General features: G+C 69.7%; 54 protein-coding genes (2 of these 54 only partly in view). 29 read left to right on the top strand and 25 right to left on the bottom strand.

Annotated features, from left to right (window positions below):
- Positions 1 to 202, bottom strand: the start of a protein-coding gene (locus tag IE075_RS08150) for a TolB family protein (RefSeq protein WP_189455250.1). It extends 644 nt beyond the left edge of the window; the window shows 202 of its 846 coding nt (coding positions 1-202); its start codon is at positions 200 to 202; its stop codon lies off the left edge, out of view.
- 143 nt (positions 203 to 345) lie between these two features.
- Between IE075_RS08150 and IE075_RS08145 the strand changes: the two genes are divergently transcribed.
- The gene (locus IE075_RS08145) at positions 346 to 774 is read left to right on the top strand and encodes a hypothetical protein (RefSeq protein WP_189455249.1); all 429 of its coding nucleotides are present in this window, start codon (positions 346 to 348) and stop codon (positions 772 to 774) included.
- A 66-nt stretch (positions 775 to 840) separates the two neighbouring features.
- Here IE075_RS08145 and IE075_RS08140 read toward each other — a convergent pair whose 3' ends face one another.
- The 3 genes from IE075_RS08140 to IE075_RS08130 all read right to left on the bottom strand — a co-directional run bounded on the left by IE075_RS08140 (position 841) and on the right by IE075_RS08130 (position 2,972).
- Positions 841 to 1,296: a hypothetical protein gene (locus IE075_RS08140; protein WP_189455247.1), complete on the bottom strand. Its 456-nt coding sequence runs from the start codon at positions 1,294 to 1,296 to the stop codon at positions 841 to 843.
- Positions 1,297 to 1,476: 180 nt separating this feature from the next.
- Complete coding sequence (locus tag IE075_RS08135) at positions 1,477 to 2,595, bottom strand: patatin-like phospholipase family protein (RefSeq protein WP_189455244.1); 1,119 nt, start codon at positions 2,593 to 2,595, stop codon at positions 1,477 to 1,479.
- A gap of 68 nt (positions 2,596 to 2,663) precedes the next feature.
- Positions 2,664 to 2,972, bottom strand: coding sequence for a hypothetical protein (locus IE075_RS08130; RefSeq protein ID WP_189455242.1), 309 nt, complete (start codon positions 2,970 to 2,972; stop codon positions 2,664 to 2,666).
- Between the two features lie 242 nt (positions 2,973 to 3,214).
- Between IE075_RS08130 and IE075_RS08125 the strand changes: the two genes are divergently transcribed.
- The 5 genes from IE075_RS08125 to tal all read left to right on the top strand — a co-directional run bounded on the left by IE075_RS08125 (position 3,215) and on the right by tal (position 9,568).
- Complete coding sequence (locus IE075_RS08125) at positions 3,215 to 4,237, top strand: GGDEF domain-containing protein (protein WP_189455240.1); 1,023 nt, start codon at positions 3,215 to 3,217, stop codon at positions 4,235 to 4,237.
- Positions 4,238 to 4,277: 40 nt separating this feature from the next.
- A complete protein-coding gene (locus IE075_RS08120; RefSeq protein ID WP_189455238.1) occupies positions 4,278 to 5,537 on the top strand; it encodes a putative DNA modification/repair radical SAM protein in 1,260 nt (419 codons plus the stop codon).
- A gap of 1 nt (position 5,538) precedes the next feature.
- Complete coding sequence (locus IE075_RS08115) at positions 5,539 to 7,077, top strand: UdgX family uracil-DNA binding protein (RefSeq protein ID WP_189455236.1); 1,539 nt, start codon at positions 5,539 to 5,541, stop codon at positions 7,075 to 7,077.
- Between the two features lie 113 nt (positions 7,078 to 7,190).
- A complete protein-coding gene (locus IE075_RS08110) occupies positions 7,191 to 8,495 on the top strand; it encodes a DUF445 domain-containing protein (protein WP_189455234.1) in 1,305 nt (434 codons plus the stop codon).
- Positions 8,496 to 8,617: 122 nt separating this feature from the next.
- On the top strand, positions 8,618 to 9,568 hold the full coding sequence (tal, locus tag IE075_RS08105) for a transaldolase (protein ID WP_189455233.1): 951 nt from the start codon (positions 8,618 to 8,620) through the stop codon (positions 9,566 to 9,568).
- Between the two features lie 105 nt (positions 9,569 to 9,673).
- On the opposite strand, the gene IE075_RS08100 is transcribed toward tal, so the two are convergent.
- Positions 9,674 to 12,712, bottom strand: a complete 3,039-nt coding sequence (locus IE075_RS08100) for an ATP-binding protein (RefSeq protein WP_189455231.1) — start codon at positions 12,710 to 12,712, stop codon at positions 9,674 to 9,676.
- Complete coding sequence (locus tag IE075_RS08095) at positions 12,709 to 12,978, bottom strand: hypothetical protein (RefSeq protein WP_189455223.1); 270 nt, start codon at positions 12,976 to 12,978, stop codon at positions 12,709 to 12,711. The genes IE075_RS08100 and IE075_RS08095 overlap by 4 nt, the downstream gene beginning before the upstream one ends.
- Between IE075_RS08095 and IE075_RS08090 the strand changes: the two genes are divergently transcribed.
- From IE075_RS08090 to IE075_RS08045, 11 genes are all read left to right on the top strand, one after another.
- A complete protein-coding gene (locus IE075_RS08090; RefSeq protein WP_189455221.1) occupies positions 12,977 to 13,246 on the top strand; it encodes a hypothetical protein in 270 nt (89 codons plus the stop codon). The two genes, IE075_RS08095 and IE075_RS08090, sit on opposite strands and share 2 nt — an antisense overlap.
- A 49-nt stretch (positions 13,247 to 13,295) precedes the next feature.
- Entirely contained in the window at positions 13,296 to 13,700 is a 405-nt protein-coding gene (locus IE075_RS08085) for a GFA family protein (protein WP_189455218.1), read from the top strand.
- A 253-nt stretch (positions 13,701 to 13,953) separates the two neighbouring features.
- Positions 13,954 to 14,346: a response regulator gene (locus IE075_RS08080; RefSeq protein ID WP_189455216.1), complete on the top strand. Its 393-nt coding sequence runs from the start codon at positions 13,954 to 13,956 to the stop codon at positions 14,344 to 14,346.
- 157 nt (positions 14,347 to 14,503) lie between these two features.
- Positions 14,504 to 15,241: a guanitoxin biosynthesis heme-dependent pre-guanitoxin N-hydroxylase GntA gene (gene gntA / locus IE075_RS08075; RefSeq protein ID WP_229792411.1), complete on the top strand. Its 738-nt coding sequence runs from the start codon at positions 14,504 to 14,506 to the stop codon at positions 15,239 to 15,241.
- Between the two features lie 11 nt (positions 15,242 to 15,252).
- Positions 15,253 to 15,858 carry a DUF1989 domain-containing protein gene (locus IE075_RS08070; protein ID WP_189455214.1) on the top strand — a complete coding sequence of 202 codons (606 nt, stop codon included), beginning with the start codon at positions 15,253 to 15,255 and terminating at the stop codon, positions 15,856 to 15,858.
- Between the two features lie 229 nt (positions 15,859 to 16,087).
- Positions 16,088 to 17,785 carry a putative bifunctional diguanylate cyclase/phosphodiesterase gene (locus IE075_RS08065; protein ID WP_189455212.1) on the top strand — a complete coding sequence of 566 codons (1,698 nt, stop codon included), beginning with the start codon at positions 16,088 to 16,090 and terminating at the stop codon, positions 17,783 to 17,785.
- A 148-nt stretch (positions 17,786 to 17,933) separates the two neighbouring features.
- On the top strand, positions 17,934 to 19,172 hold the full coding sequence (locus IE075_RS08060; protein ID WP_425489364.1) for a sensor histidine kinase: 1,239 nt from the start codon (positions 17,934 to 17,936) through the stop codon (positions 19,170 to 19,172).
- Positions 19,165 to 19,944, top strand: coding sequence for a LytR/AlgR family response regulator transcription factor (locus IE075_RS08055; protein ID WP_189455210.1), 780 nt, complete (start codon positions 19,165 to 19,167; stop codon positions 19,942 to 19,944). Before IE075_RS08060 ends, IE075_RS08055 begins: the two co-directional genes overlap by 8 nt.
- Positions 19,945 to 19,968: 24 nt before the next feature.
- Positions 19,969 to 20,238, top strand: coding sequence for a hypothetical protein (locus IE075_RS08050; RefSeq protein ID WP_189455208.1), 270 nt, complete (start codon positions 19,969 to 19,971; stop codon positions 20,236 to 20,238).
- A 195-nt stretch (positions 20,239 to 20,433) separates the two neighbouring features.
- Positions 20,434 to 20,556: a hypothetical protein gene (locus IE075_RS15785; RefSeq protein WP_268244924.1), complete on the top strand. Its 123-nt coding sequence runs from the start codon at positions 20,434 to 20,436 to the stop codon at positions 20,554 to 20,556.
- Between the two features lie 273 nt (positions 20,557 to 20,829).
- Positions 20,830 to 21,717, top strand: a complete 888-nt coding sequence (locus IE075_RS08045; protein WP_189455206.1) for an ATP-grasp domain-containing protein — start codon at positions 20,830 to 20,832, stop codon at positions 21,715 to 21,717.
- A 137-nt stretch (positions 21,718 to 21,854) separates the two neighbouring features.
- On the opposite strand, the gene IE075_RS08040 is transcribed toward IE075_RS08045, so the two are convergent.
- Together IE075_RS08040 and IE075_RS08035 are read right to left on the bottom strand one after the other, a co-directional pair.
- A complete protein-coding gene (locus IE075_RS08040; RefSeq protein WP_189455204.1) occupies positions 21,855 to 23,912 on the bottom strand; it encodes a S9 family peptidase in 2,058 nt (685 codons plus the stop codon).
- Between the two features lie 365 nt (positions 23,913 to 24,277).
- On the bottom strand, positions 24,278 to 24,691 hold the full coding sequence (locus tag IE075_RS08035) for a J domain-containing protein (protein WP_189455203.1): 414 nt from the start codon (positions 24,689 to 24,691) through the stop codon (positions 24,278 to 24,280).
- 265 nt (positions 24,692 to 24,956) lie between these two features.
- Between IE075_RS08035 and IE075_RS08030 the strand changes: the two genes are divergently transcribed.
- Positions 24,957 to 25,391, top strand: a complete 435-nt coding sequence (locus IE075_RS08030) for a BLUF domain-containing protein (RefSeq protein WP_189455201.1) — start codon at positions 24,957 to 24,959, stop codon at positions 25,389 to 25,391.
- A 96-nt stretch (positions 25,392 to 25,487) separates the two neighbouring features.
- On the opposite strand, the gene IE075_RS08025 is transcribed toward IE075_RS08030, so the two are convergent.
- Positions 25,488 to 25,658 carry a hypothetical protein gene (locus tag IE075_RS08025; protein WP_189455199.1) on the bottom strand — a complete coding sequence of 57 codons (171 nt, stop codon included), beginning with the start codon at positions 25,656 to 25,658 and terminating at the stop codon, positions 25,488 to 25,490.
- Positions 25,659 to 25,821: 163 nt separating this feature from the next.
- Between IE075_RS08025 and IE075_RS08020 the strand changes: the two genes are divergently transcribed.
- Positions 25,822 to 26,241, top strand: coding sequence for a DUF2784 domain-containing protein (locus IE075_RS08020; protein ID WP_189455197.1), 420 nt, complete (start codon positions 25,822 to 25,824; stop codon positions 26,239 to 26,241).
- Between the two features lie 58 nt (positions 26,242 to 26,299).
- Here the strand turns inward: IE075_RS08020 and IE075_RS08015 are convergent, their stop codons facing one another.
- Positions 26,300 to 27,502 (bottom strand): S1 family peptidase, encoded by a 1,203-nt coding sequence (locus tag IE075_RS08015; protein WP_189455195.1) that lies wholly within the window; start codon positions 27,500 to 27,502, stop codon positions 26,300 to 26,302.
- 510 nt (positions 27,503 to 28,012) lie between these two features.
- Between IE075_RS08015 and IE075_RS08010 the strand changes: the two genes are divergently transcribed.
- The 3 genes from IE075_RS08010 (at position 28,013) to IE075_RS08000 (ending at position 29,472) form a co-directional block, all read left to right on the top strand.
- On the top strand, positions 28,013 to 28,273 hold the full coding sequence (locus IE075_RS08010; RefSeq protein ID WP_189455193.1) for a hypothetical protein: 261 nt from the start codon (positions 28,013 to 28,015) through the stop codon (positions 28,271 to 28,273).
- Positions 28,274 to 28,442: 169 nt separating this feature from the next.
- On the top strand, positions 28,443 to 28,709 hold the full coding sequence (locus IE075_RS08005) for a hypothetical protein (RefSeq protein WP_189455191.1): 267 nt from the start codon (positions 28,443 to 28,445) through the stop codon (positions 28,707 to 28,709).
- A 43-nt stretch (positions 28,710 to 28,752) separates the two neighbouring features.
- Complete coding sequence (locus IE075_RS08000; RefSeq protein ID WP_189455189.1) at positions 28,753 to 29,472, top strand: hypothetical protein; 720 nt, start codon at positions 28,753 to 28,755, stop codon at positions 29,470 to 29,472.
- Between the two features lie 263 nt (positions 29,473 to 29,735).
- On the opposite strand, the gene IE075_RS07995 is transcribed toward IE075_RS08000, so the two are convergent.
- Complete coding sequence (locus IE075_RS07995) at positions 29,736 to 32,231, bottom strand: CHASE domain-containing protein (protein ID WP_229792410.1); 2,496 nt, start codon at positions 32,229 to 32,231, stop codon at positions 29,736 to 29,738.
- 593 nt (positions 32,232 to 32,824) lie between these two features.
- Here IE075_RS07995 and IE075_RS07990 point away from each other — a divergent pair.
- Positions 32,825 to 33,748, top strand: coding sequence for an alpha/beta fold hydrolase (locus tag IE075_RS07990; RefSeq protein ID WP_189455185.1), 924 nt, complete (start codon positions 32,825 to 32,827; stop codon positions 33,746 to 33,748).
- A 17-nt stretch (positions 33,749 to 33,765) separates the two neighbouring features.
- Here the strand turns inward: IE075_RS07990 and IE075_RS07985 are convergent, their stop codons facing one another.
- Positions 33,766 to 34,959, bottom strand: a complete 1,194-nt coding sequence (locus tag IE075_RS07985; RefSeq protein WP_189455183.1) for a sensor domain-containing phosphodiesterase — start codon at positions 34,957 to 34,959, stop codon at positions 33,766 to 33,768.
- A 161-nt stretch (positions 34,960 to 35,120) separates the two neighbouring features.
- Between IE075_RS07985 and IE075_RS07980 the strand changes: the two genes are divergently transcribed.
- Positions 35,121 to 35,825, top strand: coding sequence for an NAD(P)H-binding protein (locus IE075_RS07980; protein ID WP_189455181.1), 705 nt, complete (start codon positions 35,121 to 35,123; stop codon positions 35,823 to 35,825).
- A 130-nt stretch (positions 35,826 to 35,955) separates the two neighbouring features.
- Here IE075_RS07980 and IE075_RS07975 read toward each other — a convergent pair whose 3' ends face one another.
- From IE075_RS07975 to IE075_RS07960, 4 genes are all read right to left on the bottom strand, one after another.
- Positions 35,956 to 36,150, bottom strand: a complete 195-nt coding sequence (locus tag IE075_RS07975; protein ID WP_189455179.1) for a hypothetical protein — start codon at positions 36,148 to 36,150, stop codon at positions 35,956 to 35,958.
- Positions 36,151 to 36,451: 301 nt separating this feature from the next.
- A complete protein-coding gene (locus IE075_RS07970; RefSeq protein WP_189455177.1) occupies positions 36,452 to 37,822 on the bottom strand; it encodes a DUF2254 domain-containing protein in 1,371 nt (456 codons plus the stop codon).
- An 85-nt stretch (positions 37,823 to 37,907) separates the two neighbouring features.
- The gene (locus tag IE075_RS07965) at positions 37,908 to 39,638 is read right to left on the bottom strand and encodes a sensor domain-containing diguanylate cyclase (RefSeq protein WP_189455175.1); all 1,731 of its coding nucleotides are present in this window, start codon (positions 39,636 to 39,638) and stop codon (positions 37,908 to 37,910) included.
- A 125-nt stretch (positions 39,639 to 39,763) separates the two neighbouring features.
- Entirely contained in the window at positions 39,764 to 40,636 is an 873-nt protein-coding gene (locus tag IE075_RS07960) for a cytochrome c oxidase assembly protein (RefSeq protein ID WP_229792409.1), read from the bottom strand.
- Between the two features lie 107 nt (positions 40,637 to 40,743).
- Here IE075_RS07960 and IE075_RS07955 point away from each other — a divergent pair, with 107 nt between their 5' ends.
- Positions 40,744 to 41,277 (top strand): CopD family protein, encoded by a 534-nt coding sequence (locus tag IE075_RS07955; protein WP_189455171.1) that lies wholly within the window; start codon positions 40,744 to 40,746, stop codon positions 41,275 to 41,277.
- Here the strand turns inward: IE075_RS07955 and IE075_RS07950 are convergent.
- The 6 genes from IE075_RS07950 to IE075_RS07925 form a co-directional block, all read right to left on the bottom strand.
- Entirely contained in the window at positions 41,274 to 41,804 is a 531-nt protein-coding gene (locus tag IE075_RS07950) for a DUF2231 domain-containing protein (RefSeq protein ID WP_229792408.1), read from the bottom strand. The two genes, IE075_RS07955 and IE075_RS07950, sit on opposite strands and share 4 nt — an antisense overlap.
- 7 nt (positions 41,805 to 41,811) lie before the next feature.
- Positions 41,812 to 42,198 carry a hypothetical protein gene (locus IE075_RS07945; RefSeq protein ID WP_189455169.1) on the bottom strand — a complete coding sequence of 129 codons (387 nt, stop codon included), beginning with the start codon at positions 42,196 to 42,198 and terminating at the stop codon, positions 41,812 to 41,814.
- The gene (gene ctaD, locus IE075_RS07940) at positions 42,195 to 44,714 is read right to left on the bottom strand and encodes a cytochrome c oxidase subunit I (RefSeq protein WP_189455167.1); all 2,520 of its coding nucleotides are present in this window, start codon (positions 44,712 to 44,714) and stop codon (positions 42,195 to 42,197) included. The genes IE075_RS07945 and ctaD overlap by 4 nt, the downstream gene beginning before the upstream one ends.
- Positions 44,711 to 45,457: a cytochrome c oxidase subunit II gene (gene coxB, locus IE075_RS07935; RefSeq protein ID WP_229792407.1), complete on the bottom strand. Its 747-nt coding sequence runs from the start codon at positions 45,455 to 45,457 to the stop codon at positions 44,711 to 44,713. Before coxB ends, ctaD begins: the two co-directional genes overlap by 4 nt.
- 304 nt (positions 45,458 to 45,761) lie before the next feature.
- On the bottom strand, positions 45,762 to 47,051 hold the full coding sequence (locus IE075_RS07930; protein WP_189455165.1) for a PQQ-dependent sugar dehydrogenase: 1,290 nt from the start codon (positions 47,049 to 47,051) through the stop codon (positions 45,762 to 45,764).
- Positions 47,048 to 47,476, bottom strand: a complete 429-nt coding sequence (locus IE075_RS07925) for a DUF2231 domain-containing protein (protein ID WP_189455163.1) — start codon at positions 47,474 to 47,476, stop codon at positions 47,048 to 47,050. The genes IE075_RS07930 and IE075_RS07925 overlap by 4 nt, the downstream gene beginning before the upstream one ends.
- 400 nt (positions 47,477 to 47,876) lie before the next feature.
- On the opposite strand from IE075_RS07925, the gene IE075_RS07920 reads away from it, so the two are divergent.
- The gene (locus IE075_RS07920) at positions 47,877 to 48,536 is read left to right on the top strand and encodes a class I SAM-dependent methyltransferase (RefSeq protein ID WP_189455161.1); all 660 of its coding nucleotides are present in this window, start codon (positions 47,877 to 47,879) and stop codon (positions 48,534 to 48,536) included.
- Positions 48,533 to 48,853: a YkgJ family cysteine cluster protein gene (locus IE075_RS07915; RefSeq protein ID WP_229792406.1), complete on the top strand. Its 321-nt coding sequence runs from the start codon at positions 48,533 to 48,535 to the stop codon at positions 48,851 to 48,853. Before IE075_RS07920 ends, IE075_RS07915 begins: the two co-directional genes overlap by 4 nt.
- Positions 48,854 to 48,874: 21 nt before the next feature.
- Here IE075_RS07915 and IE075_RS07910 read toward each other — a convergent pair whose 3' ends face one another.
- Complete coding sequence (locus IE075_RS07910) at positions 48,875 to 49,948, bottom strand: oxidoreductase (RefSeq protein WP_189455160.1); 1,074 nt, start codon at positions 49,946 to 49,948, stop codon at positions 48,875 to 48,877.
- Positions 49,949 to 50,177: 229 nt separating this feature from the next.
- Here IE075_RS07910 and IE075_RS07905 point away from each other — a divergent pair, with 229 nt between their 5' ends.
- On the top strand, positions 50,178 to 52,190 hold the full coding sequence (locus IE075_RS07905) for an alpha/beta hydrolase family protein (protein WP_229792405.1): 2,013 nt from the start codon (positions 50,178 to 50,180) through the stop codon (positions 52,188 to 52,190).
- A 110-nt stretch (positions 52,191 to 52,300) separates the two neighbouring features.
- On the opposite strand, the gene IE075_RS07900 is transcribed toward IE075_RS07905, so the two are convergent.
- Positions 52,301 to 54,181 (bottom strand): DUF885 domain-containing protein, encoded by a 1,881-nt coding sequence (locus IE075_RS07900; RefSeq protein WP_189455157.1) that lies wholly within the window; start codon positions 54,179 to 54,181, stop codon positions 52,301 to 52,303.
- 261 nt (positions 54,182 to 54,442) lie between these two features.
- On the opposite strand from IE075_RS07900, the gene IE075_RS07895 reads away from it, so the two are divergent.
- Positions 54,443 to 54,961: a thermonuclease family protein gene (locus IE075_RS07895; protein ID WP_189455156.1), complete on the top strand. Its 519-nt coding sequence runs from the start codon at positions 54,443 to 54,445 to the stop codon at positions 54,959 to 54,961.
- A 21-nt stretch (positions 54,962 to 54,982) separates the two neighbouring features.
- On the opposite strand, the gene IE075_RS07890 is transcribed toward IE075_RS07895, so the two are convergent.
- Positions 54,983 to 56,408 carry the 3' portion of a tryptophan halogenase family protein gene (locus IE075_RS07890; RefSeq protein ID WP_189455153.1) on the bottom strand. Its footprint extends 101 nt past the window's final position, so 1,426 of the gene's 1,527 nt are visible here — the last part of the coding sequence; its start codon lies beyond the right edge, outside the window; the stop codon is at positions 54,983 to 54,985.

Below are 56,408 nucleotides of genomic sequence, written 5' to 3'. Positions count from 1 at the left end.
TCGCGGAGCGCACGGATTCGAAGATGCGCGCATTCTCGAATTGCGCATCCGAACGCGCGAACACGCGGCGCTGCCCGTCCGCGCTCGTGCTGAGGTTGTAGTCGCTGCGCTCGCTCGAGACGTCGAGCCGCACCGGCGAGGCGTCGGCCGTTGTGGTCGCGGCGGCGGCCGCGAGGCAGAGACAGGCGATCGTGATGTGCATCGACGGGGCGTCCGGGTGGGGACGCACAGCATCGGGACCGGCGCGCCGGCGCGCACGTGGCGGCGGTCGTGGTGACATCCGGCACGGCCCGGCCGTGACCGCGAGTCTGCGACGATGGCGCATCCCCCGACTGGAGCCTACGCATGTCGCATCGCACCCGATTCGCCTCCGGCCCGCGCGCCCTGCAGTCGAGTGCGCTCGCACTCGTGCTCACTGCGGCGCTTGCAGGCTGCATGAGCACCGCGAGCGCACCGACGGCGACGCCGACCACGGGCGCACCGTCCGCGTCGCTGGTTGAAGGCTCGAACGCCACCGTCGAGGGCCGCGTCATCGCGGTGGACACCGCGCCGTGGGCGTACGACGGCAACGCGACGGTGAAGCTCGACAGCGCCGCCCATGGGACGGTCGAGCTGCAGTTCCCGGCCCGCTGGAACCTGTGCCGCGCGCAGGCCATCGGTGACTTGCAGACCCTTGCCGTCGGCACGCGCGTGCGTGCGACCGGCAAGGTCAATGCGCCGCGGACGATGACCGTCTGCGAAGACCCCTCGCACGGTCTGCAACGGCTCGACTGAGACGCGAGACCGGCAGCGCGCGGCATGCGCGCTGCCGTCAGTTCATGCCGGCGCCGCGACGCGGCGTCAGATCACGCCGCCGTCGCTGCCGAGGCTGCTGTGGTCGTCGCGCGAGTTGCGGTTCGCGTCGGTGCGCCCGGCCACTGCGCGCTCGCCGCCGGTGGTCGCGCCGAGCGTGTTCGGCCCCGAGGCGAGGTCACCGCCGGCGTCGGCCGTCGCATTGCGTGCACCGGCCGAGCCGCCCATGCCCTGCGCCGCCTGCAGCGCGGAGCCGATCGGCACGTCGCCCTTGCGGTCATCGGCCTCGTCGCCGGCGTCGCTGCGGTCGCCGCGCCCGTGTGCGGTGCCGACCACGGCGTCGCGCACGGCGTCGCGCGCATTCACCGGATAACCGAACATGCCGCCGCCGTAGCCGGGGCGGTCGTCGGGGCTGGTGTCGGGAATCGTGCGGTCGCGGTCCGTCGGCGGCATGGGACGGTCGCGGGATTCTTGGCCCGAGTTCGAGCTGCGGGGAGTGTTCATGCGGGGCTCCTGTCTGCGCCGCGTCGAGCGCGGCCGGGAAGGGACATGTCCGATCCTGCGCGCCGACGCGTCACCCGACCGTCAAGCACGCGGGCGCATTCCACGACGCGGTGCTTACAAGCACGGCATGCGTCGTCGATGCGGGCCCAACGAACGGACGCATGCCTCGCGGGCAGCGCGTCAGTGCAGCACCGCATTGCGGCGCGTCCGCCCCGCAGGCATCGCACCGGGATGCCATGTCGGCGCTGACTCGCGCTCGAGCATGGGCCAGTCGCGCTCGCACAGGCGCTCGGCGTGGCGACGGCCCTGCTCGATCAATGCGTCGATGCGGCCTGGCGAGAAATCGAGGATGCCCGAGATATCGTCGTGCTCGAGCGCGTCGCGTTCGATTTCGAGCCGGTGCGTGATGCCCGACATGGCACTCGCGGGCAAGGCGTACTTGCCGCCGAGCAACAGGTCGAGCGCGCGATGCGCGAGCTCGACACCCCCGGTGGGCACGCGCGCACCGCGGCGCGGGTGGTGGTCGATCGTGAGCAGCAACGTCGGGGTTGCGTCGTCCGCGTCGTCATCCCGCTCGACATCGTGGCCGCCATCGGCGTCATTGCGTGCAAGGCAGCCTCGCTCGCGCAGTCGCTCGAGCATGAGCGGCAGCGACGGCTCGCGCGTGATGTCGCCGTCCCAGTACCACCGACCCTCGACCTCGACCGGCTCGAACAGCAGCGGCAATGCCGATGACGCCGCGAGGTGCGCCGTCGTCAACGGAGCATGTGCGTTGTCGAAGAGCGCGAGCGAGCCGTCGGCGACATCGACCGCCGGCACGCACAGCAGCGGCGTGTGCGCACCGGCGACGCCCAGCCCGTCGAGGTTCGCGGCGATACAGCGCCACAGGCCTTCGCGGTCCATGAGCGGACGGGCACGACGATCGAGCCCCGCGAATGGATTCCAATGCCACGGGTTCGCGCGGTAGAGCGTCGTATTGCCGAGCAACAGGCCGGTCAGCAGGCCGTTCCAGCGCGGCGCCGACGCATGCGGCAGCGTGTCGAACGGCATCGATGGCGTCGTCAGCTGCTCGCACCACAGCGCCTCGAGCCGCGCTGCACCGCCGCGCAGGTCGCTGCCGCCGCGCGCGATGCACGCCGCGTTGAGCGCACCGATTGATACCCCGCCGACTGCGACGAGTCGCGCCCCGCGAGTGCGCAACACCGGAGCCAGCAAGCTCCACACACCGCAATCGAATGCACCAAGCGAGCCGCCGCCACCAAATACCGCAATCACGTCCATTGCGCTGCCCCGTTCCATGAGCCATCGATGCTCGCTTCGCGGATGCTTGGCGCGTGTGAACGTTTTGTCGGTGTTTTGATGCCGCGCTAGAGCTGCTCGGCGGGCAGTGCACGCACGAGCACGCTGTCCTGCGCGAAGCGACGCTCGAGCGTCTTGCGATAGCGCGCCCACCACTCGCGGTCGAGCGACTCGACCAGCACTTCGAACAACATCACGTCGTCGCGCTCGCATTCGCCGTCGTCGTCTTCCCAGAGTCCGACTGCAGGCGCCCGCACGTAGGCGGTCACGCCTCCGAACTCGCCGGCCAGCTCGGCGCGCACCTCGTCGAACCTCGTGCGCTCGAACGACGCGCCGCTGTTGTCGTAGAGGGGAAGAAGCAGTTGGACCAGATGCATGGCGCGTCCGCGGAACCGGGGGCGCCAGCGTCGCGGCCGGGCGGTGCAGGCCGTGTCGTCGCTCCACGGCCCTGCGAGTCCCGGACTCAACTCGGCGCGAGACGCGCGCGATCGCGCGCCGACGACGACATCGCGTGCAGCGCGGCCTGCCTTATCAGCCGCATGCAGCGCTGCCCGCGCCTCACACCTTCACGCCCCTGCAGGCACCTAGACTGGCTGCGTCTTCGAGGACACCGCCCGACGTGCCTGCAGCCCCTGCCCTCAATGCCGAGCCCGCGTTCCGGCATGTATTGCAGCTGTGGATCGGCCGCATCGGCATCGTCGCGCTGATCGTCATCGCCGCGCTGCGGTTCGCGGCTCACCAGCCCGCGGCGGCCTGGGTCGACGTCGGCTGGGCCGCGGGGCTTGCGCTCGCGCTTGGCTGGCTGCACTGGCGCGGTCCGAGCATGGCGATGGGCACGGCGATGTCGGCACTGAGTCTCGCCGCGTCGATGCTCAAGGTCGACCTGCTTGGGATGCCGGGCCTGTTCTGGCTGTTCCCGGTGATCCTCGGATCATTCGCGATCGCGCCGCGGCCCTGGGCCTGCGGGCTCGCGCTCCTCGCCACGCTGTACGCCGGCGTTCGCTCGTTGTCGTTTGCGGCGTTCGAAGTCGCCGCGACGTTCGTGGCCGCGGCCGGGCTCGTGATCGTCGTGGCCTGGGTGGGCATCGCTTATTTCGAAGCCCTGCGCCAGCGGCTGGAGCACATCGCGAGTCAGGACGCATTGACCGGCGCAGGCAACCGCCGTGCGCTCGAGGCGATGCTGCGTCGGCTCTCGCCACGACAGGTCGACCACCGGCCGTTCGCGCTCGCAGTGCTCGACCTCGATCACTTCAAGCAGGTCAACGACCGGCACGGCCACGCGGCAGGCGATCGCGCGCTGGCCGATTTCGCCCGGCTCGTGCGACAGCTCGTCCGGCCGCAGGACCGACTCTACCGTTACGGCGGCGAAGAGTTCGTGCTCGTGATGCCCGATATCACCACCGCCGACGCAGCCGGACTCATGGAACTCGTCAATGCCGCGGTGCGCCAGAAGATCCGCGTGCGCGACCGGCCGCTCACGGTGTCGATCGGGCTCGCGATGCACCGGCCCGGCGAAACCGCCGACGCCTGGCTCGCACGCGCGGACGCGGCCGTTTACCGCGCGAAATCCGAAGGGCGCGACCGCGTGGTGAATGCCGACCCCGCCGCAGAGCCTGCGGCGCCGTCCAGTCGCACAGGCTGAGACGCATGGCCGGACACTGGCCGCACCGGCGGAGCGCAGCGTGCACATTCTCGACAAGCTTTCGATCCTCGCCGACGCCGCGAAGTACGACGCCTCGTGCGCGTCCAGCGGCGCCGGCAAGCGCGATTCGCGCGGCACCGGCGGCATCGGCAGCACCGAAGGCATGGGCATCTGCCACTCGTACACGCCCGACGGGCGCTGCGTGTCGCTGCTCAAGATCCTGCTCACGAACTTCTGTATCTACGACTGCGCGTACTGCGTGAACCGCGTGTCGAGCAACGTGCGCCGCGCGCGCTTCACACCGGAGGAGGTCGTGCGGCTCACGCTCGATTTCTACCGGCGCAACTACATCGAAGGCCTGTTTCTCTCGAGCGGCATCGTCAAGAGCGGCGATCACACGATGGGGCAGCTCGTCGAGGTCGCGCGCAGCCTGCGCGAAGACCACGCGTTCGCGGGGTACATCCACCTCAAGACGATTCCCGACGCCTCGCCCGAACTGCTCGCGCTTGCAGGCAAATACGCGGACCGGCTCAGCATCAACGTCGAACTGCCGACTGAGACCGGCCTGCAGGCGCTCGCCCCGGAGAAGGACGCGACCGGCATCCGCGGTGCAATGGGTCAGCTGCGCTGGCGCATCGAGGAAGCAAAAGAGCAGGTGCGCGCAGCCGACGCCGCGCCGCGTGCGAAGGCGAAGCCGCCGCGCTTCGCACCCGCGGGCCAGAGCACGCAGATGATCGTCGGCGCCGACAGCGCGGACGATCGCGACGTGCTCGACACCAGTGCGCGCCTGTATGGCAGCTACCGCCTGCGACGCGTCTACTACTCCGCTTTCAGCCCGATTCCCGACGCATCGGCCGTGCTGCCGCTCAAGGCGCCGCCGCTGATGCGCGAGCACCGGCTCTACCAGGCCGACTGGCTGATGCGCTTCTACGGATTCGAGGTCGACGAGATCGCGCCTCGCACGCAGCCGGGCGCGACGCTGCTCGATCTCGACGTCGACCCGAAGCTCGCCTGGGCGCTGCGCCATCCCGAGCAGTTTCCGGTCGATCTGAACACCGCGCCGAAGGAGCGGCTGCTGCGAGTGCCCGGACTCGGCACGCGCAGCGTCAAGCGCATCCTCGGCGCGCGTCGCTACGCACGCCTGCGCCTCGACGACCTCGCGCGGCTGCGCGCGCCGCTGTCGAAAGTGCTGCCGTTCGTGCAGGTGCTCGACCACCATCCGCGCGGCTCGCTCGACCGGCCGGAGCTGTTGCGCGCGAAGCTCGCGCCGCCGCCGCAGCAGGCGTCGTTGTTCGGCTGACGTGGACGCGCCGACCGCCACGCGCTGTTCCGCGCACGTCGAGCCCGCGTGGGATCTCGATGCCTGGCGCACGCAGGCACGCGCCGCGCTGTGCGCGAACGTGCCGCCCGACGCGCTCGATTGGCACGACGCCGACGCGCCTTCGTTGCTTGCCGCCCCGCCGGTCGTCGATCTCAAGCCCGTTCGCGCGGCGCCGAACGTGCCGCGGGCGTTTTTCGTGCTCGCCACACGGGTGCTCGCGCATCGCGACCCGCAGCGTCATGCGCTGCTGTACCGGCTGCTGTGGCGCATTGCCTACGGCGAGCCCCAATTGCTGCGCAATGCGCTCGATGCCGACGTGCACCGCGCGCTCGCGCTCGAGAAGTCGGTGCGCCGCGATGCGCACAAGATGAAGGCGTTCGTGCGGTTCCGCGTTGTCGGCGACAGCGCGCCGCGCCATGCCCTTCAGCACGGCGCAGTCGCCGACGCGGCCGATATCGCGCGCACCTCAAGCCCGGTCGCGAACGACGCCACGCACGAGGCCTACATCGCCTGGTTCGAGCCCGAGCACTTCATCGTCGACCTCGTCGCGCCGTTCTTCGCGCGTCGCTTCACGGGCATGCGCTGGGCGATCCTCACCCCGTACCGCCGCGCGCTCTGGGACGGCGAATCGCTGCACTTCGGCGACGGTGCGCGCTTCGATGAAGCGCCAGCGCACGACGCGCACGAGGCGCTGTGGCGCGCGTACTACGCGAACATCTTCAATCCCGCGCGGCTCAACCCGCGTGCAATGCGGCAGGAGATGCCGGTCAAGTACTGGCGTCACCTGCCGGAGACGCACCAGTTGCCCGCGCTGATGCGCGGCGCCGGCGAGCGCGTGCGCGAGATGGCCGAGCGCGACGCGCAGCCCACGCGCAAGCCGCGCATGGTTGCGCGCGCCGCGCAGCAGGCGGCCACGCTCGAAGCGCAGTCGAAGGGCCTGGCCGCGCTGCGCGAACGCGCACGCGCCTGCCGCGCGTGCCCGCTGTGGGAGCCGGCGACCGGCACCGTGTTCGGCGAAGGGCCGGACGATGCGCGCATCGTCGTCGTCGGCGAGCAGCCCGGCGATCAGGAAGACCTGCTCGGTCGCCCATTCGTTGGCCCTGCCGGGCAGCTCTTCGACCGCGCGCTCGGCGAGCTCGGCCTCGACCGGCGCGCGTGGTACGTCACCAATGCGGTCAAGCATTTCAAGTTCGAACAGCGCGGCAAGCAGCGCCTGCACCAGCGCGCTGCCCCGGACGAGCAGCGCGCCTGCCTGCCGTGGTTGCAGGGCGAGCTGGCGGCGATCCGCGCCGAGCGCATCGTCTGCCTCGGCGTCACCGCGGCCGAGGCGGTGCTCGGCCGACGCGTCGCGTTACTCGCCGAACGCGGGCAGTGGCATGCCGCGCAGGACGGCACGCCCGCGCTCGTCACCGTGCACCCGGCCTGGGTGCTGCGCCAGCGCGACGGTGCCGCACGCGAGGCCGCATTCCGCGGCTTCGTGGACGACCTCGCGTTGCTCGCCGGCCAGCCGGTCGAATAGCCGCCGTCCACGCGAACTCGCCGCCTGCACGCCGGCAGCGGTAGCCTGTCGGCCGGACCCGCGACCGCAGCACGCCGCATGGCCCTGGCCTTGACTCATCGAATCGTTCCCGCATGACGGCCGCCGCGCACGCCGCGCCGGCGCTGACCCCACGCGAGCAGGCGCTGCGCCGCAAGCAGCGCATTGCCGTGGCGTTGCTGATCGCAGCCGGGCTGGTGCTCGTCGTCGCCACCGCGCTCGGGCGCGTGCATCCGCACTGGGGCTTCGATCTGATCGCCGCGATGGCCGAGGCCGCGCTCGTCGGCGGGCTGGCGGACTGGTTCGCGGTCGTCGCGCTGTTCAAGCACCCGCTCGGCCAGCGCTGGATCCCGCACACGGCAATCATCCCGAACAAGAAGGACGCGCTGGGCCGCAACCTCGGCGACTTCATCACCAACCACTTCCTCGACAAGCCGCAGGTGCTCGCACGGCTGCGCACGTTCGACGTCGCCGCGCGGCTCGCCGGCAAGCTTGCCGAGCCGGAGACCGCGCGCGCGCTCGGTTCGCGGCTCACCGCGGCCATCCCGCACCTGCTCGGCCTGCTCGACAGCGAGCCGCTGCACCGCTTCATCCGCGACGCCGCGCACCGGCGCCTGCAGCGCGTGGACCTTTCGGGCGTCGCCTCGTTCGGGCTGCGCCAGCTCACCGTCGAGGGCCGCCATGAAGCCCTCGTCGACGCCTCGCTGAAGTACCTCTCCGGCGTGCTCGAGTCGCCCGAGACGCACCGGCGCATCTCGGAGCGCGCCGCGAAAGAAGCGTGGTCGATCCTGCGCTACGCCAAGCTCGACGAGATGCTCGCCGACAAGGTGGCCGACAAGCTCGTCGGCGGCCTCACCACGCTCGTCGCCGAGATGGCCGCCGACCGCGACCACGAGCTGCGCCAGCGGCTCAAGGGCGAATTGGACGAGCTGATCGAACGGCTCGAGAACGACCCCGGCTTCCGCGAGCGCCTCGACGGGCTCCGCGACCGCATGCTCGAACAGCCCGAGCTCGACACCTACCTGCGCAGCCTCTGGGACGACCTCGTCGCCTGGCTCGAATCGGACGTGCAGCGCGAGGACTCCGCCGTGCGCGAGCGGCTGGTGCGAGGCACCCAGTCGCTCGGCGCGCGCCTGCTCGAAAGCGAGGAGATGCGCGCGTGGATCAACGACTCGGTCATCGAGACGTTCGAGCCGATGATCGACCCGCTGCGCGAGAAGGCCCGCGGCTTCATCGCCGAGCGCATGGAGCGCTGGAGCGCCGACGAGCTCACCCGTGAGCTCGAGCTGTCGATCGGCGGCGACTTGCAGTACATCCGCTACAACGGCACGGCGATCGGCGCACTGATCGGCGGCCTGCTGTTCGCACTGCTGCATGGCATCGAAGCCCTGATGGCGTGACGCGCTCCGACGGCGGCGCGGCTGGGTCGATCGACTGCCCCGGGCCGGCCGCCCTCCGCAACCTCGACGCCCTCACGCGCAGCGCTGCAGAATTGCAGGCTGTTTATTGACCGGACTTTGCGATGCCGTCCCTGCTCGAACAGCTCCGCGCCCACTCCGCCGTCGTCGCCGACACCGGCGACATCGAGGCGATCGCCCGTTTCCGTCCGCTCGATGCGACCACCAACCCCTCGCTGCTGCTCAAGGCCGCCGCGCTGCCGGCGTACGCCGGGCTCGTCGACGCCGCGCTGTCGCAGGCGCAGGGCGGCGATCGCGATGCGCGCATCGCCGATGCCTCCGACCGGCTCGCCGTCGCGATCGGCGGCGAAATCCTCAAGCTGATCCCGGGCCGGGTGTCGACCGAAGTCGACGCACGCCTGAGCTTCGACACCGAGGCGACCGTCGCCAAGGCCCACCGCCTCGTCGAGCTGTACGACCAGGCCGGCATCGGCCGCGACCGCCTGCTCATCAAGATCGCCTCGACGTGGGAAGGCATCCGCGCCGCGGACGCGCTCGAGCGCGAGGGCATCCACTGCAATCTGACCCTGTTGTTCTCGTTCGCGCAGGCCGTTGCCTGCGCCGAGGCTGGCGTGTTCCTGATCTCGCCGTTCGTCGGCCGCATCCTGGACTGGCACCTCGCGAGCGGCGGCGACAAACCCGCCACGCCGCAGGACGACCCGGGCGTGCAGTCGGTCACGCGCATCTGGCAGTTCTACAAGCGCCACGGCTTCGACACCGTGGTGATGGGCGCGAGCTTCCGCAACACCGGGCAGGTGCTTGCGCTCGCCGGCTGCGACCGCCTCACGATCTCGCCCGACCTGCTCGCCGAGCTCGACGAGGCGCAGGGCGATCTGGCGCCCGCGCTCGTGGCCGCCGGCGACCGCGCCGACGCGCCGGTGCGCCTCGATGAAGCCGCGTTCCGCTGGCAGCACAACGAGGACGCAATGGCGACCGAGAAGCTCGCCGACGGCATCCGCCGCTTTGCGCAGGACCAGGTCAAGCTCGAAGCGCTGCTCGGCGCGAAGCTGTCCTGACGGGCGCGCTCCGCGGCTGCAAACGCCGCGCAGCCGCAGTCGCATCACCTCGCACTCGATGGGCCCATGGGCCGGCGCACGCCGGCCCGTGCATCAGCGAACCCGCTAGGGCGCCGCGTTTGCGCCGACGATGTCGAGCAATTGCAGCAGGTCGGCGGGCTTGACGAGATGCACGTCGAACCCCGCCGCCGCCGAATCCGCGCGATCCTGCGGCTGTCCGTAGCCCGTCAACGCCACGAGCCGCGCGTTCTCCGTCGCCTCGATCGAGCGCAACTGCACCGCCAGCGCGTGGCCGGTCAGGTCGGGCAGCCCGATGTCGAGGATGCACACGTCGAATCGCGGGTTCGTGCGCGCGATCTCGAGCGCCTGCGCGCCGGTGCCGGCCACGACGACCGCATGCCCGTCCAGCCGCAGCATCTCGGCGAGCGCATCGGCCGCGTCGATGTTGTCATCGACGACCAACACGCGTCGCAGTGCAGGGTCCGGTGAAGGGGCGGGCGCCGGCGCGGGCCCCGACGGCACCGCCGACACGGCCGCGCGCGGCAGTCGCACGGTGAACGTGCTGCCCTGCCCCGGCCCCGCGCTCTCGGCCTCGATCTCGCCGCCGTGAAGGTGAACGAGCGAGCGCACCAGGGCCAGCCCGATGCCGAGCCCGCCCTGCGTGCGGTCGGGCGTCCGCTGCGCCTGGGTGAACAGCTCGAACACATGCGGCAGCAGCGACGGCTCGATGCCGCCGCCGGTGTCGCGCACGACCACGCGCGCGTGCGGCCCGTCACCGTCGATGCGCAGCGTGATGCGGCCGCCGGGCGGCGTGTACTTCGCCGCGTTGTTGAGCAGGTTTGCGATGACCTGGATCAACCGGGCGCGGTCGCCTTCGACGATCAGCGGCCCGGCTTCGGCATCGACGGACACCTCGAGCGCGTGGCGCCGTGCGTCGATGAGCGCGCGCACCTGTTCAAGCGCGCCTGCGACGACGTCCGCGAGGTCGACCGGCTCGCGCTCGATCTCGACCAGTCCGCGCGTCACGCGCGAGACGTCGAGCAGGTCGTCGACCAGTTCGGCCATGTGCGTGACCTGCCGGCCGATCACCGCCGCGGCGTCGCGCACGCGCGGCGCGTCGTCCGGCGCGCGCTGCAGCAACTGCGCGGCGGTGCTGATCGGCGCAAGCGGGTTGCGCAGCTCATGCGCGAGCATCGCGAGGAACTCGTCCTTGCGACGGTCGGCATCCTGCAGCGCGCGATGCAGCCGGGCATTGTCGACCGCAGTGGCCACGCGCCGCGCGATGTCCATCGCCAGTTCGATGTCCGCCTCGTGGTAGTGCCGCCCGCTCTCGGCATGCACGAGCGTCATCGTGCCGATTGTCGCCCCGCGCGCCTGCAGCGGCACGACGAGGTAGGAGCGCAGGCCCAGCCCGCGCAGGAGCGCGAGGTGGTGCTCGTCATGCGCGGCGCGCTGCAGCTGCGCGTCCTCGATCGTCTCGCGCCAATCGGGCTTGCCGGTGTCGATCACATGCCACGCGCCCTGCCCCGCGCCGCGCCGCGACGGATAGCGTTCGTGCAGTGCACGCGCCATCGCGATGCGTTCGGGGTCGGGGTGGCACACCGCGACGCGTTCAAGCTCGCCCTCGGGCGTGAGCAGGTCGATCGCATACCAGTCGGCCAGTTGCGGCACGAGCACGCGCGCGAGGTCGTTGAGTGTGGTCTCGTAATCGAGCGAGGCGCCGAGTGTTTCGCTCGCCTGCGCGAGCAGCCGCATCGCGTTCTCCGCGCGTCGGCGCTCGGTGACATCGCGGGTGATGCCAAGCAGGCGCGCGGGCCGCCCGTCGGGGCGGAGGTCGACGTGGCCGATCGAGTGCACCCAGCGCTCGTGGCCGTCGGGCGAGCACAGCCGGTATTCGATATCGAGCGTGGTGCCGTGGTCGATCGCGGCTCGATTGGCCGCGTCCAGGCGCGCGTGGTCGTCGGGGTGCACGACGTCGCGGAAGTCCTCGGTGCGTCCGATGCGGCGTCCGAAGAACGTCACCGCGTTCGCCGAGCACGTCACCACGTCGCGTTCGAGGTCCCAGTCCCAGACGTTCATGCAGCCGATCGCGAGTGCTCGCTCAAGCCGCGCTTCACTCTCGCGCAGGCGGTGCTCGGCGCGACGCGCGTCGGTCACGTCCTCGTGCACCAGGACAATTTCTTCGACGCCTCCGTCTATGCCACGCACCGGGTACGCATACCCGCGCACCCAGCGAACGCTCGGGTCTTCGGCCCGACCCGGCAGCGTGCGGTCGGGGTCGTAGGCGATCTCCGGCAGCTGCACTGCTTCGCCCGCGAATGCGCGACGCAGACGACCGGCAATGCCGGACGCCTCGAGCTGCGGGTCCTCGAGCACGTTGTAGTCGTGCAGCTTGTCGAACGCGAGGCTCCACAGCGCTTCCCACGCCGGATTGACGTAGAGCGTGCGCCCGTCCGGCGCGATGCGCTGCGTGGACAGCGGCGACTGCTCGACGAGCGCACGGAAGCGCTGCTCGGAGCGGCGCAGCTCGGCCTCCACGCGCGTGCACTTGGTGATCTCCTCCTGCGCCGTGCGGTACAGGCGCGCGTTGTCGATCGCGAGTGCGGCGCGGCGGGCGAGTTCTTCGGCAAGCGCGATGTCCGCGCGCCCGTAGCGCCGGTCGGATTCAGTGATGCCGAGGCTCAGCACGCCGACGGTGTGGCCGCGGGCGATCATCGGCAGCGCGATGTGCGAGCGCATGCCGATGTCGAGGATCAGCTGCGCGTGGTTCTCGTCGATCGTGTGCGACGCCACGATCTCGGGCGTGACGATTTCGAGCCAGTCGATGCGCCCGGTCGCAAACGCACGCGCTGCCGGCGTCGGCGACCCTTCGATGCGCGGATGCAACCGCACCAGCCGGTCGAGCAGCACCTGCTTGTCCGGGCGCACGTGCACCGTCGCGGTGCGCTGCAGCCGGCCGTCCTCGAGCACGTCGACAACGCACAGGTCGCCGAGCATCGGCACCGCGAGCTGCGCGACATGGCGCAGCGTGGTCGGGTAGTCGATCGACGACGAGAGCAACTCGCCGGCCTCGGCGAGCAGCGCCAGCCGACGCGCCTCGGGCGTGTCGGGCAGGCCCGAATCAGCAAGCGGATCGTGCGTCATCGCACCGGGGAGGACAGCAATTGGAGCGCCACTATACGCAGCCGTGGCGCGACCGCAGCGGCGCCTGCGCGGCGTGCCAGTGAGCACGCGGTCACGCATTCACACGCCGAGCGCTGAAGGCAGCACCGCCCCGCGCTCCACAGCACCAAAACCTTGCGCCGCGTCTCGGGCCCCGCGTGCGCCGCGCTGGCATCCTGCGCGCCGTCCCGGTCCTCGCGCCGGTGTTGGCCGCTTCGATTCAAGGTGTCGCCGTCGATGGAGTTCATGGGTTCCCGCCTGCAGCCGATCCGGATCGAGGACGGCGTCACCGCGTTCCTGGTCAGCCTGATTGCCACGCTCGCCCTCGGTGCATTGCTGCTGGCCGCGGGCCACCCCGGTGACGCCGCGGTGGCGGTCATGCCCACGCTGCTCATCGGCGCGCTCGCGCACTCAGCGGGCCTGAACGTGCAGGACAACCCGCGTGGCCTGCTGCTGCTGTGCAGTGTCGCGTTCGTCATGCAGCAGGGCATCGCCTCGCTGTTCGCAATGGGCTGACGCGCCGCGTCTGCGACACTCCGCACTCCACGTCCGGAGTGCATCGATCATGACGTCTCCCGCCCCGCTGCAGGCTCTCGTCGGCGGCTGCCACTGCGGCCGCGTGCGGTTCGAGGTCGATGCGCCCGCCGCGCTCGACGTGCTCGAGTGCAACTGCTCGATCTGCCGCATGACCGGGTTTTTGCACCTCATCGTGCCTGCGTCGCGGTTCCGGCTGCTGCAAGGCGAGGACGCGCTGGTCGACTACCGCTTCAACACCGGCGCCGCACGGCACCGCTTTTGCGGGCAGTGCGGCATCAAGAGCTTCTACGTGCCGCGCAGCCACCCCGACGGTTTCAGCGTCAATGCGCGATGTCTCGACTCGTTCCGCACGCTGACCGTGCACGTCACGGCGTTCGATGACGACCGCCGCGACGCAGCAATGGCGGCGATCGCGCACCTCGCGCGCGAGTAGGCGGCGAGGCGCGAGCGCGGGCCCGCCGGTTGGCCATTGGGCGTCGGTGCCCGCGCGGGCGTCGATTCCGTCCCGCTTGCGGCAGGCGTGGCGCGATGTAGGCGGCAACCGGCTACGGCGCCCGCGACGCAGCGCATCACCCGGAACTGCGCCCGTTCGGCGCCGCAGGCCGGGTCTTGGCGCGGCCGCCACGCGCGGTCGGCGATTCTTGGTCTCGCGGGCCGCTGTGCCCGTCTGCCTGACCGAGGACCCGATGCACCCCCAGAACGATCTCGACGGCCTGCGCCTGCTGCTGGTGGAGGACGAATACGTGCTCGCGCTCGGCATCACCGACGTGCTCGTCGATGCGGGCGCCGACGTGCTCGGCCCGGTCGGCTCCGTCTCCGATGCGCTGTCCCTGGTCGAGCAGATTCCCGAAATCGACGCCGCTGTGCTCGACGTGAATCTCGCCGGCGAGACGATCTACCCGGTCGCCGACGCCTTGCAGGCGCGCGGCGTGCCGTTCCTGTTCGCGACCGCAAACGAACGCGCCCAGTTGCCGGAGCGTTTTGCCGACGTGCCGCTGTGCCACAAGCCGTTCGACGTGGCGACGTTCCGGAGCGTGCTCGCCCATCTGCGGGTGCCGCGCCTGCCCCCAGTGGCATAAGTCTGTTCTGGGCATGGAACGGCGCGTCATCCCTGCATCGCGGCGCATCGACCTCCCCCGCTGCGGACTGAACGACACCGTTCAGAATGCTCCGATTACACAGCCGCTTTCACGCACTGCCACTACGGTTTAGCCTGGCTTTGAGCGGGGCGGCATCGTGGATTTTCATTGGTACGGTTTCGATGCACCCGAATCGCGCGATGACGCGCTTGCGCCTGCGCCCAGCGCACTGCGCACGCGCTTTCTCGAATTCGTCGCGTCCGACTCGTTTCCATGCGTGGGCTCGAAAGCGGCGCTCGCGCGCGGCGCGGTCCGCACCGTGGAGTTCGATGCGCTCGACCATGCGGAACACGACGGCGAGTTGCTCGATGCCATCGAGGAGTTCGCTGCGTTTCTCGACGCGCAGGACGAGGGCAGCACCGTCGTGCACTCGCTCGTCGTGTTGTTCGAACGTCCGGGCCACCTCGACGAGCACAGGTTCGAGTCCCTGCTGTGGGCGCAGCTGCAGCGCCTGCACGACCTCGACGTCCGACGCGGCACGCCCTGGTCCGAAGACGTGGCGACCGATCCGGACGATCCGCGTTTCAGCCTGAGCCTCGCGGGCCATCCATTCTTCGTCATCGGCCTTCATCCGGGCGCTTCCCGCATCGCGCGCCGGTTCGACTCGCCGGTGCTCGTGTTCAATTCGCACCGCCAGTTCGACCGGCTGCGCGCCGACGGCCGCTACGCGAAGATGCAGGCGGCCACGCGAGCTCGCGACATCGAACTGCAGGGTTCGCTCAATCCCAATCTCGCCGACTTCGGCACCGCGCCGGAAACGCGCCAGTACAGCGGGCGCGCGGTCGAACCCGAGTGGCGCTGCCCATTCCACGTGCGCGGCGAAAAGCCGAACTGAGGAGACCGCGGATGTCCATCGATGCACTGCAACGCGTGCCGCCATGCTCGGCGCGCGCGGTCGAACTCGACGAAGGCGACGTGCTCGTGATCGTCGATCCCGAAGGCGAACAGGTCAGCGACCTTGTCGCATTCGCACGCGATGACACGCGCGAGTACCTGTCGTCCGGCCGCTCGATCGACTACGCATCCCGGCTCTTTCTGACGACCGGCGACCTGCTGTATTCCAACCGCAGCCGGCCGATGTTCGAAATCATCGAGGACGACTGCGGGCGCCACGATTTCACGCTCACGCCGTGCTCGAAGGACACGTTCGAGATCATCTACGGTGAGACCGAAGGGCGCCCGGGGTGCGAGGGCAACCTCGCCCATGCGCTCGCGCCGTATGACATCGGCGTGGACCGCATCCCGATCGCGTTCAACGTGTTCATGCACGTCGCGGTCGACGCCGACACCGGCCGCCTCGAGGTGCGCCCACCGCGCAGCAAACCGGGCGACCGCATCCGCCTGCGCGCGCGCATGCCACTGGTCGCCGCCCTCACGGCGTGCTCGGCCGGGCAGTCAAACAACTTCCGCTACAAGCCGATCGATTACACCGTCGAGCGCGCTGCGGGCTGACGCGCGCGGCGTCGACAGTCGATCCAACTGACCTGAGTCCGGAGAACGCGAGTTCGCGACCGGAACCGAGGCCATGCTCCGCTCTCTGCGACGGCGGCGGCGACCGCGGGAAGCCGGCTGGATGCGTGGCTGAATGCAGTCTTCACGCGGGGCGGCCGCGCCGGGGTCTAGGGTCGTTTACGGCCCCGGCCTCACGCGGCCGGGCGGTGTCTCCCGCATCGGGGTGCCCATGCTTTCCGATCGCGCACTGCAGTCGCTGCGGCCGATCGCCGACAGCGTCACCGACTTCGGCTTCGTCGTGCTCGACGACGACCGCCGCATCCGCCTGTGGAACCGCGGCGCCGAACGCCTGTTCCGATTCAATGCCGCAGCCGCCGAAGGCGAGCGCATCGATCTCATCTTCACGCCCGCGGACTGCGCGGACTGCGTTCCCGAGCGGGAGATCCGCGCCGCACACGACGATGGCATCGCCGTCGACAAGCGCTGGCACATCCGGCGCGACGGCTCGAGAGTGTGGATCGACGGCAGCGTCTCGCCGGTGCGCAGCGCCGACGGCGTCGACGGCTACGTCAAGATCATGCGCGACGCCACGGCCGACAAGCGGCGCGCCGAGGCGCTCGCCCGGCTTGCGCGTGTCGATGCACTCACCGGCCTGGCGAACCGCCTCGCGTTCAACGAGCAGCTCGAGCTGCTGGCCGAATCGACGCTGCGACGCGGCCAGCAGCTGATCATCCACGTGCTCGACCTCGACCGCTTCAAGGAGGTCAACGACCGCCTCGGCCACGCCGCGGGCGATGACCTGCTGCGGCAGGCCGCGCGACGCATGGAGCGGCTCGTGCGAAAGGCCGACGTGCTCGCGCGGCTCGGCGGCGACGAGTTCGGCCTGATCCAGACCGACGTGCACGAGCTCGACGGCGGACGACGCGTCGCGCAGCAGCTCGTGGACGCACTGGGCGCGCCGTTTACCGTCGAGGGCGAAGAGGTGTCGGTCTCGGCGAGCATCGGGCTCGCGGTGTTCCCGCACGACACCAGCGAGCTGCCGCAGCTGCTGCGCATGGCCGACGGCGCGATGTACCGCGTCAAGAGCGAGACCCGCAGCGGGTACCGCTTCGCCTCCCGCGAGCTCGATCGCGAAGCCCACCGACTCGGCGAGGACCGTGCCGCCTTGCGTGAGGCGGTGCAGCGCAAGCGCTTCGAACTGCACTACCAGCCGCAGGTGGGCGCAAACGGCGGCGGCATCGTCGGCGCGGAGGCGCTGCTGCGGTGCACCGACAAGCGGCTGGCCCATCGCACGCCGGACGAGATCATCACGATGGCCCGCGGCTGCGGGCTCATGCACGAGATCACGCTCTGGGCGCTCAGCGAGGCCTGCGGCCAGGTCCGGCTCTGGCACGACGCGGGACTGCCGCACTTCCGCATCGCGCTCAACCTGTGCGTGAACGAGCTGCTCGACCCGGCGATCTTCGACCACGTGCAGGACGCGCTCGCACGCAGCGGGCTGTGCGCGGGCGACCTCGAGGTGGAACTCACCGAACGCGAGCTGCTCGACCACGACCGCTGCGGCGGCACGGCCCTGCAGCGGCTCCGCGACGCGGGCATGCGCGTGGCGATCGATGATTTCGGCACCGGATACTCGGCGCTGAGCTACCTCGCGCGACTGCCAGTGGACCGCATCAAGATCGACCGGCTGTTCGTGCAGCACATGCCCGGCGACCCGCAGAGCTGCGCGATCGCGCAGGCGATCATCGCGCTGGCGCACACGCTGCCGCTCGATGTCGTCGCCGAGGGCGTGGAAACGCTCGAGCAGGTGCGCTATTTCGAAGACGTCGGCTGCGAGGCCTTGCAGGGCTACTGGTTCGCGCGGCCGATGCCGGGCCCCGCGCTCGCGCACTGGATCGCCCACGCGCCGGCCGCCGGACGCGCTTGACCGAGCCCGCCGGCCGCCGCGTTCATCGGCCACCGCGGGCATTCATCGCATCGACGACACGGTTCGTCACAGCCGCAATCGACGGCCGCGACAGGCTCGCTATGCTCCGCCGCACATTCCCCGAGTCCGGTGCGTCGTGATCCGAAGCGTGTTGTTCATTCTCCGCCTCGCCGTTGCCTGGGCGCTCGTCTTCGGCGTGTTCGCGGCGCTGTACTCATCCATCCCGTTTCTGGCCTGGTTCGAGCTGCCGATCATGCTCGTGCTGTTCGGCCTGACCGCCTGTGTGCTGGCCGGCACGGCCTCCCACCTGCATCGTGTGCGCCTGATCGCCGGCCGCGTCGACAAGACCACGGTCGAAAACCGCCAGCGACGGCAGATCGAGATCCCGTTCGAGGCCGGCGAGGCGTTCGACCTGCTCGACGCCGCGATCCGCGAACTGCCGCGCATCGAGCACGTCGAAAGCGCACGCGACAGCCTGCAGATTCGTGCGACGGTGGGCCGGCCGAAAACCGGTGACGACCTGCTGGGCCGCTGGAATCCACTGCGTGGCTTCGGCGTCATGCACAACCAGATCCTCGCGACGGTGACGCCCACCCATGACAGCGGCAGCGTCACGCTGATCTGCGAACCCGAAACCGCCGCGTGGAGCGATTGGTTCTTCGTCGACGACGGCACCAATTACGAGAACGCCGAGGCGATCGTCCGCGCGATCTCGCGGCGGGTCGCCGCACGCCGCCGCGGCGAGCAGGACCGCGCCACGCAGACGGCGGTCGAGAAAGAACTCACGGTCGCGAAGTTGAGCCTGCTGCATGCGCAGGTCGAGCCGCACTTTCTCTACAACACGCTCGCCAGCGCGCAGCTGCTGACCCGCAGCGACGCGGCCCGCGCCGACGAGATGCTCGGCCATCTGATCCAGTACCTGCGCCACTCGCTGCCGCGCGACGAGGACGCCCCGTCCACGCTCGGCATGGAGCTCGAACGCGCGGTCGCCTATCTCGAGATCCTGCGCATCCGCATGGGCCCGCGGCTGTCGGTGCACATCGACGTGCCGGATGCGCTGCGCGCAACGCCACTGCCGCCGATGATGCTGCAGACGCTGGTCGAGAACGCGATCAAGCACGGGCTCGAGCCGCGCACCGCGGGCGGCACCGTGTGGATCCGCGCGCGCCGCCATGACGGTGAGGTCGCGATTACCGTTGCCGACGACGGCGAAGGCCTGCGTACACAGTCCAGTGGCACCGGCATCGGCCTGCGCAACGTGCGCGAGCGGCTGCGCCTTGTGCACGGCACGGACGCATCGCTCGCAGTGGTGTCGAACTTCCCCAGTGGCGTGGCCGCAACGCTCACAGTGCCCGCGTGCAACGAGCTGGAGGCTGCCCGTGTCTGATTCGCGCGTCACCGCCGTGATCGCCGAAGACGAGACGCTGTTGCGCGATGCGCTGCTCGCGCAGTTGCGCACGGCCTGGCCGTGCCTCCAGGTGATCGCCGAATGCGAGGACGGCGCAAGCGCGCTCGATGCGATCGCAGCGCACACGCCGGACGTCGCGTTTCTCGACATCCGCATGCCCGGCCTCACCGGACTCGAAGTCGCGGCCGCGGCGGTCGAGGCGAGCCCGCGCACGCAGATCGTGTTCGTGACGGCGTACGACAAGCACGCGCTCGACGCGTTCGATCGCGGCGCGGTGGACTACCTGCTCAAGCCCGTCACGCCCGAGCGCCTTGCAGCCACCGTGCAGCGACTGCAGGCACGCAACGCGCCGCCGGACGTCGATTCGCTGCGGGCGCTCATCGAACGCCTGGGCGCGACCCGGCCCACGGCGGAAGTCGCGCCCGAGCCGCTCGTGTGGCTCACCGCAAGCGCAGGCCGCGAGACGCGGCTCATCGCGATCGACGACGTCGTCTACTTTCGCGCGGAGCAGAAGTACACGACCGTGGTCACCGCCGAGGGCGAGGCGCTGCTGCGCACGCCGTTGCGGGAGCTGCTTGCGCGGCTCGACGCGCAGACGTTCAAACAGATTCACCGTTCGACGATCGTCAACCTGCGCGCAATTGCCGGCATTACACGCGACGACAGCGGCCGCGGCACGGTACGCCTGCGCGCTCGACCTGAAATGCTGACGGTCAGCACGCCGTTCATGGCGCTATTCCGGCACATGTGAGTGCAACAGACGACGAGGTGATCCATGGAGTGGGATAAGCCAATCGCCATCGCCCTGTTCGCGCTGGCGCTCTACGTCTGCGGAGCGAACGTGCACGTGGATATCGAGCCTGCATGTCGCGGCCGCGTCCACGCGATGCATGTGATCGCGAAGTCCGCTCGAAGCCGTCCATTCGAGAGCTGGATGTGCGCGGAAATCGCATGGATGCCAGCGGTGCACATCGCACTGCCCTGTGCATCGCTGCATCGCGTTGACAGAGCAATGTGGACGATCAGCCTCGCTGAGCGCCTGTGACGTCTGCGGTCGCGCTTGGCGGAGTGCGATTCCAGCGTCGTGTGAAAGTCGGATGAATTAATGGCCTTTTAGCTCATCCATGGGTGCGGCCGTGGCCGAGCTTCGATGTAAACGAAATAAACACATTTGAACGTGCAAGCTAGTCGGACTTGGTTTGATTAGCTTGGATTGTTCGCAATGACGGAAGCCCACCGAATGGAAGCGCGCCGCCTTGGCGCGAGCAGCGAACGCACGGCACGCGAGGTGTTCTTCGCGATGCTTGCCGCCTCTTCGCTGAGTGCGGTACTGGGCCTGGCCGCGTTCGGCCTGATCGCCTGAGTGGGAGGCGCCGCGCGATGCGGCGTCGATGTGTGAGCCGCGTGGCGGCTGAACGGGCGAGCGGGTCGTCAGCACCGGAATCTTGAACTGAAGCGAACGCGGCCAGTCGGCGGCGTCGTGAGCATGCGTGTGTCTGCGCCCGTTGCGCGCGACAGCCGGCGTTGAGTGTGCGGAGCGTGGCGTGAGCCGCCGGCTGCACAGATGGCGCGGTCGTCGCGCATTGCGGGTCGCTACACTCGCGCGCCCGCTCCTGCCCGGCTTGCCAGGTTCACGATGACCGAGATCGCCGTCCTTACCCCCGATCCGAACGAAACCGCATTCGCCGACCTGTGGCCGGTGGTGCTCGAGCGCCTGCGCACGGCATTGGCCGGCGACGGGATCACCGCAACGCCGACGCCGTGGACCGCGCATGTCGACGAAGCCGACGCGCTCGCCGGCTATCCGCTCGTGCTGCCGCTGCTCGCTTGGGGCTACCACACGCAGCCCGCGCGCTGGATGCAGGCCTGCACGGCATGGCGCGAGGCCGGCGTTGCGCTGGCCAACCCGGCGGACGTGCTCGCATGGAACTCCGACAAGCGTTATCTGCAGCGCTTCGCCGAATGCGGCATCGCGATCCCGCCGACGACGTGGACGGAGCGCGTCAGCGCCGCGGACCTCGACGCCGCGTTCGATGCCACCGGCGCGGCGCAGCTCATCGTCAAGCCGACGGTCTCGGGCGGTGCGTGGAAAACGCTGCGCGTGCGCCGCGGCGACGCGCTCGACGATGCGCCCGAAGGCGCGGCAATGATCCAGCCCTACCTCGATACGATCGAGACCGCTGGCGAGACCTCGCTGCTGTTCTTCGGCGGCCGGCTCAGCCATGTCGTGAACAAGCGACCGGTCGCGGGCGAGTTCCGCATCCAGGTCCAGTACGGCGGCGTCTACACCGCGCTCGATGCCGCGCCTGCCGGTGCGCTCGCGCTCGCGGAGCAGGTGTTTGCGGCAATCGATTCCCCGCTGCTGTACGCGCGCATCGACACCGTGCCCGATGCCGACGGCCGCTGGGTGCTGATGGAGGCCGAGCTGATTGAGCCGGACTTCTACCTCGGCGCTCACCCGCAGGCCGGCGCCACGTTCGCGCGCGCAGTGCGCACGTGGCTCGAGGAACGCGGCGGCCGCTGATAGGCCACCCAAAACACGGGCGACCGCTGGGCAGCGTCCGGCCCGCGCCCCGCTCCGCGCACGGTCGTGGCGCGGTCAAGGCCGGATTCGATGCGGCCCGGCTGATCTTCGCCGGACCGCGTCCCGCCTGCGCGCGCTTACTTGCGGACAGCCGGCGTGTGCGACTTCATCGCATCGGCCAACCCCGGCACGCCGCCGGCCCCGGCAGGCACCGAGATGCTCGAGCCGGCAAACGAGTCGATCGGCTCGGCGCGCCCGCCCAGGCATTGGCTGAGAAAGCCCTCGGCGACCGCGTTGAACGCCTTGCTGTTCTCCGGCCGCGCAAAGCCGTGGCCCTCGTCGGGGAACAGCACGTACGTCACCGGGATGTCGTTCTTCTGCATCGCCTGGACGATCTGGTCGGACTCGGCCTGCTTCACGCGCGGGTCGTTCGCGCCCTGCCCGATCAGCAGCGGCTTGCTGATCTTGTCCGCGCGCGTCAGCGGCGAGCGCTCGGTCAGCCACTGCTTGCCCGCCTCGGTGCGCGGATCGCCCATGCGCCGGGCCAGCTGCTCGTAGAAGCTCGCCCAGTAGGGCGGCACGGTCGACAGCAGCGTGTTGAGGTTCGAGGGGCCGACGATGTCGACGCCACACGCGAACGCATCGGGCGTGAATGTGAGCCCGGCGAGCGTCGCGTATCCGCCGTAGCTGCCGCCCATGATCGCGACCTGGTCCTTCTTCGTGACGCCCTGCTTGACGGCCCAGTCGACCGCGTCGAGCAGGTCGTCGTGCATCTTCGCGCCCCACTCGCCGTTGCCGGCGTTCGTGAACGCCTTGCCGAAGCCGGTCGAGCCGCGGAAGTTCACCGACAGCACGGCGTAGCCGCGGTTTGCGAGCCACTGCGCATAGCCGTTGTAGCCGTAACTGTCGCGCGCCCACGGTCCGCCGTGCACGAGCAGCACCATCGGCACCGCGCTGTCCGCCTTGCCGTCGCCGTCGGGATCGGCGCTCTTGGGCAGCGTGAGGTAACTCACGAGTGTCTTGCCGTCGCGCGATGTGATCTCGACCGGCCACTGCGGCACGAGCGGTTTGCCCTCGAGCGCTGGGCGCGCGGCGAACAGCTTGGTGAGCTGGCCCGAGTCGCGGTCGTAGCGGTAGTACACGGCCGGCGATTCGGCCGCCGAGTACGTCACGATCCAGGTGCGGTCATCGAGCGTGCGCGCGTTGACGTTGATCTCGCCCGGGCCGATTGCCTGCAGCTTTGCAAGGTCGGCCTTCACCGCCGGATCGATCGGCGTCCATTCCTCGCGCAGGTAATCGACGGCTGCGGCCTGCGCCTCGCCGGTCTTAGGATGCGCAAGCATGTTGCCGACGTCCGCGCGACGGTCCTCGAACACGAGCTTGCGCTGCCCGCTTCCAACATCGACCGCATAGAGCGCAGCCGTGTCGCGATCGCGCGAGTCGAGCATGTACAGCGTGCGGCCGTCCGCGGTGAGCCCGAGCGGCGCGGTCGTCAGCGCGTCCTCGAACGGGATCGACGAATGCACCGCCCAGCCGCCCTTGCCGTCGGGCCGCAGCACGTCGCGGCCGCCGTCGTCGCGCGCGCGCGTGGCATAGCGCACGACGAAGTCATCGTCGGCGAGGTACTGGCCGATGCGGTCGTCGTTTTTCTCCACGAGCGTGCGCTCGCCGGTGGCCAGGTCGACGCGGTAGAGGTCGTGCCATTGCGCGTCGCGGTCGTTCATGCCGACGAGCACGCTGCCGGGCTGGCGATGGCTCAGGCCGACGACCTGCGCGGTGGTTTTCTCGAACGGCGTCAGGTCGGTGGCCTTGCCGGTCTTGAGGTTGACCGCATAGAGGTGGAAGTCCTCGTCGCCCCCGGTGTCGCGCAGGTAGAGCAGCGTGTCGGGCGCGTACGACCAGAAGTGGTTGCGGATGCCGCGCGCGGTGTCATTGGTGACGGCACGCGCCTTGGACGGATCGTCCACGGGCGCGACCCAGACGTTCATGACGCCGTCGACCGGCGCGATCCAGCTCAGGTATTTCCCGTCGGGGCTGATCATCACCGAGGCGCGCTCGGGGTTGCCGAACAGCGCTTCGCGCGGGATCAGCTCGGTGTCGGCGATGCGTTGCGCCGCGGTCGGCGATTCCTGCGCAATCGCGGGCGGCACGGCCATCGCGAGCATCAACGCGGCGGGCAAGAACGAAGCGTGCATCGATCGTCTCCTTGAGGATGCGGACACGACCGCCAGCGCGGCGGCCGACCGGACCCGAGTAAACCATGCGGGGCGTTTCGACCCGATCGATGCGAACCGCAGCGTGTGGAACCGGCGTGTCGGGATCGGCGTGTCGCGATCGGCGCCGGGGATCGACCGGGACCCATGCACACACACACACGCTCGGAGCCCGCGCGCGGCGGATGGGTGAGCGGCCTGGAGCGGGGACAGCGGCGCGCGCACCTGTGGTCGATGCACGCCTGCAGGGGTCGTCACCCGCGCCTGTACTTGCGGCTCACGTTCCACGCGCCGTGTGCATCGGCTCGGGCAAGTTGCCTCTGCGCCAAGCGGCGCGGCATGCCGGATCAGTGCAGACGCGGTGCGTGCGCGGCGTAGGCGGCGGCGACTCGGCGGCGCTGCGCGCGCAGCGCGAGCTGCACCATATCCGGCAGGGCCTGCACGGCGCTCGCCGGCGCTGTGGCCGGTGTAGCCGCCGCGGAGGCAGTCGGCGTCTCGGCAGGCGCCGAACGCGCTGCGGTGTCTCGCGCCGCGTCGGCAGCGCGACGACGACGATGCGCTCGAATCCACGTGTCGTGTGCGGCACGCAGCGTCGGATCAGACAGCACGCGATACGCCTCGTTGACGCGCTGCATCAGCACCAGTTCGTCCGCACCGGCGCGGTCGGGGTGATGGCGCGCGGCAAACACCCGATACGCGGCCCGCACGACCTCCGCCGGCGCATCGAGCGCGATCTTGAGGACGTCGTAATGGCTCTGCATGGCGGTCGGGCGTGAGGTGAAACGCGGCGAAGGATTCAACCACAAGCGTGACGCACCGCACATGCATTCTGTGTCATGCCATGCGCACTTTCGTTCACGATGCTGAGCGACGCAATCATCGACCGCATCTGCAGCCGGCAGGACCGCGCGGATGCAGCGCGAGTCGCGACGCCCGTCCCGGATCCGAAACCCACGCCACGTCAGGCCGGTTGCCGCCCTGGCTCATCGATGAAAATGCGACGCCCTGTTTGGCACCGTGTTGTCCATGATCGACGCCCTCGTCTACCGCAGCCGCGCCAAGCCGAGCCTCACCGAAACCGAACTCGAGCTCATCCTGCTGCAGTCGCGCGTGCTCAACGAGATGCGCGGCCTGACGGGCGCCCTGATCAAGCAGGGGGCCGAGATCGTGCAGTACCTCGAGGGCCCGTCCGATGCATTGGATCGGACCCTGGCGCGCATTACCGCCTCACCCCATCACGACGCGCTCGAGGTGCTCGAGCGCGCGAGCAACGTCGAACGCCATTTCGACACCTGGCACATGGGTTTCGTTGAATTCCAGCGCCAGCACGGCCGTGCCACTGCCACGGCGCAGTGGATGGATCGCTTGCCCGACGTGCGGGAAGCCAGCGCCCGCAATGCACCGCTCGCGGTACTGGCGGAGCGGTGGGATGCCTTTGCCGCGAACACGCGGCATCAATAATTCTGCTGGCAGCGATACCGGCGCGGTGTCCAACCGCCTGTCGGCGCAGCAGACCCGCAGGCATCAGCGCGCGGGTCTGTCCGCGTATGAATCGCCTTAGGGCGTGCCGGACTCCGGCGCCCGGCTCGGGTCGTCCTTGGGCCGCTGCTCGTCACGCGCGCCTGCCGTGCGGCGGTCCTGGCCGTCCACGTCACGCGGGTCGCCTTCGCGGCTGGTCGGGGCGTTGCGGGAGGAATCGGTGTCGCGATCGTTGCGGGGGCCGGTCATGGCGCTCTCCTCGGGGGATGGACCTCGACGCTAGTGGCCCCGGTGTAAGGCGCGGGTCGCCGGCGCGTGACGGCGAGCCGAACGCGCGGCGGACCCGCGTCCGATCCGCGAGCTCCCGTGCGCGCTCCCGCGTCATGATGGCCGGACCCGCACCGGAGGCCGCATGCTCAACACGCTCGCTCCTGCGCACGCGGCCGCGCTTGCCGATGCGATCCTCGTGCTGCACGTCGGCATCGTGGCGTTTGTCGTGTTGGGCGCGCTTGCGATCGCACTGGGCGCGCGCCGCTGGCGCTGGGTGCGCGACTGGCGCTGGCGCACGGCACACGTGCTGCTGATGGGGTTCATCGCGCTGCAGGCCTGGCTCGGTGCGCTGTGCCCGCTGACGATCTGGGAGCAAGCGCTGCGCGAGCACGCAGGCCAGGCGGCCTACGGCGGCTCGTTCATCGAACACTGGCTGTCGCGGCTCATCTTCTTCGAGGCGCCCGCGTGGGTTTTCGTGGCCGCGTACACGGCGTTCGGCGCGTTGGTGATCGCCGGCTGGTTCGTCGTGCCACCGGGTCGCGACCGCGCGCGGCCGCATTGATCGATGCACACAAAAACGCCCCGGAATCCCGGGGCGTTTTTGCATTACACGATGCCGATCAACCGCGGACGAGCGTGAGCCCGTACTGGCTGAGGATCGGGTTGAGGCGCTCGAAGTAGGTCTGGCGCTGCGAGCTCGAAAGCGAGCAGTTGTCGTTGCTGCCGGCCGGCAGGTTGCCGCCCGAGGTCACGCCCTGCGCCTGGCCCGAGCCCGTGATCCACGCGCCGCCCGAGTCGCCGCGACCCGTGCACACATTCGTCTGCGTCAGGCCGTACACCGCGCCGACCGAGTAATTCACGGTCACGTTCTTCGCGGTGATCGAGCCGCACTTCCAGCCCGTGGTGCGGCCCGAACGGCACAGCGATGCACCGATTGCAGCTTCGGTGCTGCCGTAGACGCGCGGATACGTGCGGCTGCTGTAGTTGTAGACCAGCCCGTACAGTCTGTGGCTGCTGCCGACGCTGACCCATGCGCGGTCATTGGTCGGGAAGCGCGAGGCCTGGAACGTGCCGACGTACTGTCCTTCCACATTCACGCTCGCGCCCACGCCGCCGCAATGGCCCGCGGTCACGAAGCCCTTCTGGGTGCCCTTGGTGACCGAGAAGCCGACCGAGCAGTAGCCGCTGTTATTGATGATGTACTCGTAGCCGCCGACGATGTTCGCGAGCGGCTGCACTTCGCCCGGCACCGTCTGGAAGCGCACGGCCTCGGCGTCGGCGCCGCTGACGGCAACGAAGTCGATCGCGTTCTGCTGTGCGCCCGGCTCAATGTTCACGACGACGGCGTTCGTCACCGGATCGACGTGCCAGGACTGCACGCCGCGCAGCATGCGCCAGTCGAGCGCGCGCTTTTGCACGTCATCGAGACGCGCCTTGGCGTGATCGAGCGCGGCCAGGCTGTGGCGCACGCGACGCACTTCAGCGCCCGGCACCGCAGCGGCAGGCCCGCTGCTTGCCACCACGTACTTGAACGTGCCGTCGGCCTGCCGCTCGATCCAGCTGCCTGCATAACGCGCGCCGAGCTGGCGCTTGGCGGTGGCGCCCTGCGTCTGGGCCGTGCGCTCGGTGCTCAGGTACTGGGCGATCTGGTGCGGGAAGATGCCGAGGTCGCGCTGCATCGCGAGCTTCAGTTCCGGCGCGAAGTCATCGCCCGGCGCGGCGCTGGCGACGCCAGCAGAGACGAGCGCGGCAGCGCCGGCGACGAAGGCGACGAGAGCACGGTGGGCGAGCGGGGCGCGGACCGGGGATTGCGTACGGGGCATGCGGAAAACTCCATTTATGTCGTGAGGACGTGCGGCCGTCCGGCACGCACGCGTTGACCTGCTGACCTCTGCAGGGGCCCGGCGCGGCGCAAGGCCAGGGGAGCGCCGGGGCGCGCATGTCAAACGACAACGCAAGCGTGAAATCGTGCTGCGCGTCTCATTTCCACAATTGACGAGTCCGCTGGCGCTGTTGTCGGGCCCTGCTTGAGCCTCCTCGTGTGGCCGCCTCACGCGGCCTTCACGGCTTCACGCCTGTTCATGTTGCGCTGCACCGTGGCTCTGCGCAGCTCAAATCACGTACAGCGTCGCGTATCTGCAAGATCGAGCACGGGTGCACAGAACGCGGCCTGCCACTGACCTCTCGCACTCACTGCCGCCCGATCGCGCACCCTCCAGCGTTGCCTGGGGTGCCGCCTTCGCGGATTCACGACCTTCCGCTCGCGGGCACATAACGGCGCCTGTGGAACGCTCGAATCGACGCCGCCCTCCTGGCGGCCCAAGGAGAACGTCATGACCACCCCCCGCTCCGACTTCACGTCCAGCGACGGCACCGCAAGCGCGAGCCGTCAACCGATGAACGGGCCTGACGACGGCCGCATCACCGAGAACCGTTTGAACAACCTCGATCTGGAAGCGCGCGGCGTCTCGCTCGAAGACCATCAGCGCGACCGCGACAGCAAGGGCGTCAAGAACGGCTACGACGATTCGCTTGCCACGCGTAAGGGCGACGGCGAAGGCGAGGACCGGCTCGGCATCGCACGCGGCGACTGACCCGGTCCGGGCACATCGCTCGACACGGATCAACGCGTGTCGAAGCACGAGCGTTTGACCTGCGCTCGAGGCTGGCTCCGTTCGACCTGATGCACGCGCTTTCTCGCGCTGCCGGTCGTGCGCTCCACCGGGCGGCGGCGGCCGCTGCCGGCCCGGTCTGGAGTTGCCCATGTCGCGTTCTCGCCGTTCCCCAACCGGCACGTCCTCGATCGGCACGCTGGCAGTCGCCGCCGCGCTCGCCGGCATCCTCGCCGCCGCGCCTGCCGCTGCCGCTGGCAACAGCGCTGAAGCCAAGTCACAACGCGCCTCCGTCTTCACCGTCGACGCCAAGAAGAAGTCCGGCCAGGCCATGCCGGGTCCGCGCCGCCCGGGCTGGGTCGAGTCCGTGATCGGCAAGATCAAGCCGCGTCCGCCGAAGCACACCTGCCGCGGGTGAGGTTCTTCGCAGTCGGCTTCTTCAACTGGACACCGGTGTGTCGATGACCGCGATCGCACTCGCGCTGGCGTTGTTGCTCGCGTTCGTGCATGTGTTCGCGACACACCTGGTGTTCCTCGACCGGGCTCCCCGCAGCCGCTGGTTGTCGGCTGCGAGCGGGCTGTCGGTCGCATATGTGTTCGTGCACCTGCTGCCTGAGATCGCGTCCGGGCATGAAGCGCTCGCCGAGGGACGCGCCGCGCAGTGGCCGACCCTGTGGCTGGTGACGCTCGCCGGGCTCGTCGTGTTCTACGGGCTGGAACGGCTTGCGAAAGGCTCGCGCCAGGACGAGGCCGAGGCCGGCCGCGAAGAAACCACGGCGCCTGCCGTGTTCTGGCTGCACATCGCGTCGTTCGCGCTCTACAACGTGCTGATCGGCTACCTGCTGATGCACCGGCTGGATGAGGGCCCCGCTGCGCTCATCGCATTCGGACTCGCGATGTCGCTGCACTTCGTCGTCAACGACCACGGCCTGCATGCGCACCACCGTCGACGCTACCGCCATGTCGGGCGCTGGTTGCTCGCGGGCGCGGTGCTGATCGGCTACGCGCTGGGGCTCGGCGTCGATGTCGGCGAGCCGGCAATCGTTTCGCTGATCGCGTTCCTCGGCGGCGGGGTCGTGCTCAACGTGCTCAAAGAAGAACTGCCCGAGGAACGGCAGAGCCGGTTCGTGCCGTTTGCGCTCGGCGCTGCGGCGTACGCGGCGTTGCTCGTCGCGATCTGACCCTGACGCCAGCGAGGTACTCGCCGCGCGAGCGCGTCAACGTCTGCACCGTGCGGACCGGCGCGCTTGTCGCAGCGCGTTCCGCGCCTCTGCTGTGGCAACGCGGTAACCACTGCGACGCGATCCGGTCGACTGCCCGTGCGTGGACTGTGTGCAGAAGATGGCGTTGCTGGATGCACGCGGCGGACTCATCGCTGTCCGCTCTAACCGCGCCGCGTCGTGTTTCTCCCCTTCTCCACTGACACCGAAGTCCGCGCTCGGGGTCAGCGCATGCGCGCCGGCACGCGCGCCAACGCATCGACGAGCCGTTGCGGGTCGACTGGTTTGGTGAAGTGCTTCGCGAAACCGGCCGCGCGCGATGCGTCGATGTCGTGCCGCTGACCGTAGCCGGAGAGTGCAAACAGCGTGGCCGATGCCGTGCGTGGATCGGCCCGCAGGCGCTGCGCGAGCTCGTAACCGTTGAGTCCCGGTAGACCGATATCGAGCACGTAGGCGTCGACCGCCGCATCCGGATCGGCCAGCGCCGCCTCCGCGTCGCCGTACGTGCGTACGCGATGCCCGTAGGCTTCGAGCAGCAGCGCAGTCATCTGCGCGGCGTCCTCGTTGTCGTCGACGACCACCACGTCCAGCGCTTCGGCCGCGAGTGCTTCGTCCTGCGCGGTGGGCTCGGTCTGCAGCCGCTCCGCGTCGATCGCCGGCAGCGTCATCTCGAACGTGCTGCCGCTTCCCGGGCCAGTGCTGTCGGCGCGCACACGGCCGCCGTGCAGCTGCACGATGGTGCGCACGAGCGAGAGCCCGATGCCGAGCCCGCCCTGTGCGCGATCCAGCCCACGCGTGCCCTGCGTGAACAGGTCGAACACGTGCGGCAACAGCGCCGGCTCGATGCCAATGCCGTTGTCGCGCACCTGCGCATGCACGCACGCGTCTTCGAGCCACGCGCGCAGGTCGATGCGTCCGCCGGCCGGCGTGTACTTCGCCGCGTTGTTGAGCAGGTTCGCGATGACCTGCGTCAGGCGGATGCGGTCACCGTGCACCGGAAGCGGCGCGTCCGCGATCTCGACGCTGAGCGCGTGATCGCGCTGCTGCACGAGCTCGCGCACCTGCTCGATCGCCGCATCGACGGCGCCGCGCAGATCGAGCGGCGCGGCATCGAGCGTCACGAGGCCGCGGCTCACGCGCGAGACGTCGAGCAGGTCGTCGACGAGCGTGGTCAGGTGCCCCAGCTGGCGTGCGATGACGCCGATCGTGCCGCGCATGCGGTCGGGGTCGAGATCGCCGCGCTGCAGCAGCGCCGCCGCAGTGCCGATCGGCGCGAGTGGGTTGCGCAGCTCATGCGCGAGCATCGCGAGGAACTCGTCCTTGTGGCGATCCGCTTCGCGCAGCTCGGCCTCGATCCGGTGCTGCTCGGACGCATCGTGCATGACGATCACCGCGCCCGTCGTTTCATCCTCGCGCTCACCGTCTCGGATCGGCGAGGCGGTGTGCACGATCGGGCGGACCGTTCCATCGCGCCCGCGCAGCATCGCGGTGGGCCCGCCGTCGACGTCGGCCGGCAGCAGGTCGACCACCGCTTCGCGCGGCTGCCCGACGGCGTCGTCGCGGGTCCACCCGGTCAGGTGTTCGGCGACCGGGTTCATCCAGCGCACGTGGCCGGCCTCGTCGATCGCGATCACGCCATCGCCGATGCTCGTCAGCGTGGCGCCGAGCCATGCGCGTTCGCGGTTCAGATGCACTGCGGCCTTGCGCTGCGCGAGCGTGGCAGACTCGGCGTGCAGCCGCGCCTGCGCCTGGATCCAGCTCAGACGCGCGAGGATCAGGCTCGCCGCGAACGCTGCCAGCGCGAGCCACGGGACGATGTCGCGCTGCGACAGCGCCTCGAGCGACGGCCGGCTGGAAAACCGCAGCGTCCAAACGCGGCCGTTCACCTCCAGGCGGCGGTCGGCCGTAAACCACGGCTCGCGGCCTTGTTCGTCCGGCATCGTGTTGCGCAGGACCGCAGCGGGCTCGGGTTGCTCCCCGTCGTACACCGTGTAGTCGATGCCCGGCTCACCGCGGCCTCGAACGCCTCGAAGCAGGTCATCGGCGCGCAACGGCGCATATGCGAACCCGACCATCTGCATGCGCGCCTCGCGGTCACGCTTGAACACCGGAAGGTAGATCAGGAAGCCCGCCTGCTTGTCGGGGTCGATCTCCTGCATGAGCGTCACGCGGCCCGTCGCCACCGCATCGCGCGTGTTGAGCGACTGCATCATCGCGAAGCGACGCGTCGGCTCGGTCCACATGTCGAAACCGACCGCGGCCGCATTGCGCGCGTTGTATGGCTCGAGGTGGGTGATGCTCGTATAGACCTCGCGCGGCGCGACCGGCCACACCCGGAAATCGGGCCGTCCGCCCGCACGCATGACCGCTTCGAGCGTGGCGACCTGGCGCGGCTCGATCCACTGCGCGAACCCGATGCCGAGGATGCCCGGGTACCGCTCGGTGAGCCGAAGCGCCTCCACATAGCGGTTGAACTCCTCGATCGTGACCTCGCCGCTCGCTGCAAACAGCCCGGCCGTGCCGCGGATCAGGTTGGTCGTGACCGTCACGCGTTCGTTGATCGCGTCGATCGTGCGGTCGATCTCGGCCTCGAACATGATGCGGTCCTGCCGCGTGATCGACTGCGCGACCCCGGCGACGAGCGCTTCGGTCACCGCCAGAGCAATCAGGAACACGAACAGCGCCTGCCCGAGCGGCGAGCGGATCAGCCAACGCGACAAGAAAGGGGAGCGGGCGGCGGGCGACGTCATCTGCGCATCGTACGGCGCGCGCGTGTCCACGCTGCGCACGGAATGGTCGAGCCAGCTTATCGCGTGATGCACCAGCGATCGCTGGACGTGCTTGCCAATCGAGCGCGGCGCGCCGTTCGCACTGTTGCTTTGACGCCTTCAGTTCGCGACCACTGGACGCTCGATTGCGAACGGCGTGGACATGGATGCGGTCATGTCGACCCTTCCAGCACGACCGTGTCGCGGCTACACCGCGCAGCCTGGCTGGCGCTTGACGGCGTGATGGCGTGACGCCAACGGCGACAGCACGGCCCGCTCGCGCTGACGCGGCGCAGTGCCGACGTCACCGGCGCGTGCAGCACGGCGTGTGCCGCACCCGTTTGCACGCGGCGTCGCTCTGCCCGTCGCGTAGCGGGGAATGGACGAACGGGCATCTCCGTCAGCCCGCTGCAGAGCGGGCCCAAGGCATGCGTCGCCGAGCACGCCGAGGAGGACGACGCGCCGCGCTGACGCCGGTGTGCGTCACGGGGGATGCACCCGCCGGGGCGTCGAATGACTCTCGTCCGACCCACTCGAGGTGACCCATGCAACCGCCCGATCCGCAGGTCGATCCGCCCGCGCACCCCTCGCCCACCCGCGCTGACTTCATTCGCGCGGCATCGCGCGAGCGCGACGTGCAGGGCATCCGGATGCGCTGGGAGGAATCCGGCGAAGGGCCGCCGGTGGTGCTCGTGCACGGCATTCCGACCTCGCCGCGCCTGTGGCGTCGCGTGATGCCGCGCGTGACCGGCGCCCGCTTGCTGGCCTGGGAGATGGTCGGCTATGGCGACTCGATCCCCGAAGGTCGCGATCGCGACATTTCGGTGCGCGCCCAGGCCGGTTATCTGCTCGACTGGCTGGATGCGCTGCAGATCGACCGCGCCGTGCTGGCCGGCCACGACCTCGGCGGCGGCGTGGTGCAGATCGCCGCCTTGCGTGCGCCAGAGCGGTGCGCGGGTCTGCTGCTCACGAACGCGATCGGGTACGACTCTTGGCCGATCCCGAGCGTAAAGATGCTGCGTGCGAGCGGCGCCCTCGTGCGGCACATGCCCGACGCGGCGGTCAAGACCGGCGTGTTCCGCATGCTGATGGCGCGCGGCCACGACGACGGCGACGTCGCCGATGAGTCGCTCGACCAGCATTTCGGCCCGTATGCGCGCCACGGTGCCGGCGAGGCGCTGATGCGCCAGATCGATGCGCTAGACGTGCACGACACGCTCGACGTCGCCGACCGCCTGCCCACGCTCGCCAACATCCCCGCGCGCGTCGTCTGGGGCGTGGCGGACCGCTTCCAGAAACCCGAGCACGGCGAGCGCTTCGCACGCGACCTGGGCGTTGCGTTCGAGCGCATCGAAGGCGGCAAGCACTTCACGCCGGAGGATCATCCCGAGCGCATTGCCGCCGCGCTCGATTCGTTGATCGCCGAAGTCGCCGCACGCAGTGCGAGCACCGCGCGGCGCTCACACTGACTACGCAGCGGCTGCGCTCAATGCAGCAACGGCCCCGGCCTCGCGAACAGATAGCCCTGTCCGAACCGCACACCCACCTCACGCAGGGCATCGGCCTCGGCCGCGGTTTCGACACCTTCCGCGACGACCATGAATTGCGTGCGGGCGGCGAAAGCCATCAATCCGCTTGCGAGCGCCTGCTTGACCGGGTCGACGTCGATGCCGCGGGTCAGGCTCATGTCGAGCTTGACGATGTCCGGCGCCACCCACAGCACGTGGCGCAGGCTCGCGTAGCCGGCGCCGACGTCGTCGATCGCGATGCGCACGCCTGCACGTCGAACGCGTGCGACCGCGTCCACGAGCGGCGCGTAGTCTTCCACTACGGCGTGCTCCGTGATCTCGACAACGATTCGCTCTGACGCGACGCCGACGATCGCGTCGATGAAGCGCGGATCGGCGATCGTGCACGGGGAGGCGTTGATCGACAGAAACGCGTGCGGCGGCAGTTGCGCGAGCGCCGGCAACGCGTTCCGTACGGCGGCGAGTTCCAGTTCCACGCCCAGGCCGACATCCCAGGCTTCTCGGAACCAGACGTCAGGACCGCGATGCGTGGGCGCATCGAACCGCGCGAGTGCCTCCGCACCGACGAGCTCCGCGGTGGCGGGCGAGACGATCGGCTGGAACACCATGCGCGGCCCGCCCGCGTCGAGCACGGCCTGTACCGCGTCATGCCGCTCGCGCCGGCGCTCGATCCCATGCAGCGCGTCCTCGAGTTGCGCGCCGACCAGACCGGCCAGAAAGTGCATGAAGCCCAGGTCGCGCTCGCGGCGCGACGGGTCGCCGTCGAAGTTCACGCAGCACAGCGTGCCCAGCGCGCGCCCGCCGGGCGCACTGACCTGCACGCCCATGTAGGCCTCGATACCCAGCACCTGGGTCAGCGGGATCGCAAGCGCGCGTGCGTCGTGGCGCACGTCGTAGATCGCCTCCGGGATCGTGCCCTGCAACACGCGGTGGCAGTAGCTGTCCTCGAGTACGAACCGGGCGCCGACGGGGAGGCCAAACGCGTCGGCGGGCCCGTCGACGTAGCGGATCACCTTCTCGTTGCCGACGACTTCGGTAAGAAAACTCACGTATGCGCCGAGGTAGCCGCGTGCGGCGGCCACGATGCGGTTTACGAACGCGGTGCCTGCTTCGTCGAGCAGCGCGAGCGGTGACGGTCCGGTCAGATCCATTGAAAGGCCGTGGTAGTGGCTACGACACACCCACCATACGACAGCCGAGTGCGTGGCACCCGTGTCGAATGGCAAAGCTCGCGCTCGCGCGGCGGACCGCCACGCGTCGTCAAATAAACCGCGGGGCTACGCTGAAGCTTTCAGGGTCAGAATGAACCCCAATGCCCTCGATACCCAATGACCCCAAAGCCCGCAGGGCGCTCGTGCTCGGTGCAACCGGCCTGGTCGGCTCAGCGTTGGTGCAGCGCCTGCTTACGGATGAGCGCTACGACGCGTTGCACGTCATCGCTCGCCGCCCACTGGCGGCCGCGCACGCAAAGCTGCAGGTCACGGTGACGGGGTTCGACGGGTTGGCCGACCACGCACGGGCGTTCGCCGTCGATCACGTGTTCTGCTGCCTGGGCACCACAATCCGGCAGGCCGGCAGTCGTGAGGCGTTCCGGCGCGTCGATCTCGACTACGTCGTCGAGGCCGCCCGGCTGGCTGCGCAGGCGCGCGCCGGACACTTCCTGTGGGTGTCGTCGATCGGGGCCGATCCGAACTCACGCGCGTTTTACCCGCGGATCAAGGGCCAGGCCGAGCAGGCGATCGCGTCTTTACCGCTGGCGCGATGGACCGCACTGCGGCCCTCACTGCTGCTGGGCGACCGGATGGACCGCCGACCCGGCGAGCGCATGGCCGCGGCCGTGCTCACGCGATTGCGGCCGCTGATGCGCGGCCCGCTGCAGCGCTACCGACCGGTACACGCCGATGCGGTGGCCGCTGCCATGGTCGCGTACGCCCAAGGCAATGGTCCGACCCAAGCCGAAGTGGCTTCGCGCGGCATCGAGGTGGTCGGCGGAGGCGCAGCAGGAGACACCGCGTGATCGGTCAGCGCAACGCGCGTCACCTCGCTTGCGGCGCAAGCGCGATGACGCGGTCACACTGCCGCACGGCGTCCACCGTAAGCGGAAGCACCGTGCGGATCAGCGCGCTTGTCGTAGCGCGTTCCCCGCCTCAGCGATCCGGGCCCGGCTCCGTGTCGCGGCTCGAGCGCTGCTCACGTTCGGACAGATGGTGCTCACGCGCGGTCTGCGTGCTGCCGTTCTGCGTGCCGCCGTGCGAGCGGCGGTCGAGCTGCTCCTGATCGCGTTCGCGGCCGCTCGTGCTCGACGCGTCGCGGTCCGGCAGGTTCTTGTCGTTGGGGTTCATAGGGACTCCTCGGTCGAATCGGCGTCGGGGGACATCGGCAGCGTGTCCAACGCCGCCGTTACACCGGGTGACCCGCGCATGAGCATTGCGTTATCCAGCGAAGATTGGCGCGCGCCGATGCGGTCGTGGGCCCCTTTCGGTCGCTCTCGCTGGCGTTGTGATCGGAGCGGGCGCGGCTTCCAACGGCGCAGCGCTGCGATCACGGCGATGGTTTCCCGTGTGGCCGGTGCGTCCGCCCACCTGCAAGCAGGCTCGACCCGCGGGCCCGGACGAGGTTCGACGTCTGGGGTACTCGATCCGATCAGCCTGCGCTCACCCCTCGAGCTGGCGGTTGGCCCTGCTTTTCGCCTGCGCAGGCCGCGCGCGCTTCGCGGATCGCGTCATCGATCTGCCTGCGCGCATGCGTGGACTTCGCCGTGCGGTGCGCGACCTCCTCGATCACGTCGACGCGGGCCGCGAGCACCTCGCGACGGGCAGGCGACTGCGTCACCGCCGCCACGTCCTCGACCACGCGCAGCAGGCGCATGAGCACCACGGTGTTGCCCTCGGCGTTCTCGAGGATCTGGCCGAGCGCCAGGTCGGCGAGGTCCGCGAACTCCGGCCCCGGCGCGATGACGCGCAGGCGGCTGTCTTGGGCGCGGTACGGCGACTCGGGCCGCCGCTGCGCAGCGCGCTGCAGCAGCGCGGACAGGTGGTCGAGGCAGGTCACCGCCGTCGTGGTGTCGTTGATGCCCGGCGACAGCGCCTTGAGCGCGATGTCGACGAGCTGGCGGAAGCCGAACACCGGGTCCTGGTCGGTGGTGCGGAATCCGTCGACCGCGTACAGCGCATTGAATGCACGGACGAAGCGCGCGTCCGGCGGCGCTACGCCTGCGATGTGCGCGAGCGTGCGGCCTTCGACCACGAAGTCGCCGACCACGGCCTCCATGCGCACGAGCACGTCGTGCTCGACCGCGAACGCGAGCAGCGAATCGGGTTGCACGCTCTGGATGTAGCCGGTCTCGGTGGCGGGCACCGGGTACCACTGCGCGTCGCGGTCGGGATGCGCCTGCGGCGGAGGCGGCTGTTCGGCTTCCAGGCCCATCTCGTGCGGGAACAGGCGTTCGATCGCCTCGCAGGTCTCGTGCATCACCGAGCGTGCGATCTCCGCGGCCTGGATCGTGGTCGATACGTGGTGGATGAAGACGATCAGAAAGCCGATCGCGATGAGCGAGAGCACCAGACCGGTGAACACCGCGATCGCCGGCACGAACGAGCCCTCGCCACTGCCGCTGATCGTGCGCAGCACGACGATGCAATACGCGAACACGCCGAGGAACACACCGAGGACGACCTGGTTCAACCGGTCACGCATGAAGTTGCGCAGCACGCGCGATGTGTACAGCGAGGCGGCCTGCGCAAGCGCGACGATCGTGATCGAAAAGACCACGCCGGCGACGGTGATCATCGAGGTCGCGATCGCCGACAGCATGGCGCGCGAGCCTTCGGCCTCGGCCGCGAACATGCGCGGCCACCGCTTGGCCATCGCGCGGTTGGCGGGCTCGCCGATCTCGACCAGCCCAAGCGCGAGCGCGATCGATACGAGCACGAGCACCACCGGCACGAACCAGAAGCTCGAGCGCACGCTGATGCTGATCCACTTCAAACGGCCCAGGGCCGACACAGCCGCCATTGCATCTCCACCTGCGCGGCCGCAAGCGCACGGCCGTCGAGGTGCGCAGTAGGCGCGATCGCCGGTGAGCAGCGAGTCGCTGCGGCTAACCCGTCACGCGGTCCCGGCCGCCGCGCTTGGCGCGGTACAGCGCGTCGTCCGCGTGTTGTAGGACCGAGTCGAGCAACTCGCCCGCCTCGGCCGCGACGATGCCGAGGCTGATCGTGAGCCGGCCGGTCGCGGCGACCTCGTGGGGGATCGAAAGCGCCTGCACGGCTTCGCGCATGCGCTCGGCGACCGCGCGCGCGGTGCCCAGATCGGCGCCGGGCAGCACGACGGCGAACTCCTCCCCGCCCGTGCGCGCGAGGCGGTCGGCGCTGTCGCGCAGGGCAGCCTGCGCGGCGGCCGCGACGCGGCGCAGCACGCGGTCGCCGGCCGGGTGGCCGTAGGCGTCGTTGTAGGCCTTGAAGTGGTCGAGGTCGAGCATGATCACCGCCGCCGACACCGTCAGCGCGCCGTCCCGGGTGTGGTTTTCGACCCAGGCATGGAAGCCGCGCACGTTGAGCGCGCCGGTGAGCGCATCGGTCTGGCTCAGGCGTTCGAGTTCGGTGTTCGCGGCCTGCAGGCGCGCGGTGCGCTCGGCGATGTCGCGCTCGTGCGACTCGACGGTGCGCCGGAGCGAGTCGGCAAGCGCGGACTGCCGCGTGAGCGCCTCGCGCAGTTGCGCGCTCGTCGCGTTGAAGCGCAGCACGAGCTCGCCGATCGCGTCGGCAACCGGCCGCAACTCGCGCGGGATGTCATCGGGCTGCCAGCGCGCGGCACGGCCGTCGGTGGCCAAGGCGCGCATCGCGTCGAGCACGGCGCCGGTTGCACGCGCGAGCCGGCCCAGCTGCCAGCGCGCGACCAAGAGCGCACCGAGCACCGCAAACAGCACGAGCGCGGCCAGCGTGATCGCGCGGCGTTGCAGGTCGGCCACCAGCGGCTGCGTCGGGGCGAACAGCACGACGCGCCAGCCCGACCTGAGCTGCGTCATCGCGGCCCAGGCATCGCCGCCGTTGCGCAGCACGCTCTTGTGCAGGCGCGTCGGGCCGACTCCGTCGTCGAGTTCGGCGTCGGCGAGGAACGCTGCATCCGCGAGCGGCTGCAGGAAGCGGAACGGCAGCCCCTCGCTCGCGTGGATCACCTTCCCGTCGCGATCGACGATGAGCATTTCCTGGCCGCGTTCGCGCAGCACGGCCGAGCGCAGCGTGGTGAAGCGGTCGATGCGGATGGAGCCTTCGACGATGCCGACGAAGCGGCCGTCGACGTGCATCGGCGCCGACACGCCCACGAGCGGGTCCTTGTCGTCGGCGCGGCCGATGAACGCGTTCGACACGTAGGGCTGGCCGGTCACGGCCGGCACGCGGAAATAGTCACGGTCGGCGACGCTCTGCCCGCGATGGTCGCCCCGCACTGGCGGCTGCAGCTCGACGATCATCCCGTCGGCGTCGGCGGTCAGCGCAGTGAGGAACGCGGGGTAGCGCGCGCGAAGCCGCGCGAGATCGGGCGTTTCGCGGTGCGCGGCCGCGGTGTCGGCGAGCAGCGCCACGCCGGCCGCGTGCGCGTTGATGAACTGGTCGGTCGACGTCGCGGCGAGGCGCGTCGTCACCCGCAGCTGCGCACGCAGGTGCTCGCGCTCGGAGCGGTGCTCGGTCGCGAGCTGCAGCGCACCGAGCAGCACGGCCGGCAGCGCGACGGCACCGACGATCAGCCGGGTGAACCGGCTTCGAAGCCGCGTGCGGGCCGCGGACAACGGTGTGCAATGCACAGGGTCCGTGCGGTCGGAAGAGGCGGTCATGCGGGCCGAGCACACACGGAGAGTGGCTCGATTATCGACCACCCCGCCTGTGGCTGAAGCACGACCGGCTGCGCGTGCATGGCAGCCACGTCGTTCGGCCATGCGACACGTGACGTGCGTCGCGCTTAGCGCGGCGTTGCGGGCGCCGCTGACCGGCGTGATGCACCTTTTGCGGCACGCGCGAACCAAGCCGCCAGCAGCCACAGACCCCCGACCAGATACGGCACGCTTGCAGGGACCCACATCAGCAGCCCGGCAAGCTGCTGGTCGGTCATCGGATCAAGCCCGAGCGCAGGCGCGCGCGGCAGATACGTGGCGTACAGCGGTTGCGGTGCGAACGTCAGCAGGGCGCCGACGAAGCCCATCTGCATCATGACGACGACCACGGCGACAAGCGCGCCACCGACGCCGGTGTCGCGATCGCGGATGCGATGCACCATCGCGGCCCAGAACCACAGGCCCGCGAGCAGGAAACTCGCGTGCATCGCCCAGTGCACGGCTTCGTGCGCCAACGCGGCCGCGGTCGCCGCCGGCAGGTGCCACAGTCCCATGACCGCGACCTGCGCGCCCGTTGCCGCGGCAAGGGCCTTCGCGGCCCGGGTGTGCACGGGCGCGATGATGCGCCGCGCTGCAACCGCGACATTGGTGGGAACCGCGTGCGCGAGCGCCGCACCCGGCCGGCCGAGCATCACCAGCGGCGGAGCGAGCGCGAGCAGCACCATGTGCTGGGCCATGTGCGCCGCGAGTGACCACTCGCCGAGCGCATCCAGCGGCCATACGAGCGCGGCGAACAGCGCCGCCACACCGCCTGCAAACGCAGTCGCTTCACGCCGCGCGATGCCGCGCCCGATGCCAGCGCGCCGCCACAGCCGCGTGACACCGAGCACATAGCCGGCAAGCGCGATCACGGCCGGAACGAGCAGCCACGGCGACAGCGACCACGCGTCGGACAAGCGCGGCGCATGCTCACCGCCGTGCGCGAGCACGACACCGGGCATTGCGATGACGCAGGCCGCGGCGCGGATCGTCCGATCTCGGTGGCGTCGGTGGCCCATCGCATCGACGCTAGCAAACGCCCGTGCGAGGGCGTGTCGCGAGCGGTCACATGCGCTTGCGCAGCGCGATCTACAGTGGGCCGGTCCGCCCAACCCCGGAGGCCTGCGTGGAGTTCTGGCTCAAGGTCGGCCACATCGCTGCGATGAGCGTCTGGTTCACCGGCCTGTTCTTCTTGCCGCGCCTGTTCGTCGCACGGCACCGCGGCGAGCGCGACGCCGAACTCGACTTCTTCGTGCCCGTGGCCGGCGCCCTGTATTTCCGCCTGATGTCGCCGGCCGGTTTGCTCACGATCGCGTTCGGCATCGCGCTCATCGCCACCGGGCCCAGCGGCGCATGGCTGCTCATGAAGCTGCTCGTCGTGCTGGCCGCCGTGGCCGTGCACCTGTATCTCGGCGTGGTGATGTTCGCACTGGAGCACGGCCGCGACCGCCACGGCTCGGGCTTCTACCGCGCACTTGGGGCGCTGCCGCTGGTGCTGCTGCTCGCGATTGCGGCGCTGACCGGTGCGAAGCCGCGCACGCTGCCACCGTTGCCGGCACCGCCCGAAGCGGCGGCCCCGATGCCCGGGACTCGGGCGCCCTAGCCTTCGGCCGGCCCGTCCGGAGGCGCTTCGCGCGGCGCGTGGTCTTCGCCGTAGACGCCGATGCCGTGCCGGAAACTCAGCGTGCCGCCGAGCCAGCCGGCCGCGGCGACCACGGGCCCGGTCGCCGACGACAGCAGCAGGCCCCACGGCCACACCGCGCGGATCGGATCGGGCCAGCGCAGCCATACGCCCGCGGCCGCGAGCGCAAGCAGCATCACCGCGACCACCGCGTGACTCCAGGCCGAGATGTGGTTGCGGATCTCACGCACGAGCAGGAAATCGCCGAGCCCGAACGCCGCCGCAAGCAGCCCGGTCGCGAGCCCGGCAATGTTGAGCACGAACGCCAGCTGTGCCCAACGCACGTCGTGCAGCAACACGAATGCAAGATCGGCGGCCGGCACGGAGGCCAGGAATGCGATTGGAAAGACGACGAGCATCGGGTGAATCGGGTGCTGGCGGAACGCCACGCGGCTCGGAATCTTGCGCGTGAATTGCTGCTCGGATGTGGGACGTTTGCGTCTGAACACGGCGACCTCAGGTGCAATCGGGCAGGACGAACATCGGCACCGCAGTGAACGCGACCGCAACGGCCGCGAGCAGCGCGAGCAGCGATGTCATCCGCGCTGCAAAGCACTGGCGCTCAAGCTCGCGACGTCGCGCGTCGTCTGCGGCTTCGATGTCGCGCGCGATCCGGTGCTGCATGCGTCGCGCCCGCTGGCCGAGCCATGCGATCAATGCCAGCGCGACCGCGCTCCACAGCAGCAGCGCCCAGATCAGCCGCCGCACGCCGAGCCATTCGGTCGCCTTCCACGCGTCCGCGCAGGCCAAGCCGGTCAGGCTGTACACCAGCACGAAGTGCACCGCCCACACGACCATCGGCGCGGCCATGCCGGCCAGCCGCGACGGCGCTAAACGCGTCACTCGAGCGTCCTCGGGAACAGATGCAGCACGGCCCACGCGATCGCGCCCTGGCCGGCGACGTAAAGCCAGTACGCGGTCGCAATGCGCGCCTCGAGCGGGCGGTGGGCGTCGAGGTGGCGACGGCGCGACCGCATCCAGACGAAGGCGTTGATCAGCACACCGAGCGCGACATGCACGGCATGGAATCCCGCCAGTGTCCACGTCACCGAGGCATAGGCGCTCACCTGCGGCGCGCCGAGCGCAGGCGCGAGCGCGACCGCATGCAGGGCGATGAACGCAGCGCCCGTGATGCCTGCGATCGCGGTCGCCATCCGGAATGACGCATCGTGGCCACGCGCATTTGCACGTCGCGCAATCAGCGTCGCCGGCACCGCAGCCGCAAGCGTCACCAGCGCGAGCAGCGGCACGGCGATCGCGCCGATGCCCCCGGACGCAGGCGGCCATGACTCGGCACCGAGCCACAGATAGAAGTACGAGAACACCAGCGACGCGAACAGGGAGCCGTCGATGAGCAAAGCGATGACCAGCGCCCACCAGCCCGGCGCATTGCGCGCGGCCGATTGCACGGGCAACGTGAGGCCCGGCGCTGCCTGCAGCTGCACCGGCGCGCGACGGTCGCCCGTGGTCCACAGCCAGTGGCCGAACGCTGCGAGCATCGGCAACAGCGCAATAGCCGCCAGCACGTACTGCTTGCCGAGAAACGCGGCAAGCAACGCGGCGATCGACAGCGCCGCGACCAGCGGGACCGCGCTCGAGCCTGAAATACGGATCACCTGTTCGGGCTCGGCTGACAACAGGTGCGTGCCGAGCAACTCGCGACGCCCGTGCGAGGCGTCGGCCAACAGGCCGTCCGGGCGTGCGACCTCCTCCATCAGCTGCGGCCGGTCCCAGAGCGGGCACGCGCTCGTGACCGTGGGCACCGACGCGAAGTTGTACATCGGCACCGGCACCGGCACCGCCCATTCCAGTGTGGTCGCATGCCACGGGTTGCGGGTCGCCGGCCGTCCGTAGCGGAAACACAACGCCACGTCGATGAGGATCGCGACGATCCCCACCGCCAGCACGAACCCGGCCGCGGTCGATACCAGATTGAGCCATGAGACCCCGAGCTCCGGCACGTAGGTGTACACGCGCCGGGGCATCCCGGCCATGCCGGTGAGGTGCATCGGCAGGAATGTCAGGTTGAAGCCGATGAACACCAGCCAGAACGCGCTGCGGCTCAGGCTTTCCGATGGCATGCGCCCGCTCACCAGCGGCAGCCAGTAATACAGTCCCGCGAACAACGGAAACATCAGCCCGCCGATCAGCACGTAGTGGAAATGCGCGACGACGAAATGCGTGTCGTGCACCTGCCAGTCGAACGGCACGAGCGCGAGCATCACCCCCGTGAGCCCGCCGAGCACGAAGATGAAGAAAAAGCTGACGATGTAGAGCATCGGCACGCGCAGCCACGGCTTGCCGGCCCACAGCGTCGCGAGCCACGCGAAGATCTGGATGCCGGTCGGAATCGCGACGGCCATGCTGGCTGCACTGAAGAAGCTCAACGACAGCAGCGGAATGCCAACCGCGAACATGTGGTGTACCCACAGCCCGAAGCTCAAGAAGCCCAGCGTGATCACCGCGAGCACGATCCAGCGATACGCGACGATCGGGCGCCGCGCGAACGTAGGGATCAGTGACGAGATCACGCCTGCGGCCGGCAAGAAGATCACGTACACCTCGGGGTGCCCGAACAGCCAGAACAGGTGCTGCCACAGCAGCGGGTCGCCGCCGCGGCCGGGGTCGAAGAACGCGAAGTCGAACGCACGCTGGATCTCGAGCAGCACGCTGCCGAGGATCAATGGCGGAAAGCCGAACGCGATCATGAACGCGGTGACGAGCATGTACCACGCGAACAGCGGCATGCGCTGGATGCCCATCCCCGGTGCGCGCGTGAGCAGGATCGAGCTGATGAGGCCGATCGCGCCGGTCACCGCGGCAATCTCGGCGAACGTCACGCCGAGCAGCCAGAAATCCACGCCCAGGCCCGGGCTGTAGGTCTTGTCGGTCAGCGGCACGTACATGTACCAGCCCGTGTCCGGCGCCGCGCCGAACAGGAAGCTCGTGTAGAGGAAGATCCCGCCGAAGAGGTAACACCAGTACCCGAACGCGCCCACGCGCGGCAGCGGCATGTCGCGTGCGCCGAGCATCTTCGGGATCAGGTACATCGCGAAGCCTTCCATGATCGGCACCGCGAACAGGAACATCATCGTCGTGCCGTGCATGGTCACGAACTGGTTGTAGCGCTGCGGGTCGAGCACCTCGTTGCCGGGCCACGCGAGCTGCAGGCGGATGAACATCGCGAGCAACCCGCCGATGAGCAGGAACGCAAAGCCGGTGACGATGAAGCGCAGGCCGACCGTGCTGTGGTTGACGGCGGTGAACCCGCCGCGGATGCCCGGGCCGTTTTTCCAGACACGCGTGAGCTGAGCGAGGCGCCCGTCCGTATCCATCGCTCCGGGACGCGCCGTGCTCATGGCACCTGCGCCTCGATGCCGCTGCCGGGCGCGTCGCCCTGCTCCACCAGCCAGCGATCGAACGCGGACGCCGGCATTACATCGACGTCGAACGCCATGTGCGCATGGCGCAGTCCGCAGAACTCCGCGCACTGGCCGCGAATGGGCCCGATGCGGTCCGCGCGCAGGCGCAGCCACGTCGTGTGCCCGGGAATCGCGTCCACCTTGCCGCCGAGGCGCGGGATCCAGAAGCTGTGGATCACGTCGCGCGAGCGAATGCGGAATTCGACGACACGCCCGAGCGGCATGACCAGGCGGTCAGCCGTGGTTGCGACGACGCGCCCTTGCGCGTCGAGGTAGCCGAACGTCCACGCCCACTGGCGGCCCTCGACCTCGACGACGTGTGCCGGTCGGCCACCGAGCGTTTTCACGGCATGCCCGATGCGCGTGCCAAACACGAGCAGTACGAACAGCAGGGTGACCGGCAGCACGATGCCACCGGCGACGATCAACCGCATGCCGCGTTCGGGCGCGAGCCGGTGCCGAGGCCTCAGCAGTGCCCATGCCAGCAGCGCAAGCACGAGGCCAAGCACGAACGTCGCGCCGCCCGCCATCCACCACCACACGTGCGCGATACGCTCCGCGGCCGGACCGGCCGGGTCCAGCATTGACTGCACGCCGCTGCACCCCGTCGCCGGCGCGAGGCCGGCCAGCATGCAGAGCGTGCGCAGGCGGGCGATGGGACGGGCCGGCGCCATGCGCATGCGACCCTCAGGGGCGGCAAACCGGGAACGGTGCTGACCCATCAGGGCGATGAAACCGCTGCGGCGCGCGGTCGCCGCGCGCCGCCGGAATACTCGCGCAGAAGGGTCGAGCTGACTCGACCTCCGTCCACCTGCGGCGCCATGCGGCCACCTCTGCACGCCGCAGCCGGCGTTGCCGGTGCGGCGCATGGGGTCGTCCGCGACCGGCCAGCGCCCCGCACGCGGTCGGCCCATGTGCACCGTCGCAGTTTCAGCGCGACGCGACCGCGCTGCGGGGCCCGGCCCTCTCTGCCTGCGAATTCGCTCACCGCGCCGGCGTGACCCGCCAGATCGTGCTCGACAGGTCGTCGGCCACGATGAGCGCGCCGCGCGGGTCGACCGTGACGCCGACCGGACGGCCGCGCGTCTTGCCGTCCTCGCCCATGAAGCCGGTGATGAAGTCGACCGCCTCACCGGCCGGTCGGCCGCCTCGGAACGGCACGAAGACGACGCGGTAGCCGACCGGGGTTTCCCGGTTCCAGCTGCCGTGCTCGCCGACGAACGCGCCTTCGGCAAAGCGCGCGCCCATCGCGGGCGTCGAGAAATCCAGCCCCAACGGGGCGACATGCGAGCCGAGGCTGTAGTCGGGCTTGATCGCCGCGGCCACTTTCTCGGGCTTTTGCGGCCGCACGCGCGGGTCGACGTGCTGGCCCCAGTAGCTGTACGGCCAGCCGTAGAAGGCCCCCTCGCGCACGGAGGTGAGGTAGTCCGGCACGAGGTTCGGGCCGAGTTCGTCGCGCTCGTTGACCACCGCCCACAGCTGCCCGCTGCCGGGCTGGATCGCAAGCGCGGTCGGGTTGCGCAGCCCCGACGCATAGGTCTTGTGCATGCCGGTCTCGGCGTCGATCTGCCAGATCAACGCGCGATCGGCCTCGGCGGTCATGCCGCGCTCGGTGATGTTGCTGTTCGAGCCGATGCCGACATACAGGTAGCGCCCGTCGGCGCTCGCCGTCATCGCCTTCGTCCAGTGGTGGTTGATCTCCGAGGGCAGGTCGGTGAGCTTGACCGGCGGGCCGCTCGCGCGCGTCTGGCCCGGCTGGTAATCGAAGCGCACCACCGCGTCCTGGTTCGCGACGAACAGCCGGTTGCCGATCAGCGCAAGACCGTAGGGCGCATTGAGGTTGTCGGCAAACACCCAGCGGCCTTCGTAGCGCCCGTCGTTGTCAGCATCGCGCAGCAGGGTGAGCCGGTCGCCGCCCTTCACCGAGCTCGTGCCCTGGGAAATCGCGAAGCCCGCGAGGATGTCCTTGGGCTTGAGCGCCGGCGCGTTGCCACCCTTGCCCTCGGCCACGAGGATGTCGCCGTTTGGCAGCAGCAGCGTCTGCCGCGGGATCTTGAGGTCGGTCGCGATCGCATCGATGCGGTAGCCAGTCGGCACGACCGGGCGCTGATCGCCCCACTTCACCGGATCCGCGATGTTCATGCCCGGCACCAGGCCGCGCTGCGGCTCGGGCAGACGTGGGTCCGGGCCGACGTCGATCGGCGGGGCATCGCCGCCGCAGGCCGCAAGTGCAGCGACGAGCGCTGCGAGCGTCAGCAAGCGCAGGCGCTTCATGCGACGTCTCCCGTGTGGCGGTGCGCGAACCCGAGCCATGTCGCGGCCACTGCAAGCAACAGTGTCACGGCCGACAGCACCAGGCCGCCCGGCATGGCCGCCCATGCGTCTTTCGCGTGGACCAGCGAGTTGATGAGGCCGAGCACGAACAGCGCGAACACCAGCGCGACATATGCGATCGAGCGGGCATCGCGTCGATGCGAGCGCAGCAGGCCGACGATCGCCACGACCAGCACGAGCCCGGCAAGCATGACGCCGGCAAGCACCAGCCATGACGCGAAGTTCGTCCATTGCACGTGGTAGGTCTTCGCGTACGCGATGTCGGTGAGCAACGCGCCGAGAAACAACGGGAGTGTCGACGCGAGCAGCACCGCATGCAGCGGGTGCAGCGTGAGCGATGCGGTTCGATTGACCGTGGCCGCCATGGGCGTTCTCCTAAGGCGTGGGCGATCGCCGCACCCGGCGCAAACAACCGCGGGCGTGGCAGTGAGGACCTGCATGCGTTTTGCAACGGTTACGCAACCTGAACACGATCGGAGTCGAGGAAGCGCGAAGGCGCAGTGACGACAGGCGGTCCGCGGCTCCGATGACGCGCCGGTTTGCGCGATCAACGCTCGCGTGGATTGCAATGGTCGCGATCCGCCGGCCGGGTCACCGGCATGAACGCGCCGCCAAGAAGCGGCCGTACGAAACGGCGTCGCCCTGCCGCGCCGCGTAGGATGGCTGCGCTCGCCGCCCCGTCGCGCGCTCTGTTCTGGCCCCTGGGGCCGTTCGCTTCCTTTTCATTCCGTGCCGTCGTGATGGCGCGCACTGCCGGACGTCTACGTGCCAGGTTTTTCGACCCGTGATGTGCTGCTGGACGTCAGCGGCCAGCCCTATCGTCTCCGCGTGCTCACCGACCTGCAGCAGTTCGGCGATCCCGACGGCCATGCGGCGGCGCTGGGCATTTCGTCCGCGCAATGGAGCCTGTTCGGCCAGGTGTGGCCGGCCGGCCAGCGGCTCGCCGAGGCGATGCACGGTTTCGACTTCGCCGGCAAGCGCATCCTCGAACTCGGATGCGGCATCGGGCTTGCGAGCCTGGTGCTGCAGCGCCGCGGCGCCGACGTGGTGGCCTCCGACATCCACCCGCAGGCCGAGCCGTTCCTCGCGTACAACGCCGCGCTCAATGCGCTGCCGGCCGTGCATTACCGACAGTTGCGTTGGGACGTGGCGCTGCCGACGCTCGGCCGGTTCGATGTGATCATCGCGAGCGACGTGCTGTACGAGCGTGGCCAGGTCGAGCTGATCGCCGAGGTCATCGAGCGCTGCGCGCAGCCGGCCGCCGAAGTCGTCGTCACCGATCCGGGCCGCGGCCACAGTGCGCGGCTCACCGCGCGTCTCGCGACCGATGGATTCGTCCTGCAGCCGGGCCCGCATGCGGCCGACCGCGATGCGCCTTCGGGCGATCGCGTGCGCACCTTGCACTACCGCCGGGAGGCCGCGTGAGCGCGCGCCCGGTCGATCCGCCCGACGTCGAATGCAGCGCCTGCGATGCGGTGTGCTGCCGGCTGACGGTCGTGCTGTTGCCTGGCGATCGCGTGCCCGAGCACTTGACCGAGCTCACCGACGAGGGCCTGCCGGTCATGGCGCGCGACGAGGACGGCTGGTGCGTGGCGATCGACAGCGCGCGCATGTGCTGCTCGATCTATGAAACGCGGCCGGCGATCTGCCGGAAGTTCGCGATGGGCGGGCCGTACTGCCGCGAGGTGCGCGAGGAGTACGCCACGCACTACGCGCGCGAGATTCCGCTGTTGCTGCGCTGATCCGTTTGACGCTGCGCCGCCTCAACGGGCGGCGTTGGACAAACGTTCGTCGACGACCTCGTCCAGCGGCACCACGCGCCCCTGCTCCGCCGATCTCCTCGCCGCTTCCATCACTGCCATCACCTCGAGCGCCTGCGTCGGCAGCACCGGCGGCTGCGCGCCGCGGAGCAGCGCATCGGCGACACCGGCGTAGAAGCGCGACTGGTCGCCACGTGCGGCCGGCAGCGTTTCGATGCTTCCGTCGTCGCGGTGCCAGTGCAGCTCGTCCGGATCGATGCCCCAGGCCTCGTCTCCAGGCCGCAGGCCGTCGATCAGCTGTGTCTCCTGCCGGTCTGCCCCGGCCTTGACCAGGCTGCCGCGCGTGCCGTGCACGGTGAAGCGCGCCCCCGGCGCGGCGGCGACCATCGCCGCGTGCAGCACTGCGCGGACACGGCCGAACGACAGCACCACGTGCGCCCAGTCATCCGTCGCCGTGCCGTCGCGCTGCATCGCCATGTCGGCCTGCACCGCGTCGGGGCGTCCCAACAGCTGCAGCGCCTGGTCGACCAGGTGGGGCCCAAGATCCCACCACACCCCGCTCGCAGGGCCGGGCCGCTCCCGCCAGCGCTCGCGCACGTCGGGACGAAAACGTTCCCAACGCGCCTCCACGTGCACGACGTGACCGACGCGCCCGGCCGCGATCGCATCGCGGATCGAGAGGAAATCGCTGTCCCAGCGACGGTTGTGAAACACGGCGAGCATCCGTTCGCACTGCGTCGCGAGTGCGACGAGCTCGCGCGCTTCGCGCAGGCTTGGGGTCATCGGCTTGTCGACGACCACGTGCTTGCCGGCCTGCAGTGCCGCTTGGGCCAGCGCGAAGTGGCTCTCGTTCGGCGTCGCGATCACGACGAGGTCGACCTCGTCCGACTGCACGGCAAGCATTGGGTCGGCCATGACTTCGACGCGCGGCAGGTCCGCATGCACGCGCGTGGCATCGCTCGATGCGACGACGGTGAGCGACAGCGCCGGCACCGCCGCGATAAGCGGCGCATGGAACGTCCGGCCGGCAAAACCGTAGCCGATCAGGGCCACCCGGATCCCTTTGCGCTGGCTCATCGCTTCAATCTCGCACTCGTGCATGCAGGGGCGCGAGTGTGCTGCATGACGCGTCACCGGGTTGCGCGCTGCGGCTGACGTCTCGCCAGCGCCGCTGCACGGCACGTCGCCGGCTCTGCCCGGACTGACCGCCCGCCAGGCGCAAACGTCGCTGAATCGTGATCGCCGGCGGGGGTCGACCGCCCGCGGCACGTACACTTCGCGGCCCAGGATGCGCGGGGAGGCGCCAATGGACATCAAACGTGTGGCAGTGCTCGGCCTGCTGCTTGGCGCCATCGGGCTGGTGCCGGTCGCCATGCCGGTGCAGGCCGCGGCGCCAGTCAACCTGGAACACTACCTGCGTCGGGACGGCTACGGGCGCATCAAGATCTCTCCGGACGGGCAGTACTACGCGGCCACGGTGGAGTTCGAGGACCGCGGTGGGCTGGTGATCATCCGGCGTGCCGACAACAAAGTGGTCGGCGGTGCGCAGAGCGAGAAGCACGCGCAGGTGGATGAGTTCTGGTGGGCCAAGCCCGATCGCGTGGTGCTCTCGACGGCCGAGCGCTTCGGCACCAGCGACCAGCTGTACGCCACCGGCATGTTGTACGCACTCGGGGTGGACGGCGGCCGCGTCAAGACGCTCGTCGGTCCGAGAGCCGAGCCCGGGCTGGTCCACGTGTACGGCGATACGGGTCCATGGGAAATGGCGTCGCTGATCGATCCGCTGCCCGCAGATCCCGCCCACGTGCTGATCGCGGCCTGGGACATGGGCGTCGACCCGAAGACCCGCGTCGAGAAACTCGACGTGTACACCGGCCGCCGATCAGTCGTCGCCAGCGCGCCCGTGCGGCGTGCCCGATTCGTCACAGACGTGGCCGGCCGGGTGCGGTTTGCCGCAGGGCGGCGCGACGACAACGCCCTGAAGCTGTTCTATCGCGACAGCGATGCGGGCGAATGGCGCCTGATCAACGACGAGGCCGAAAGCGGCCGCGCCGAGTCGGCGCTGGGCTTCGCCGGCGACGGCGTGACCGCGTATCTGCAGGTCCCGCAACCCCAGGGGCCCGACGCCGTCGTCGCATGGAACACGCGCACCGGCGTGCGCACCGAGATCCAGCGCGACAGCACGGTCGATCCGTATGAACCGGTGTACGCACCCGATGGTCGGACGCTGATCGGCATGCAGTATATGGACGCGAACGTGCGCACCCGGCTGTTCGACGAAACCACCGACACAGCCCGTATTTACGGCGCGCTCGGCAAGGCATTCGCCGACGCGGCGGTGACGATCACCTCGTACACCAATGGCGGCCAGCAGGCGCTGGTCCAGGTCTGGAACGACCGCACACCGGGTGACACCTACCTGTTCGACACGAAGGCGCTGACGGCGAAAGGCTTGTTCGTCGCCCGCGAGTGGTTCGATCCCGCGCAGCTGCCCGCAACCCGGGCCGTGGAGATCAAGGCGCGCGACGGTCTCACGCTGCGCGGCTACCTCACGCCGCCGCGCGGCGCTGGCCCGGATGGCCCCTGGCCGCTGGTACTGATGCCCCACGGTGGGCCTTTCGGCGTGTTCGACAAGCTGTCGTTCGATGAAGACGCCCACCTGCTGGCCGAGGCCGGTTATGCCGTCCTGCGCGTCAACTACCGCGGCTCAAGCAATTACGGCATCGCGTTCCAGCGGGCCGGCGCGCGCGAATGGGGCGCGCGCATGCAGGACGATCTGACCGACGCGACCCGCTGGGCCATCGAGCAGGGCATCGCGGACGGCAAGCGCATCTGCATCGTGGGTGCGAGCTACGGCGGTTACGCGGCGCTGATGGGCGTGGCCCGCGAACCGGAGCTGTACCGCTGCGCGGTCGGCTATGTCGGTGTGTACGACCTCGAAGCGCTGCATCGCGACCGGACCCGCACGGCGCGGTGGATGCAGTCCTGGGCCAACGACTGGATGGGCGAGCGCGACTCGCTCAAGGCACGCTCGCCGATCCACATGGCCGAGCAGATCCGCGCCCCGGTCCTGCTGGTGGCGGGCGGCGAGGATCTTGTCGCGCCTATTTCGCACACGAAGAAGATGGAACGCGCGCTCCGCAGCGCGGACAAGTCGGTCGAGACGCTGTACGTGGCAAGCGAAGGCCATGGCTTTTACGCCAAGGACAACCGCCGCACGTACTACACGCGCTTGCTCGATTTCCTGGCCCGCCACCTCGGCGGCGCCACGGCGACTGCGGCGGCAAGCCAACCGGCTCGTACAGCGGCCGGCGGCTGAGCCGCCCGTTCAATCCGTTCGCCTGCGGGCGAGCGGCGCATCATCGGCGGGCCGGTCATCCGACACGGCCCGCCCCGCGCGCCGCCATGGACACGGCGCGCGGGTGAGCATCAACCCTGCTTGCGCGTCTCGATCCAGCGGTCCACGCGGCGTTCGAGCAGCGTCAGCGGCATTGCGCCGCCGCCGAGCACGGCATCGTGGAAGCCGCGAATGTCGAAGCGGTCGCCGAGCTCGGCCTCGGCTTTGCGGCGCAGCTCCTGGATCTTGATCATGCCGATCTTGTAGCCCGTCGCCTGGCCCGGCCAGGTGATGTAACGGCGCACTTCGGCCTCGATCGCGGGGCGCGGGATCGAGCTGTTCTGCGCGAAATAGTCGACCGCCTGCTGCTGCGTCCAGCCCTTCGCATGCAGTCCGGTGTCGACGACGAGGCGGATCGCGCGCCACATCTCCGAGGTCAGGCGGCCGTATTCGGAATACGGGTCGGTGTACGTGCCCGGCATCTCGCGTGCGAGCCACTCCGAATACAACGCCCAGCCTTCGGAATACGCATTGAAGCCCGCGTGCTTGCGGAACTCCGGCACGCCCTCGAGCTCCTGTGCGATTGCGATCTGCATGTGGTGGCCCGGCAGGCCCTCGTGGTACGCGATGACCTCGAGTTCGGTCTTCGGCATCGCTTCCATGTCGGACAGATGCGCGTAATACACGCCCGGCCGGCTGCCATCCGGCGTGCTCGGGTAGTAGTGCTGGGCGGCGCCGGCGACCTCGCGGAACGGCTCGACGCGCTTGACCACGAGGTCCGCCTTCGGCAACAGGCCGAAGTAGTTCGGCAGTTGCTGCTTGATCGTCGCGATCGCCTTGGTCGCGTCGTCGATGTAGGCCTGTCGGCCCGCGTCGGTGTTCGGGTACTTGAACTGCCGGTCGGTGCGCATGAACTCGAAGAACGCCTTCAGATCGCCCTTAAAGCCGACCTTCTCCTTGAGCGCCTCCATCTCGCCGCGCAGCCGCGCGACTTCGGCCAGCCCGAGGCGATGCACCTCGTCCGGCGTCATGCCAGTCGTGGTCGACGCGCGCAAGCGCTCGGCGTAGTACGCCTCACCGTTCGGGTGGCGCGCGCCCACGCCCGACGGATTCACCGCTGCATTCTTGAGGTCGGCCTTGTACCAGGCGATCACGTCTGAAAACGCGGGCTGCACCGCCTCGACGAGCGCAGCGCGCGCCTGCGCCTTGAGCTCGGCCGCGCGCTTGGCGTCGATCTTGCCGGCCTTGACCAGCGCATCGGCCTTGGCCTGCGCGTCGGCCCACAGCGCGCTGTCCTTGCCCTTGGTGAACGGCGCGCCGGCGATGACCTTGCCGGCCTGCTCGATCACCCCTTCGTGCGCGAAGCGCGGCGGGCGGATGCCCATCTCCGCCGAGCGCTTGACCTGCGCCATGAGCTGGCCGAACGCGCGCGGCACCTCGCGCAGGCGCGAGACGTAGGCGAGGTAGTCGGACTCGTCCTCGACCTTGTGGAAGTTGATGAGGAACGTCGGCAGGAACGACTGCGCGCCGCCCATCTGCTCGAACGGATACGCATGGTCGGCGAAGCGGTGCGCGGCTTGCGCGGCCTGCGTCTGGTACTCGAACAGATCCCACGACAGCTTGGCATCCGGGCCGAGCGCGTCGTAATCGAACGTCGACTTCATCTCTTCGAGCGCAGCGACCTGCCACGCGAGCTGCTTTTCCGCGCCCTCGCGCGACATGTCGTCGAGATCGCCGTAGCGGTCCTTGCGCCCGAGCATCGTCATCTGCATTGGGTTGAACTGCAGCTGCTCCTCGTACTTGCGCTCGAACCACGCATTGAGCCGCGCGTCTTCGGCGGCCGGGCCGGCCTGGGTCGCAGCCGACCCGGCCGCGGTCGCAGGCGCGACAGGCGCGTCCGCGGTGGGCGCGGTGGTCGAGCACGCGGCGCACAGCGCGAGGGACAGGGCGGATACGGTCAACAGACGACGCATGGATGTGCTCCGGGGCCGGGAAGAGCCCGATCATGCCGGAGGGTGTCGGCGCGCGCGCAGCGCGGGCGTGAAGCGTCGGAATTGGGCAAAAAGCACGGGCTTGGCAGGTGACGGGCACGCCATGCATGTCGGGGCGGTGCGCGATGCGTGGCGTGCGATGGGGTCGACGTCGACATGCCTTGCGCTCCTGGCTACAGCCCAATCGGCGCCCACGCCCCGCCATCACCGCGGCTGCAGGTGGCCCAGCTCATCCTGAGCGGCATGTTTCGTGTCCCTGCGCTCCCGACCGTCGCCCTCGCCGCCTGCCTGCTGACCGGCTGCGACGACCTGCTCCGCTTCGACGCGGGCGATGACACGCGCATCGTCGGCCGCGCCTCCGTCACCGACGGCGACACCTTTGAGGTGCGCGGCCAGCGCATCCGGCTGTGGGGCGTCGATGCACCCGAATCCAAGCAGCGTTGCCACCGGCCCGACGGCGACGAGTGGCGCTGCGGCACGGAGGCCGCGAACGCGCTCGCGGACTGGATCGGCCCTCGCACGGTGACCTGTGAACGGCGCGGCAAGTCCTACGACCGCGTCGTCGCGCAGTGCGAGGTCGGCGGTGAAGACGTCGGCGAGTGGCTTGTGCGCCGTGGCTGGGCGCTGGACTACAAGCGCTACAGCAAGGGCGAGTACGGCGACGAGGAGCGGGCCGCTGCGCGCGACGGCGCGGGCATGCATGCCGGCACGTTCCAGACGCCGTGGGAGTATCGCGCGAGCCGGCGCAAGCGCCGGTCCTGACCGGACCTGCCCGCCGCCGCGTTAGCCCGCCGCGGCGGCCTCGGTTCGGCGGCAGTACTGGTCGACGTAGGCCTGGTGCGCTGGCAGGCGCTGCACGGTGGCTTGGACGGCGGAGCGGATTCCCCCGAGGAACGCGGACAGTTCGTCGTCGCCCATGAGGTCCGCCACCGGGTGGTGCTGCCGCGGCACGAGCCCCTGCCCCAGCATCACCTGGATCCACGAGTTCTCCGCGAACAGCTCGTTCGGTACCCGGAACACGCGGCCCGATTCGCGGAACAGCTCGATGCGATGCCGCAGCGACGCCGGCACCGCCATCTCGCGGCAGCCGCGCCAGAACGCCGTGTCCTGCCGATTCGTGACGTGGTAGTGCAGGATGATGAAATCGCGGATGTGCTCGATTTCCGCGCGCGTTTGATTGTTGTATTCGTCGATGTCGACTTGGCGAATCCCCGCCGCGGGGAACATCTGCATCAGCCGGACGATGCCGCGCTGGATCAGGTGGATGCTCGTCGACTCGATCGGCTCGAGAAAGCCGCTCGCCAGGCCGATCGCGACGCAGTTGCCGCGCCAGGTCTGCCGCCGCTGCCCGGGCTGGAAGCGAATCACGCGCGGCTGCGTCAGCACCTCGCCCTCGACGTTCGAAAGCAGCGTGCGCGTTGCCGCGTCGTCGTCGAGGTGGCGGCTGCTGTAGACCAACCCGTTGCCGACGCGGTGCTGCAGCGGAATGCGCCACTGCCAACCGGCATCACGCGCGATCGAGCGGGTGTACGGCACGGCGGGCCCCACCGACGCGGTCTGCAGCGCGACTGCGCGATCGCAGTGCAGCCATTGCGACCAGTCCTCGTAATCGACACCGAGCGTCTGGCCGATCAGCAATGCGCGAAAGCCGGTGCAGTCGATGAACAGATCGCCTTCGAGCTCCACGCCGGATTCGAGCCGCAGCGAGCGGATCGAGGTGCCGGTGGCGTCGCGCTGCACGTCGACGATCTTGCCCTCGATGCGCTGCACGCCGAAGCGCTCGCTGAAGCCCCGCAGATAGCGCGCGTAGAGGCCCGCGTCCATGTGGAACGCGTAATTCATGCCGCCGCGCGGCAGATGCGCAAAGCGGTGCGCCGCAGCCGCCTGCAGCTCCATGCAGTAATCGCCGTAGTCGCGCGCGAGTCCGCGCTCGCGGCCCTTGAGCCAGAAGTGCTGGAACCCCGCGGTCCAGTGGTCCTTGCCGGTGACGCCGAACGAATGGATGTAGTCCTCGCCAACGTCGCGCCAGTTCTCGAACGAGATGCCGAGCTTGAACGTCGCCTGCGTGGCGGCCATGAACTCCTGCTCGTTGATCTCCAGCAGCCGGTGGAACGTCATCAGCGTCGGGATCGTCGCTTCGCCGACGCCGACGGTGGAAATCTCGTCGGACTCGATCAGCTTGATGTCGAGCCGCTTGCCCAATGTTTTC

This window comes from Cognatilysobacter bugurensis, assembly GCF_014652095.1.
Classification (GTDB): domain Bacteria; phylum Pseudomonadota; class Gammaproteobacteria; order Xanthomonadales; family Xanthomonadaceae; genus Cognatilysobacter; species Cognatilysobacter bugurensis.
This window is presented reverse-complemented; position numbering and strand designations above follow the sequence as displayed.

Bases quoted from the DNA above. Each gene is read 5' to 3' on its own strand.
- IE075_RS07910 (WP_189455160.1), bottom strand. From the start codon at position 49,948: ATGAGCCAGCGCAAAGGGATCCGGGTGGCCCTGATCGGCTACGGTTTT.
- IE075_RS08145 (WP_189455249.1), top strand. From the start codon at position 346: ATGTCGCATCGCACCCGATTCGCCTCCGGCCCGCGCGCCCTGCAGTCG.
- IE075_RS08050 (WP_189455208.1), top strand. From the start codon at position 19,969: ATGGAGTGGGATAAGCCAATCGCCATCGCCCTGTTCGCGCTGGCGCTC.
- IE075_RS08005 (WP_189455191.1), top strand. From the start codon at position 28,443: ATGTCGCGTTCTCGCCGTTCCCCAACCGGCACGTCCTCGATCGGCACG.
- IE075_RS08140 (WP_189455247.1), bottom strand. From the start codon at position 1,296: ATGAACACTCCCCGCAGCTCGAACTCGGGCCAAGAATCCCGCGACCGT.
- IE075_RS08015 (WP_189455195.1), bottom strand. From the start codon at position 27,502: ATGCCCCGTACGCAATCCCCGGTCCGCGCCCCGCTCGCCCACCGTGCT.
- IE075_RS07980 (WP_189455181.1), top strand. From the start codon at position 35,121: ATGCCCTCGATACCCAATGACCCCAAAGCCCGCAGGGCGCTCGTGCTC.
- tal (WP_189455233.1), top strand. From the start codon at position 8,618: ATGCCGTCCCTGCTCGAACAGCTCCGCGCCCACTCCGCCGTCGTCGCC.
- IE075_RS08065 (WP_189455212.1), top strand. From the start codon at position 16,088: ATGCTTTCCGATCGCGCACTGCAGTCGCTGCGGCCGATCGCCGACAGC.
- IE075_RS08010 (WP_189455193.1), top strand. From the start codon at position 28,013: ATGACCACCCCCCGCTCCGACTTCACGTCCAGCGACGGCACCGCAAGC.
- IE075_RS07925 (WP_189455163.1), bottom strand. From the start codon at position 47,476: ATGGCGGCCACGGTCAATCGAACCGCATCGCTCACGCTGCACCCGCTG.
- IE075_RS07985 (WP_189455183.1), bottom strand. From the start codon at position 34,959: ATGGATCTGACCGGACCGTCACCGCTCGCGCTGCTCGACGAAGCAGGC.
- IE075_RS07900 (WP_189455157.1), bottom strand. From the start codon at position 54,181: ATGCGTCGTCTGTTGACCGTATCCGCCCTGTCCCTCGCGCTGTGCGCC.
- IE075_RS08090 (WP_189455221.1), top strand. From the start codon at position 12,977: ATGGGTTCCCGCCTGCAGCCGATCCGGATCGAGGACGGCGTCACCGCG.
- IE075_RS08100 (WP_189455231.1), bottom strand. From the start codon at position 12,712: ATGACGCACGATCCGCTTGCTGATTCGGGCCTGCCCGACACGCCCGAG.
- IE075_RS08000 (WP_189455189.1), top strand. From the start codon at position 28,753: ATGACCGCGATCGCACTCGCGCTGGCGTTGTTGCTCGCGTTCGTGCAT.
- coxB (WP_229792407.1), bottom strand. From the start codon at position 45,457: ATGCGCATGGCGCCGGCCCGTCCCATCGCCCGCCTGCGCACGCTCTGC.
- IE075_RS08080 (WP_189455216.1), top strand. From the start codon at position 13,954: ATGCACCCCCAGAACGATCTCGACGGCCTGCGCCTGCTGCTGGTGGAG.
- IE075_RS08035 (WP_189455203.1), bottom strand. From the start codon at position 24,691: ATGCAGAGCCATTACGACGTCCTCAAGATCGCGCTCGATGCGCCGGCG.
- IE075_RS08025 (WP_189455199.1), bottom strand. From the start codon at position 25,658: ATGACCGGCCCCCGCAACGATCGCGACACCGATTCCTCCCGCAACGCC.
- IE075_RS08085 (WP_189455218.1), top strand. From the start codon at position 13,296: ATGACGTCTCCCGCCCCGCTGCAGGCTCTCGTCGGCGGCTGCCACTGC.
- IE075_RS07955 (WP_189455171.1), top strand. From the start codon at position 40,744: ATGCGCTTGCGCAGCGCGATCTACAGTGGGCCGGTCCGCCCAACCCCG.
- IE075_RS08135 (WP_189455244.1), bottom strand. From the start codon at position 2,595: ATGGAACGGGGCAGCGCAATGGACGTGATTGCGGTATTTGGTGGCGGC.
- IE075_RS08070 (WP_189455214.1), top strand. From the start codon at position 15,253: ATGTCCATCGATGCACTGCAACGCGTGCCGCCATGCTCGGCGCGCGCG.
- IE075_RS07960 (WP_229792409.1), bottom strand. From the start codon at position 40,636: ATGCCCGGTGTCGTGCTCGCGCACGGCGGTGAGCATGCGCCGCGCTTG.
- IE075_RS07895 (WP_189455156.1), top strand. From the start codon at position 54,443: ATGTTTCGTGTCCCTGCGCTCCCGACCGTCGCCCTCGCCGCCTGCCTG.
- IE075_RS07905 (WP_229792405.1), top strand. From the start codon at position 50,178: ATGGACATCAAACGTGTGGCAGTGCTCGGCCTGCTGCTTGGCGCCATC.
- IE075_RS07990 (WP_189455185.1), top strand. From the start codon at position 32,825: ATGCAACCGCCCGATCCGCAGGTCGATCCGCCCGCGCACCCCTCGCCC.
- IE075_RS07970 (WP_189455177.1), bottom strand. From the start codon at position 37,822: ATGGCGGCTGTGTCGGCCCTGGGCCGTTTGAAGTGGATCAGCATCAGC.
- IE075_RS07930 (WP_189455165.1), bottom strand. From the start codon at position 47,051: ATGAAGCGCCTGCGCTTGCTGACGCTCGCAGCGCTCGTCGCTGCACTT.
- IE075_RS08020 (WP_189455197.1), top strand. From the start codon at position 25,822: ATGCTCAACACGCTCGCTCCTGCGCACGCGGCCGCGCTTGCCGATGCG.
- IE075_RS08095 (WP_189455223.1), bottom strand. From the start codon at position 12,978: ATGAACTCCATCGACGGCGACACCTTGAATCGAAGCGGCCAACACCGG.
- IE075_RS08040 (WP_189455204.1), bottom strand. From the start codon at position 23,912: ATGCACGCTTCGTTCTTGCCCGCCGCGTTGATGCTCGCGATGGCCGTG.
- IE075_RS08130 (WP_189455242.1), bottom strand. From the start codon at position 2,972: ATGCATCTGGTCCAACTGCTTCTTCCCCTCTACGACAACAGCGGCGCG.
- IE075_RS08030 (WP_189455201.1), top strand. From the start codon at position 24,957: ATGATCGACGCCCTCGTCTACCGCAGCCGCGCCAAGCCGAGCCTCACC.
- IE075_RS07975 (WP_189455179.1), bottom strand. From the start codon at position 36,150: ATGAACCCCAACGACAAGAACCTGCCGGACCGCGACGCGTCGAGCACG.
- IE075_RS07965 (WP_189455175.1), bottom strand. From the start codon at position 39,638: ATGACCGCCTCTTCCGACCGCACGGACCCTGTGCATTGCACACCGTTG.
- IE075_RS15785 (WP_268244924.1), top strand. From the start codon at position 20,434: ATGGAAGCGCGCCGCCTTGGCGCGAGCAGCGAACGCACGGCACGCGAG.
- IE075_RS08045 (WP_189455206.1), top strand. From the start codon at position 20,830: ATGACCGAGATCGCCGTCCTTACCCCCGATCCGAACGAAACCGCATTC.
- IE075_RS08110 (WP_189455234.1), top strand. From the start codon at position 7,191: ATGACGGCCGCCGCGCACGCCGCGCCGGCGCTGACCCCACGCGAGCAG.
- ctaD (WP_189455167.1), bottom strand. From the start codon at position 44,714: ATGAGCACGGCGCGTCCCGGAGCGATGGATACGGACGGGCGCCTCGCT.